Source organism: Myxococcales bacterium (genome assembly GCA_016720545.1).
In the GTDB taxonomy this organism is placed as follows: Bacteria; Myxococcota_A; Polyangia; order Polyangiales; family Polyangiaceae; genus JAAFHV01.
Window position 1 is genome coordinate 286,298 of record JADKKK010000002.1, and the last position, 57,671, is coordinate 343,968.

Here is a 57,671-nt window from a genome sequence, read left to right on the forward strand (position 1 = left end):
AAGGCGACGTCCGCGCCGTGGTGGCGAGCCTGCACGAGGAGGGCTACGTCGACGCGCTGCGCATGCAGCTCACCCTCCCCGGGCTCGCCCTGGCGTCCGCCCTCCGTCGCGCTGGCCTCCGGTCTCTCCGCGCGATCTCCGCCGCCGCGTCCTCCGTCGTCGCGGCGTAGCCTCGCTTCCGGCGCGACGAGCGCTTACGAGGAGCGTCTGCGCCGCCTGGCGAGGCCCCGCACCACCATCGCGGTCGCGACCGCCGCGGCCGCGAACGAGATGCCCGCGCCGCCGCCCTGGCCCGCGGTGTCGCACGAGCACCCGGACACCTGCGCCGCCTTCGCACCGGCGTCGGCGCCCCCGTCTCCGGAGGTGCCGCCGCCGCACGCGAGCACGGTGACCTCCGCCGTCGCCGCGGGCGGCGTGAGCGACGCGCCGAGCACGCGCGCCGTGATCTCCGCCTTCACGCTGCGCTCGTTCGTAGGACACGGCACATACACGTCGGCCTCGAAGGTGCCGTCGGGGTTCGCGTTGCCGTACTTCAACGGCGCCGTGTCTTCGCCGTCGAGCGCGGCCTTGAGCCCCACCATCTTGATGTACGGCAGCAGCTCGGGCGACGGCTTGAAGCGAACCTTGACGACCGAGACCTCTTTCTTGACGGTGCACGCCCCGCCGTCCGCGGGGTTCGGCACGTCGCGCGTCTCCACGCTCTTGCCGAGGACCTCGAGCTCGCCGACGACCTTCGGCAGAGCAGCGGCCGGACCCGTCTTCACCTCGACCTCGGCGCGCGGCATCGGCGAGCTGCCCGTCGCGCACTCCTTGTCGTAGCGAATCTTGTAAGTCCGGTTCGGGCGGAGCCCCTCGGCCGGCTTGACGACCTTGTACGCCGGGTCGATGGGATCGTCGTCGAAGTTGGCGAGCAGGGGCTCGCCGGCCTCGTCGAGGATCTGCGCGAACGGCGTGAACTGCCCGGGCATGGGCGGCTCGCCCGTGTCCGGGCCGGCGTCCACGAGCTGGGGCACGAACTTGCCCACGAGCGCACGGTACCCGATGCCCGGCGCGTTCGCGGGGATGGTGGAGCCCGCCCCGAGGATCTCTCCGGGCACGCACTCGGGCTTCGGGCAGTCGCCCGCGTGCGCGACGCCCGCCGTGCCGAACACGAGCAGCGCCGCCACTGCCGCGAGGCGGAGCGCGCGTGCGTGGGATCGGGAGGTCGGCAGCGGGCGGGAGGTTGGGAGGCCGCGAGCGCGAAGGCCGAGGGAGGTCGGGAGCAGCGAGGGATGCCTGGACGCCATGCGCGCAAGCATCGCACGTTTCTCACGAGTGGCGAAGCCGTGACGCCCCGCTCACTCCGCGCTGGCTCACTCGGTCGCGCTGTCCGCGCGCAGGTCCATGCAGCACCGGAAGCCCGTGGAGTAGTCGTGGTAGCTGCGCGCGTGGGCGGTCGTCCGGTAGTGGCAGCCCTCGCCGTTCAGCTGCACGTCGAGGTAGTAGCCGCCGGCGAACATGCCGTGCCCGTTCGGCAGCTCGTCGGCGACCCACTCGTGGGCGTTCCCGACGAGGTCGTACACCTCGAGCTCGTTCTTGCAGAGAGCGCGCGCGCCCGTGAGCGCGAACGTGCCTTCGACCTCGCCGAGGCGTGGGTCGTTCAAGCGGGTCCACACGGCCGGGTCGACGCCGGGCGCGGGCCCCGGCGGGTGGCGCCGCCGTCCACCGGACGCCTGTCCGGGCCGATGTGGCGACGTGGGCTTCGGTGACCGAGGCTTCTTGCCGGGCTTGCCGGGCTTGCCGGTCGTCGGCTTGCCAGCCTTCGTCGATCGCGTGGGCGAGCCCTTCGCGCCCTTCGGTGGGCGCGTGCCCGCGCGCGCGGGCGGTCCATGCGCGAGCAGGGCGCCTGGGAACACGACCCCCACGGCGCTGCGCCCGTCGTCGTTGCACGCGCCGACCGCGCGCCGCGCCGCGTACGGGTAGGCGAGCCGCCCCGCGCCCTCGCAGGCCCGCGCCCACTCGCGCTCGTGGCACAATCGCTTGCCCGAGGCCGCGCAGGCGTCCGCGGCCTGCAAGGCGCTGATGTAGGTCTGCGGGAGCACGCCCGGGCGTGAGCGGGCGCGTATGTCCTCGCCGTCGGCGGGAGTGTGGTTGTGGGGGTGGTCGCGCAGCGAGCCGTCTTGCGCGACGACCACCAGCGACGCCTCCCAACGGTCGATGCACACGTCGGCGTCCAGGGCGGCCATCCCCTCCGGACACGCCCCTTGCGATGCGCGCCGCGGGCCGGCGGTCGCGTCCGCGTCGACGCTCGCTGCGTCCGGGGCTGGGCCGCAGTTCGCCTCGGTGTCGGCGTCCGCGTCCGCGTCCGCGTCTGCGTCCTCCGCGTTGGCGTCGCGGGCGTCCGCCGACGCGTCCAGCGGCCGCTCAGGCGCGCGGGCGGGGGCGCACCCGCCAGCCAGCGCCAGGCCAAGGCTCCCGAGCCCCGCCGCGACCACGAGCAGCGTGCGGAGGTTCACGGGGCGAACGTGGAAGTCCGGGTGGTTCCGATCGGCATGCGACGCATGGTTCCCCTTTCACTGCGCCGCGGCAAGCTGCGCGCGAGGTCTTCACGCGAGCCGTGAGCGCGAGGCCAAGCGAGGCCGAGCCGTCGCTCGAGGTCGTCGACGAAGCGCTTCGCCTCGCCGAGCCCGCACCTCGTGGCCGGGTGGGACCCCCTGATCGTCATCAGCTCGTCGCCCGCGCGCCCGCGCGCAGGGGCTCGGTCACCCCTGCCGGCGCGCCGGGCGCGTCGGTACCGTCGACGCCGCCCGTGTGCACGGACGGCGCGGCGGCGCTCCCGTGTAGAGGTCACGGCGGCGTGAAGGGGCAGGCGCAGTTGGCGAGGAAGAGCGCCTGCATCTGGACCTGGCTCGCGCACACGCTGTCGTCGCCGAACCGGCCGCCGTAGGTGATCTCCCCCGCGTATTTGTAGCAGGTGCAGTCGGCGCCGTTGCACTGGAGCCCATAGCTGTCACCCCCCGGCGTCGAGCGAACGCAGGTGCATGCGCGGCCCACCGCGGTGGGCGTGCAGGAGGGCGCGCCGCACACGCCGCCGTCGGGCGCCGCGTCCACGGCCACGTCTTTCGAGGCGTCCTGCGACGCGTCGACGCCGGCGTCTTGGATCACCTGACCGCGGGTGGTGAAGGTGAAGGTAGGACTCACGGCGCTCCCCACCCAGCTCCACGCGCGGACGCGCCAGAAGTAGGTCGCGTTCGGGGCGAGGAGCCCGCGCCGGAGTCGGAGCGACGTGCCGTACGTCGCGCGCCGCCACGCGAGCCGCTTGAACGACTCGTCCTTCGAGACCTCGAGCACGTAGCGCACGAAGCGAGGCGACGTCTCGTCGGCCCACGTGAACGTGGGCGGAGGGTCGACCGCCACGTCGACGCTGCCGTTCTGCGGAGACGACGCGGACGGCGGGGCCGGGACCGCGAGCGGCGCGCGCTCGACCGTCGAGCCGCTCGCGCCGTCTCCGGTCAGGCCGCCCTGCAGCGGCGAGGGATCGCCCATGCGTTGGCTGCAGTTGAACGTGGGGCCAGGATCGTGGAGCTGCACGCCCCAGGTGCCAGCCGCCGCGGGGATCTTCAGCTCGTAGAGCGTGTGCGGGCTCGCCTCGTTCGGGGAGGCGCTGAAGCTGTAGCCGCCCTCGACGCCCGCCGCCTTCTCGTCGAGGAGCTGGCCGTCCTTGCGGACCTCGATCTTCTTGTTCCCGTACGCGCGGATGTCCCAGCGCTCGCGCCCGCCGCCGGTCCACACACCGAACTGGTTGTAGCAATCCGGCGAAATCTTCTCGCCCGAGAAGAACCAGTCGTTCAGGAGCCACAGGTTCGCGCCGTCGAAGTCGGCGTAGAAATACGAGTACATGCCGCGCGCGGCCTTCACGTCGAACCACTCGTAGGTCTTCGCCTCGGGTGTCCAATCGTTGAAGGTGCCGTCCGCGGTGTGCTTGTGTTTGCTGCCCGGATTGGAAAGCGGGGCGGGCGGAGTGGGAGAGGTCTTGAAGTCCAGCTTGGGGCTCCCCGAGATCTCGAGCCCGAGGTCGTCCCGCACGCCGGTGAGATCGAGCACGCAGCTCGCCCCGGTGGGAAGCGCGGCACCTGGTCGGAAGACGACCGTCAGGCGATCATCGGACACGCTCGCGGCGCCCACGACGGCCTGGCCGCTGCACTGCAGCCTCACGGTCTCGACGGTCACCGAGCTCGCGCCGACGGGCTTGCTGAACACGACCGGGATGGGCGCGTCGAGCGGGAAGCTCTGGCGCTGGAGCGAAGGTACGGAGGCCGCCACCACCGGGGGCACGCCGGCCGCGGTGGCGCTGGTGCCAGTGCCGAAGAACAGGTTGCCGTTCTGCACCGTGATGAACTTCGGGAGGGCGCCCTTGTTGGTCGTGAGAGCGCGAGGCTTCGCGAAGTCGCTGAGATCGATCGTGTGGAACGAGCCGCGATCGAGGGCGACCGCGAGCGTGCGCCCGAAGAGCTTGCCCACGGTCACGTCCTTCACGTCGGGCACGAGCTGCAGGCGGCTGGGCGCCGCGGCGTTCGCGAAGTCGACGATCGAGAGCCCCGACCCGTTGGCCAGCACGAGCGCCTTCGAGCCCTTGGCGAGCAGGCCGCGGAGGTCGCCCTCGAAGGTGAAGGCGGTGCCGGCCGCGGGTGCGCCGGTCTCCGGCACGGTCCACGCTTGCACCTCGCCGCTCCGCCCGAGATAGATCGCGTCGCCGCCGGCCGCGATGTGGGTCGCCGGGCTCGGGAGCGCGATGGGCGCCTCCGCGGTCAGCGCGTTCGGATCGTCGTCGGCGCTCGGCGCCGCGAGGAGCGCCGGGAAGAGCTTCGAAGCGCCGAGGACGAAGAGCCGCCGGCCCACGCGGGCGAGGCCCTTGGCCTCACCGCCGAGCGCCGGCAGCTTCGCGGAGAAGAGCGCCGCGGCGCCGGCCGCCGAGCGTACGCCGATCACGGTCACTGTGCCGGTGGTGTCCACCGCGTACGCGAGCTGGTCCTCTTCGTCGTAGTCGACGGCGACGACCTTTCCGGGCGTCGTGATCTGCGCGCCGAGCTCGGGCGCCTTCGCGTCGGTCATGTCGAGCACGCCGAGCCCGGTGTCTTCGTAGAGCGCGAGCACGGCCTCCCCGGCCGGCACCGTCTCCGCGACGGGCCTCGCGAACGTGACGTTCGCCGCGGTGGTCGCAGCGGGCGCGGCGTCGAGGTCGAGCAGCGCGCCGGGGATCGGCGTGGGGACAGGAGTCGTCGTCACCGTCGGCACGGGCGCGGGCGTGGTCGGATCGCTCGCGCAGCCGACGTGTACGACGCCGTGGGCACCGGCGATGACCAACATGAGCAGCGCGGCGCTGCGAGCGTTCCTTCGGTGAGACTTCATGCGTACCCCTCGTGGTGTCGTGACGCTGTGCGCGGCTGAAAATACGAAGAGGGCGCCGGCCCGGTCAACCGCGCGCCGCGCGCCATGGCCCGTCAGACGACAAAAAGCATGTCGCATGGCGACGCGACGTCGGTGGGGCGCGCCGGGGCGTCAGGTCGACGCCCGCCTGTCGCCCGTGTGCACGCGGAGCACTTCGTGGCCCTCGCGGAGCGCCATCGCGTCGGCGTAGCGCGCCTCGAGGTCGAGCAGGAGGTGCCGCCGCGCCTCACGACGCGCCCCGAAGAGGACGGGACACACCTGATTTCTGCCCTCGAAGAAGACGCCGTCCTCGTCCTTGTCGTGGCCGTGCGCGACGAAGGTGAGCTCGAAGGGCAGGTGCGCGGAGAGCCGCGCGAGGAGCCGCGCGGTGCGGGCCTCCGGCTGGCCGTAGCTGCGCAGGAGCGAGGCGAGCACGTGGGCTTGGTACGGGTCGTTGCGCGCGGGGTCGAGCGAGAGACCCTCGAGGTCCTCCAGCCGCTCGAGGCGATCGTCGGGCGAGCCGTGGCACACGAGCGCGCCGCAGGGCAGCGCCACCGCGAGGAGCGCGCGCTCGAAGAGGGTGCAGAGTGCACGCTTGTCGGCCGCGCCCATCGAGAGCTCGAGCGCCTCCACCTCGTCCGCGTGAAACTTCGAGGTGTGCGGGCCGCCGACGTGACCGTGGTCGTGGTTGCCGAGGAGCACGTGCACGCGGGCGGGATGGGCGGCGACGAGCGCCGTCACTTCGCGCACGAGCCGCGCCGAGGCGTCCTCGTACCCGTAGAGCGCGTGCCCGCGGGAGGCGTCGTCGGGGCCGTGGACCAGGTCGCCCGCGAGGATCCAGTGCGTGTCGGGCTCCTCGGCCAGCAACGTGAGGAAGCGCGCGCGGAGCGCCGTGAAGTCGTCCAGGTTGCCGTGCAGATCGGTGCTCACGAGGGCGCGCCCGCGCGCCGGCAAGACGAGGTGCCTCTGCATGGCCGAAGAATACGCCGCGCGGCCGCGGTGACGCCGTCGAGCCTTGACGGAACATTTGTTCAGCTCCATGGTCCATGGCTCCCGTGAGTCGCCGTCCTCGCCTCGATCCGTCCTCGCGTATGCCGCTCCCCGCCCGCCGCGAAGAAGGCGAGGCGGAGCACGGCGTCCTCCATGAGCTGCTCGAGCTGCGCGAGGCCACCGCGCGGCGCAGGAGCGCCTCCGTCGAGCTCGTCGCGCGCTCGAGCTTCAGCTTCCTCGCGGGCGCCTCGTCGCCCGAGGCGCTCGTGCGCACCGCCGCCGCGCTCGGGTACGACACGCTCGGCGTGTGCGACCTGCACGGCCTCTACGGCATGGTGCGCGCCCACGAGGAGGCCAAGAAGCTGGGGGTGCGCCTCGTCGTCGGGGCCGAGCTCGTGTGCCCGCTCGGCGCGCGTCGCGTTCACGTCGCCGTCCACGTGGCGAGCCACGAGGGCTACAAGAGCCTCTGCCGCATCCTCTCCCAGGCCCACGCGCTCCGCCCGCGCGACGAGCGCGGCAAGGCCGAGGTGATGCTCTCCCACCTCGCGGAGCACGCGCGAGGCCTCTACGTCACGCTGCTCGACGGCGAGCCCGAGGCCGGGCGCGAGGCCGCCGGGGTGCTCGCCCAGGCGTTCGGCGCGCGCGCCAGCGTGGCGGCGACCCTCCGCCTCGACGGGCACGACCGGGAGCGTATGAGCGCCGCCGAAGATCTCTCGCGCACCTTCGCGCTGCCCGTGCTCGCGACCAACCGCGTGCTCTTCGCGCTCCGCGAGGACCGCGCCCTCTTCGACGTGCTCTCGTGCATCCGCCTGAAGACCACGCTCGACCGCGCGGGGAGGGCGCTCTTGCCCAACGCAGAGGCCCACCTCAAGTCCGAGGACGCGATGCACCGGCTCTTCTCCGCGCACCCGGGGTGGCTCGCGCGGAGCCGCGCCGTGGCCGACGCGTGCACCTTCAGCTTGAGCGAGCTCGACTACCGCTTCCCGTCCGACGCGTGCGTCGAGGAGCGCGAGACCCCCGACGCCGCGCTGCGCCGCCTCACCTACGAGGGCGCCCGGCTCCGCTACGACGGCGAGGTCCCCGAGAAGGTCGTGGCGCAGCTCGAGAAGGAGCTCGCGCTCATCGCCCAGCTCGAGCTCGCGCCGTATTTCCTGAGCGTCCGGCAGGTGGTCGACATGGCGCGGAGGCGTGACATTCTTTGTCAGGGCAGGGGCTCCGCGGCGAACAGCGCGGTGTGTTACTGCCTCGGGGTCACCGCGGTCGACCCCGCGCGCTCGTCGATGCTCTTCGAGCGCTTCCTCTCGGCCGAGCGGGCCGAGCCGCCCGACATCGACGTCGACTTCGAGCACGAGCGCCGGGAGGAGGTCATCCAAGAAATCTACGCCACGTACGGCCGCGATCGCGCCGCGATGGTGAGCGAGATCGTCGCGTACCGTGGTAAGTCCGCGCTCCGCGAGGCGGGCAAGGTCTTCGGGCTCTCGCCCGAGCAGGTCGAGCGCCTCGCCTCGGTCGTCTCCTTCTGGGACGCCCTCACCCAGCCCGACACCACGCAGGCGCTCCGGCTCGCCGAGGCCGGCTTCGACCCCACCGATCCGCGCATCCTGCACGTGTGCGCGATCGCAAGGAAAATGCAGGGCGTCCCTCGGCACCTCTCGGTGCACGTGGGCGGCTTCGTGCTCTCCTCCACCGACCTGTGCGAGGTCGCGCCGGTCGAGCCCGCCACCATGGAGGGGCGCACCGTCATCCCCTGGGACAAGGACGACATCGACGCGCTCGGCTTCTTCAAGGTCGACGTACTGGCGCTTGGCATGCTCACCGCCATCCGAAAGGCGCTCGAGCTCGTGAAGGACGACCCTAGGCTCGCTAGGCTCGGCGGCGCCACGAGCGCCATCGAGCGTCTCGCGCGCATCCCGCCCGAGGACCCCCTCGTGTACGACGCGCTCTGCCGCGCCGACACGGTGGGCGTCTTCCAGATCGAGAGCCGCGCCCAGATGGCCATGCTCCCGCGCCTCCAGCCGCGCTGCTTCTACGACCTCGTGGTCGAGGTGGCCATCGTGCGGCCCGGGCCCATCCAGGGGGGCATGGTGCACCCTTACCTAAGGCGCCGCTCGGGCGAAGAGGCACCCGACGCCCCGCACCCGCTCATCGCGCCCGTGCTCGAGCGCACCCTCGGCGTGCCGCTCTTTCAAGAGCAGGTCATGCAGCTCGCCATCGTCGGCGCCGGGTACACGGGCGGCGAGGCCGATCAGCTCCGGCGCGACATGGCCGCGTGGAAGCGCCACGGCGGCCTGTCGAGGCACGAGGCGCGCCTCGCGGAGGGCTTCGCCAAGAACGGGATCTCGGCCGAGTTCGGCGCCCGCCTCTACGCGCAGATCAAGGGGTTCGGCGAGTACGGCTTCCCGGAGAGCCACGCGGCCAGCTTCGCGCTCCTCGTGTACGCGAGCGCGTGGCTCAAGGTGCACCACCCCGCCGCGTTCGCCGCCGCGCTCCTGAACAGCCAGCCGATGGGCTTCTACTCGCCGTCGAGCATCCTCGAAGACGCGAGGCGCCACGGCGTGCGCGCGCTGCCCGTCTGCGCGCTCGCGAGCGACTGGGACACGACGCTCGTTCCCTGCGAGCGGAGCGGGCGAGCCCTGCGCGTGGGGCTGCGTGAGGTGCGCGGTCTGCCGGAGGAGGTCGGGCGCCGGCTCGTGCTCGAGGCGCGTCGTGCCCCCTTCGCCGACGTGGCCGACGTGGAGCAGCGGGCGGGCGTGCGCAAAGAGCACCTCCTCGCGCTGGCGGAGGCCGGCGCGTTCGCGTCGCTCCCCGCGATGGGCGCGAGGCGAGAGGCCATGTGGGCGGCGCTCGCGCCCACGCGCTCTCCGCTGTTCGCACGGGCGGAGGCTCGCGCGCCCGCCGCGCCCTCTACGCTTCCGGCGCTCCCGGTGCCGCCGCTCACTCGCGCCGAGCAGCTCCTGCTCGACTACGAGCGCACGGGGCTCTCGGTCACCGACCACCCCATGCGCATCGCGCGATCAGGCCTCGGGAGGAGCGTGCTGTCGTCGCGCGAGCTCGCGTCGGCGCCGCACGGGGCCCGCGTTCGAAGCGCCGGTGTGGTGCTCTGCCGCCAGCGCCCCGGGACGGCGAGCGGGGTCGTGTTCATCACGCTCGAGGACGAGCACGGCTTCGTCAACCTCGTCCTCTACGCGCGCGTCTACGAGCGGCTGCGGCGCGTCGCGACGACCGCGTCGATGCTCCTCGTCGAGGGGAAGGTCGAGCGACAAGCCACTCCACCGCCGAGCGCCGAGGCGCTTCAGACCGACCATGCCGACTCGCCGAGGCCGGCCGCGCCCGTCGTGTACATCGTGGTCGAGCGGCTCGAGCGGCTCTCCCTCCACGCGCGAGGCGCGGGAGGCGCGCTCCCCTCGCGAAGTCGTGATTTTCGTTAACTATCGGCCGCTTATGCGCAATTCTTTTCTCCTCCCCTTCGGCCGATCGCCCTTGACGGGTGGCCGCCCCAACCACAGGTAGATCAAGCGAACGTGCCCCCCGTCGACCCCAGAGAAGCGCTGCTCATCCTGCTCGAGCTCACCCGCGAGCTCACGGCCAAGCGCCCCCTCGAGGAGTCCCTCTCGCGGGTCACCGAGGCGGCGCTCCGGCTCGTCCCCGCGAACCACTCGAGCGTGCGCCTGCTCGACGCCTCGCGCTCCACGCTGCTCTCGGGCGCGCGTGCAGGGGCCGGCGCCGACGCCCGCCCGATGGAGTTTCGCCCGAAGGAGGGGGTCCTCGCGGCGTGCGTCGCCGAGCGGCGCCCCATCCGCATCGACGACGTCCGCGCCGACCCTCGGTTCGTGCGGCCGCGCACCCAGGGGTACCCCGTGCGCTCGCTCGCCTGCGAGCCCATGTGGTCCTCCGGCGAGGTCATCGGCGTCCTCTCCGTCACCTCCGCGGAGGTCGGCGCCTTCGACGATCAGGCGCAGCTCTTGCTTCGGCTGCTCGCGAACTGCTCGTCACCGCCGGTCGAGCGCGCCCGCCTCGAGCGCCTCGCGATGTTCGACGACCTCACCCACGCGCTCAGCCAGCGCTACCTGTCGCTGCGTCTGACCGAAGAGCTCGAGCGAGCCACGCGGAGCGGCGCCGACGTCTCGGTGCTCCTCCTCGACCTCGATCACTTCAAGCGCGTGAACGACGAGCACGGCCACGCCGCCGGCGATGCGGTGCTGCGCGCCTTCGCCGATCGCGTCCGGGCCCACGTGCGCAAGGTCGACTCGCTGGTGCGCCGCGGCGGCGAAGAGTTCGTCGTCGTCATGCCCGGCGCGGGTACGGCCGCGGCGCTCGCGACGGGCGCCCGCCTGCGCGAGACCCTCAACGAGGACCCGCTCTCCGCGGCCGAGCGCTCCTTTCACCAGACGGTCTCCATCGGCGTCGCCACCTGGGACCGCCGCGAGACGCCCGAGGAGCTCGAGGCACGGGCCGACGCGGCGATGTATTGCGCGAAGCGGCTCGGACGCAACCGCGTGATCGCGTCCGAGGCCCCCGCCACGCCGTAGCGCTCTACGCCACGGCGCTCGCGCTCGCCTCGCGCGCTCCGATGCGGCGCTCCGCGGCCTCGTTGAGCGTGACCGTCACGAGCCGCGACACGCCCGACTCCTGCATGGTCACGCCGTGCAGCACGTCGACCATCTGCATGGTGCGCTTGATGTGGGTGATCAAGATGAACTGCGAGCGGTCGGTCATGCTGCGGACCATCTCGTTGTATCGCGCGACGTTCGCCTCATCGAGCGGCGCGTCGACCTCGTCGAGGATGCAGAACGGCGACGGTTTGATCTGAAAGATCGCGAAGATGAGCGACACCGCGGTGAGCGCCTTCTCGCCGCCGCTCATGAGCTCGATGCTCGCGAGCTTCTTTCCGGGGGGCTGCGCGAGGATCTCGATGCCCGTCTCGAGCATGTCGTCGGGGTTCGTGAGGCGCAGCGACGCCCGCCCGCCGCGGAACATGCGCGGGAAGATCTCTTGGAAGCGGGCGTTGACCTGGGTGTAGGTCTCCTCGAAGAGCTTCTTCGACTCGCGGTTCATCTGCTCGATCGCGCGCGTCAGGTCGGCCAGCGCGCCGTCGAGATCCGCCTTCTGATCGCTGTAGAACGAGAACCGCTTCTCGGCCTCCTCGTGCTCGCGCATCGCGTCGAGGTTGACGCTGCCCATGCGCTCGATGAGCCCCGCGAGCTCCGCGATGCGCGCGCGCAGCGCCTCGTCGGGCGGGGGCCGGAGGTGGTAGTCGCCCACCACCCGCGGCAGATCGAGCCCGCGGAACTTCTCGGCGATGGCCTCGAGCAGATGCCGGAGCGCCAGCGCGCGCTCGCGCAGGTTCATCTCGTGCGACGTCAGCGACTCGCGGGCCGCGTCGGCCGAGGCGCGGAGGGCGCGGAGCTCCGCCTCGCGCTCGGACAGCCCCTGCCGCACACCCTCGAAGGTCGAGCGCGCCGCGAGGAGCGTGTCCTCGGCCTCGCGGGCGGCGTCGAGGGCGCCCCGGAGGGTCTCGGTGTGGAGGTAGAGCTGCGCGGCGGTCTCTCCGTGCTCGCGGGCGCCGTCGGCGAGCTGCCGGTCGAGGCGGCCGGCGCGCTCGCCGAGCTCGAGGGTGCTCTTCTCGAGCCGCGACACGGTGCCCCGCGCGGCGTGCAGCTTCTCGCGTGTGCCGGCCACGCGCACGCGCCGCTCCGTGACGTGGGCCCGCCGGGCGTCGACCTGCTCGGTCCACGAGAGCGCGAAGGCCTCGGCGTCCTCGAGCTCGCGCTGCGCCACCTCGAGCTCGCCGCGCGCCTCGTCGAGCATGCCCGCGGCCAGATCGCGCTCCTCGACGGCCTGTGAGAGCTGCCACGCGAGCTCGTCGATCTCGCGCGCGAGCGCCTCCACGCGGCCGCGGCTCGACGCCTGCTCGGCCTCCGCCGCGCGCAGGTCCTTCTCGACGCGCACGAGCGCGAGCTCGCCCTCGTGCGCCCGCTGGCGAGCGACGTCGAGCGCGCTCTGGGTCTCGGTCAGCGCGAGGCGGAGGGCCTGGTGCGCCGCGAGCCGCTCGGTGAGGACGCGCTCGAGCGCCTCCACCTCGTGGCCGAGCTCGCGGCACTCACGACGCGAGTCGAGCATGTGCGCCACGACGTCCTCGCCGGTGCCGCCCGCGACGCGCCCGTCGGGGTAGTGCACGGTGCCGGCGCGCGTCACCGCCGCGAGGCGCGTGTGGGCCAGCACCTGCCGCGCGGCCTCGTCGGTCTCGACCAGGACCACGTCGCCGACGACCGCCCGAACGAGCTCCTCGTCGTCATTGGAAAAGTGAACAAAATCTATGAGATAGCCCGATACTTCCGGGATCTCGAGGGGGGCGCGCGTGGCCTGCCCAGCCACGCGGGCCGGCCTGCGCGGCACCACCGTGGCGCGGCCGCGCTTGCTCCGGCGGAGGTCGTCGAGGAGGGCCTCACCGCGCGCGGGGTCCGTGACCACCACGTCGAGCAGGCGCGCCCCGAGCCACCCCGCGAGGGCCGCCGTGGCGCTCGCCTCCGCCTCCACGCGGTCGGCGAGGAGCCCGAGCACGGCGGGGTCCTTCGAGGCGATGAGGGCCTTCGTGCCCGCCCCCACGCCCTCGAGCTTCGCCTGGATCTCGACCAACGCGTGGAGCCGAGAGCGCTTCTTCTGCGCGTCGTGCTTCGCCTCGTCGAGCCGTCGCTCGCTCGCGACGATGTCCTGGCGTAGCTCCCCGAGGCGCGTCTCGAGGGCGCCCTTCTCCTCGCTCGAGAGCAGCTTGCCCTCGCGCGTGCCGGTGACCTCGGCGGTGAGGAGGTCGACCCGCGCGGCGAGCTCGGCCGCGGCGAGCTCGAGCTCGGCCCGCTCGAACACGCGCTTCTCGTGGCGCTGGGTGGTCTCCGACTTGCGCCGCTCGAAGCCCTCGAGCTTCGCTTCGCCGCTCGCGATCTGCGCCTGCGTCTGCGCGACGCGCTGGCGGTGCTCGGTGACGGTGCGGTTCGCGCGCTCTTGCTCCGCCACGATCTCGGCGAGCCGCGCGCCCTCGTCCTCGGCCTGCTCGGCCTGCTCGGCCTCTTGCTCGCGCAGCGCGTCGAGCTCGGTCGAGACGTGCTCGAGCTCTCGGCCGAGGGCCTCGCTGCGCGCACACGGTGGCGAGCTCGGCCTCGGCCTCCGCCTCGCGCCGAGCGAGCGCGGCGATGCGATCGCGAGCCCGCGAGATCGCGGCCTCTTCGGCGCGGACCGCGTTCTCTGCGGCGAAGTTCGTCGTCGTGGCCACATCGAGCGCGGCCTCCGCGCCGTGCGCGTCGAGCCGGGCCCCCTCGAGCTCCGCCTCGCGCGCGGTGAGCGCCGCGCGCGCCTGGTCGTGGGCCAGCGTGTGGGTCTCGACCTCGGCCGACTCGAGCTTCACCCACCCGGTGAGCTCGAGGTAGCGGTGGGAGGCCTCGTGGAGCTGGAGGTCCTCGAGCTCGCCGCGGTAGGCGACGTAGCGCTCCGCCTTCGCGGCCTGCCGCTTGAGCGAGCCGAGGTTGCGCTCGATCTCCGCGATGATGTCGCCGACCCGCAGCAAGTTCTGCTGGGTCATCTCCATCTTCTTCTCGGCCTGCTTGCGCTTCGACTTGAACTTCGTGATGCCCGCGGCCTCTTCGATGAGGAGGCGCCGGTCCTCGGCCTTCGCGCTCACGATGAGGCCGATCTTGCCCTGCTCGATGATGCTGTAGGCCTTGGTGCCCACGCCGGTACCTAGGAATAGATCGGTGACGTCCTTCAGGCGCACCTGCGTCTTGTTGATCAGGTACTCGCTCTCGCCCGAGCGGTGTAGTCGGCGGGTGATCGCGATCTCCGCGTAGTCCTTGTATTCGATGGGCAGGTCGGCGCCGTCGTTGTCGTTCTCGAACGTGAGCGTCACCTCGGCAAACTCGGCGCCGGGCCGCGTCTCGGAGCCGCTGAAGATGACGTCGTCCATGCTCCGGCCGCGCAGGTTCTTGGCGCTCTGCTCGCCCATGCACCAGCGGATCGCGTCGACGATGTTCGACTTCCCGCAGCCGTTGGGCCCGACGATGCCCATCACGGCGCGGTCGAACTTCACGACCGTGCGATCGACGAAGGACTTGAACCCAGAGAGCTCGAGGCGCTTGATCTTCATGCCGACTCCGACGTCGAGCTCTGCGCCCGACCCACGAACCTGGAAGTGAGGCCCGAAGGGGCGAACCAAGGTCCATGGCGACCCGAGGTGTCGCCAGGAACCGGCGCCCGGGTGACGATACCCGGGGCGTCATGTCACTTCACATACTGTCACGAACTGACCCAAGGGGTACGTCCGCGGGCCCGCAGCGGCAAGGTCTATTTCAGTGTATTTTGCCACGAAAGCCTGTGGAAAACTGCCTCGCGAGGCCTCCGCAAAGGCCTCCCGTGGAGCGTCGTAAATCGCGGTCGGGGCGCGAGGGCCGCCGGTTGAGGGGAGCCGTCCTTGACATCGCGGGTGGACGGCTTATTGGGCCCGGCCATGCCTACTTACGAGTACGTGTGCACGAGCTGCGGCAACCAGTGGGAGGAGATCCAGAAGATCTCCGCGCCCGCGCTCACCGACTGCCCGAAGTGCAGCGCGGCGACGGCGAAGCGCCAGATCAGCGCGGGCAACTTCATCTTGAAGGGCGGCGGCTGGTACGCCGACCTCTACTCGTCGAGCAAGCCCAAGGCCGCCAGCGACGCCGCGAAGGGCGACGCCAAGGCCCCCGCGGACAGCGCGGCCCCGGCGCCGGCGGCCCCCGCGCCGGCGGCCCCTGCGGCGGCGCCCGCGCCGGCGCCCGCGGCCGCCCCCTCGACGACGTCCAAGCCCTCGACCTGAGCCCCGCGCCTCCCGCTCGAGGCCGGCGTCCACGGGAACAGCAGCGAGCGGCACCTGGCGGAGGTCACGCCGAGCTCCAGGGCGACGACCTCGACGACACGCTCGGTGAGGCCCGGGCGAGACATGGACCCGGGCTCGCGGGTTCGCCCCTGCGGTCCGGCCGCGCGCGCGGCGAGGGCACGCGTCAGCCCCGCGTGGTAGAGGCGCTGGGCGCGCGCCCACCGCGGCTCCTCGACCAGCCCCGCGACCACGCCCTCGAGCTCGCGTGCGCGCTCTTCGAGCAGGTCCATCGGGAGGCGCTCGAGCTCCCGCAGGGCGCCCGGAAAACGCGCCGCGAGCGCGCGCAGGCGAGGCAGCGGCGGCGGCGCCTCGGGGGCGTCGCGGCGCACGCGCCGCAGCGCAAGCAGCTCGACGTACTTCTCCAGCAGGGCGCGCGCCTCCACCAGCGCAGGCTAGTCCCCTGGAAGCGTGATCCCTTCCAGAAGTCGCGCGGCTCGGCCTTTCGCCACAAGGGAGCGAGGGGGTGTCCCGTCTTCGGCGGCGGTGGGAGGATACTCATGTTCGAGGGTCGGCGTTCTCGCGCGGTCACACCCGAAACCACAGTCCCCTGAGCGCAAAGCGCCGCCTCCACCGCGCGGAACGACGTCCGAGTTGAGGACGGGCCCGCCGCCGCCGAAAGCGGGGCACCCCCTCGCTCCCCCCTCGCTCCTCGGAATGACACCGAAGACCCGACTTCTGATACGAACCACGACTCCAGGGGACTAGAGCGCCGAACCGCTTGATTCGGTCGGCTTTTCGCCGATTTACGTCGCCGTACTTCGTTGCTCCTCCTCGCCTAGCAGCAGTAGGACTCGTCGCCGCGCCTCGCACGGCTCGCAACTCGGCGAAAATCCTCGGTCATCAAGCGGTTCGGCGCTCTAGCCGAGGACCGCCCTCTCACGCGAGCCGCGGAGCCGTGGCCGCCGCTCGCGCGGGGAGCGCGTGCTAAGCTCGCGACGAATGACCGACACGAAACGCGAGCTAGACGCCCTACGACAAGAGATCGCGGCGGTCGACGTGCAGCTCGTCCGGGCCCTCGATCGCCGCGCCAAGCTCTCGCGGGACATCGGTCGCCTCCGCGGTGACGGCCCCGCGCTCCTTCCGGTGGAGCCGCCCGCCGATCTCGAGCAGCTGAGCGGCCGCACCGGCGACCTGCCGCCCGAGTCGCTGCGCGACATTTTTCGCGAGGTCCGCGCGGCGTGCCTCGGCCTCGAGCTCGGCGTCACGGTCGCGTTCCTCGGCGCGGTCGGCGGCGCGGGGCACGCGGCGGCGCGCGGGCGCTTCGGCGCGAGCACCCCCCTCGTCCCCGCCGAGTACGCCGAGGCCGCCGCCGCCGCGGTGGTCGGTGGTCGCGCGACGTTCGCCGTCGTCCCCTTCGAGACCAAGACCGACGGCCTCGTGCAGCCCACCCTCGCCGCGCTCCTCGGGAGTGAGCTCAAGGTCGTCGCGACGTTCGAGGCCGCCTCGGCGGTGCAGCTCGTCAGCCGCTCGGGGAATGTGGCCGACGTGGAGCGCGTGTACGCCGCGCCGAGCGAGCGCGCCGCGTGCCGCTCGACCCTCGACGCCCTCGGCGAGGCCGGGCGGGTCTCGGTGATCGAGGTGAAGAGCCCCGAGGTCGCCTGCATGCACGCGCGGGACGACGCCGCGGCCGGGGCCCTCCTCGAGGAGTCCTACGCGGCGAGCCAAGATCTCGCGGCCTGCAAGCTCGAGGTGCACGACGGCCCTCGCGAGCGGGTCCGCTACGCGGTCCTGGGCGCACGCCCGGCGAGGCGCACGGGGAGCGACGCCACCTTGCTCGCGTTCAGCGTCTCCGACTCGCCCGGCGCGCTCCTCGAGGTGCTGCGCCAGTTCGCCGAGCGGGGCGTCAATCTGAGCAAGATCCAGTCGCGCCCCACGCCCGGCGAGGCGTGGAGCTACCTCTTCTTCGCCGAGCTCGTCGGGCACGCCACCGACCGCGCGGTCGTCGGCGCCGTCGAGGAGGTCCGGCGGCAGGCCCGGTTCTTCAAGCTCCTTGGCACCTACGCCGTGTGACGCCGGAGGGCGGCGTGAGACCCGCGAGCTCTCGCGTGCGCGTCTTTGGAGCGGAGTGCCGATTGCCACCGGAAGCTCCGCGCGTGTAGCCTGTGGCGGCCATGATCCTCCTCCGCGCGTCCCGGTCCACTCGCTCCGCGCTCGCCTCCGCGCTCGCCTGCGCCGCACTCGTCTTCGTCGCCGGCTGCGGCGGCGACAAGCCGGCGGACGCCCCCTCCGCCCAGGTCGACGTGGACGCCGATCCGAGCGCCCTGCTGCCCGCGAGCGCCATCGCCTACGCCCACCTGGACGCGAAGGCGTTCTTCGCGAGCGAGTCGTTCGGTCCCGATCTCGCGAAGGTGGCCGAGAAGGTGTCCCCTCTCGGGGAGGAGGCAGGCTTTCTCCCCTCGCGTGACCTCGACGCGATCTACGCGGGGGTTTACTCGACGCAAGGCGCCGACGTCGCCGCCGTCCTCGTCGGTCGCTTCGACCAGGCGAAGGTGAAGAAGCTCGCCGAGACCCACACCCCCACGCGCAGCGGCGGCGCCCTCGTCGTGTCGCAGTACGCGGGCCGTGACGTCTACACCATCAACAACGCCGGGTTCACCGTGCTCACGGCGAAGACGGCCCTCGTGGGCACCGAGACGGGCATCCGCCGCGCCCTCGATCGCGTCAAGGACGGGCGCGTGAAGCACGACGTGCCCCCGTGGGTGGACGACACGTTCAAGACCACGGGCGCGGTGCTCGCCGTCACGTTCGACGCGCAGGCGCAGCCCGGCGCCTCCGAGCTGGTCCGCCAGGTGCCGCTCCCGTGGGCGCAGGGCGTGCAAAAGGCTCGTATTCTCATGGACTTCAAAGCCCCCGGGGCGAACGTCGCCGGCTCACTCGCTTACGCAGACGAGGCGCAGGCGGGGCAGGCCGCCGCCGCGCTCGGGAACACCGCCGGCTTCGCGAAGATCCTCACCCTGGTGGGCCTCCAGTTCCGCGAGTTCAAGGCCGTGGCCGCGAAGTCCGACGTGCAAGTCACGATCGCGGTGGACGACCAGAGCCTCCGGACGCTCGCGAAGGGCCTCCCGCAGTGGCTCGGCTTGCCGTGAGCTCGGCGCGCGTCCCCCGCCGGACGCGAATTTGGCCTGCTGCCCTTCCCAAACAGGCCACGAGAACGCATGCTGCCAGGGGAGAGGTGTCGAAATGTTCGGACGTTCCACGGGTCTAGAGAAAGCCGCCCAAGCCCTGGCCACCGCGGGCGCCATCGCTCACGCTGCGTTCTTCACGCTCTTCATCTACCGGGTGTTCGGGACGAGCTGGCTCTACCTCGTGCTGGCGGTGCTGGCGTTGGTCGGCCTCGGCGCGAACTTCGTCGGCTTCATGCTCATCAAGCACGGCGGTCGCGTGGGCGCGCGCAAGTGGGGCATGTGGTGCATCGCGTTCTCCACGGCCGACGCGGCGCTGCTCCTTACGCTCGCGTCGATCCTCGGCTCCTGACGCCGCTCTCGTGAAGGGATCCGGGGTAGGGTCCGCGGCGGAATGCCCTCCCTCCTGATCTCGCCCCAGAAGTCCCCGCTCCATGGCAGCGTCCCGGCCCCGTCGGACAAGAGCATCGGGCATCGGGCCCTCCTCGTCGCCGCGCTCACCACGGGCACGTGCGAGCTCCGCGGCTTCTCGAGGTGCGAGGACAACCTCGCGACCGCGCGCGCGCTCCAGGGCCTAGGGATCGACGTCCAGGGGCTCGAGCCTGGCTCGCGGGTGGTGCGCGTGCGTGGCACCGGGCTCTTTGGGCTCCGCGAGCCTACGGCGCCCCTCGACTGTGGCAACTCGGGCACGACGCTTCGGCTCTTGGCGGGCCTCCTCGCGGGCCAGCCCTTCGCGACGACGCTCGTCGGCGATCGCTCGCTCTCGGGCCGCCCCATGGCGCGCGTGATCGAGCCGCTCCGCGCGCGCGGCGGGACCCTGTCTGGCACGCCGCACCCGTCCCGGGCGGGCGAGGTCACGGCCCCGCTGCGTGTGGGACCTTGCCCGGAGGACGCGCCGCTCTCGGCGCTGCGCTACGAGTCGCCCATCGCGAGCGCGCAGGTGAAGAGCGCGCTCTTGCTCTCCGGCCTGTTCGCGCACGGCGAGACGGTGATCCACGAGCCGCACGTCTCGCGCGACCACACCGAGCGACTGCTCTCGACGCTGGGCGTGCCGGTGCAGGCCGTGGGCTCGCTGGTGTCGATCGATCCCGCGGGCTGGGGAGGGCAGATGCCCCCCTTCGACCTCGACCTCCCGGGCGATCCCTCGGCCGCCGCGTTCCTCGTGGTGGCCGCGCAGCTGGTGCCCGGCTCGCGGGTCTCTGTGCGTGCAGTATGCACGAATCCGACGCGCGCGGGCCTGCTCGAGATCGCGCGCGACATGGGCGCGGGGCTCGAGGTCCGCCCGCTCGGCGATCGCGGAGGTGAGCCGGTCGCCGATCTGCACGCGTGGCACGACCCCGCCCGCGCCTTGCTGGCCGTGCGGGTCGGCGGCGAGTGGGTGCCCCGCGCCATCGACGAGCTCCCGGCGCTCTGCGCCCTCGCGACCCGGGCCCAAGGCCGCACGACAGTCATTGACGCCGCCGAGCTCCGCGTGAAAGAGAGCGACCGCATTCGCGAGCTGTGCCGCATCCTCCGTGCGTTTGGGGTGCCCTGTGAAGAGCTCGCCGACGGGCTCGAGGTCGAGGGCGTCGAAGGCCCCCTCCGCGCGTGCCGGGTCGCCAGCGGTGGCGACCATCGCCTCGCGATGACCGCGGTGCTCCTCGGCCTGCTCGCGGACGGCCCTTGCCGCGTCGACGACGTGGCCTGCATCGCCACGAGCTTCCCGCGGTTCGTGGGCACGATGCGCGCCCTCGGCGCCGAGATCGCCGTCGAGTCGGACTGAGCGCGAACGACGCATCGAGCTTTTCACGCGCGAGGAGGTCGGCTAAGGCTTCGCTCGTGGCGCGCGCGAAACCCGTGGTGGCGATCGATGGACCCGCGGGGGCAGGGAAGAGTACGGTCGCGCGTAACCTGGCGAAAGCGCTTGGGTATGTCCTGGTCGACACCGGCGCCATCTACCGCGCCGTGGGGCTCGCGGCGACCCGCGCCCAGCTGCCGCTCGGCGACGCAGTCCAGGTGACGACGCTCGCCGAGGGGCTGCTCGCACGCTCGGCGCTGGTCTTTCAGCGCGACGCGTCGCTCGGTATGCGGGTGCTGCTCGAGGGCGAGGACGTGTCGGAGGCGATCCGCTCGCCCGAGGCCGGCCTCGGCGCGAGCGAGGTCTCCGTGCACCCGGGCGTCCGGGCGGCGCTGCTCGAGCTGCAGCGCGGCGCGGGGCGCGAGGGCGGCGTGGTGCTCGAGGGGCGCGACATCGGCACCGTCGTGTTCCCCGACGCCGAGGTGAAGTTCTTCCTCACCGCGAGCCCCGAGGTGCGCGCCGCGCGGCGCCACGCCGAGCTCACGCGGAGGCCCGACGCGCCCAGCCTCGAGGAGACGCTCGAGGCCGTGAAGCGCCGCGACCACCAAGACGAGACCCGCGCGATCGCGCCGCTGCGCCGCGCCGACGACGCGGTCCTGGTCGACTCCTCGGAGCTCGATTTCGACGGCGTCGTGGCCCACATGCTGGCGACCGTGCGCGCCCGGTGGCCGGGGGCGTGAGCGCGGGTCGAGCCCGTCGCGCACGCCGCGTCGCGCTCGCCGCCGTGCTCGTCGCGACGTGCGCGGGCGGCGCGCTCGTGTCCTGCGCCGAGCGCCGGCCTCCGGCCCCCGCGGTGGCGCCGGTCGAGGTCGGTTACCCGGCGACGCTCGATCCGAAGGCGCCGCTGCTGCTCCTCGTGCGCCCGGCGCTCCTGCGTCGCGACGAAGTGTTCGGGCCCCTCGTGAGCGCGCTCTCGCGCCTCGCGGCGAGCCGAGGGGTCACGGGAACACGTGAGCTCGAGGCCTTCGAATCGGCCGAGGAGCTCGTGATCGCCGTCGACGAGTCGTCCGACCTGGCCACGGACGCGGCGCTGCTCGCGCCGGCCTCGGGCGTCGTCGCGCTTCGCGGCGTGCGCGCCGATCTGGTGCCCGAGAAGCTGCTCGACGGCGACGGAAAGCTCCTCTTTCGAGGGGGGCGCCCGCGCGGACCGGTGACCGAGCACGAGGGGTACGCGGACGAGCCGCTCGCGCTCTTCGTGCTCCCGAGGCGCACCTGGGTGGTCTCGTTCGGCGCCGCCGTGCCGCGCGCGCGCGCCGCGCTCGCGGACGGCCGTCCGCGGAAGGCGCCCGCCTTCGACCCCGACGCCCTCCTCGAGCTCTTCCTCGACGGGCCCCGGTTGGTTGCCCGCGTGCCACGCCTCGCGCACGGCGAGCTCGGCATCGGGCGCAGGCTCGACGACGTGCGCCTCGTCCTGCGTCCCGGGCGAGGGGGCCTCACGCTCGTGCTCACCTACGCGGACGACGACGCGGCCGCGTGGGCCGAGAACACGCTCTCGCGGGTGGTGCGCGCGTTCGCGCGGCGCCTCTCGGGGGCGCTGGCGTGGCTTGGCGACGCCACGGTGGTGCGCGAAGGCCGCAGCGTTCGCGCCCGCGTGGCGGTGCCGGCGCGCATCGTCGAAGCGCTGAAGGGGCTCGACGTGCGCGATCTCGTGGAGTCGCTCGACGCTCCCCGCGCTGACGCCGGCGCGCGGTAGTCGACCCGCCGCAGCTCAGACCTTCTTCGCGGGCGCCTTCTTGTCGTCCTTCTTCTCTTTGTCGTCCTTCTTCTCTTTGTCGTCCTTCTTGTCCGTCATGGTGAGCTCCGCGATCGAGTCCTGCAGGCGGATCCGCGCGACCATCGCCTGCTCCTCGAGCACGACGAGCTGCACGGTCATCTTCGAGACCTTCTCGCTCACCTCGCTGAGCTTCTTCTCGAGGCTCTGCATCATGGGGCCGGCGCTCTTCACCATCTTGAGCGTCACGATCTGAGCGTGAAGCTCGTCCATGCGCTTGCGGTACTCCCCGAGCTGCTCGCGCGCGGTGGCCTTGCGCTGCTCGATGTTCGCGAGCTCCTGGTTCTCCTTCACGATCGACTGCACGGCGGACTTGAGCGGGCCCTCGGCGAGGTCCGCGGAGATGTAGGCCTTGATCATCTCGAGGCCCTGAGGCGTGCGAATGTCGGTGGTCTGCGTGATGGGCGTCGTCTCCTCGATGACGAGCTCCGTCTTGGCGTGGGCCGGCACCTCGATGGGGAAGACGTAAGCCTGGCCCACGCGCTCCGCCTTCGCGAGCTTGGGATCGAGCGTGTAGCCCTGCGGCACGCTGTGACGCACGAACACGAAGGCACGGTCCCCCGAGCGGTTGTGGATGACGAGCGAGGTCTTCCGCGTGTGCTTCGTCTCGGTGCTGAACACGCCGCGCTGGGCCGTGAGGATCTTTGAGATGGTGTCCTTGCTGTCGGCGGTGCGCTCGACCAGGACCTGGCGATCGAGCGCGAAGGGGACGAACGCCATCGACCGGGCAGGGATGCCCTCGCCGATGCCCTCGCCGATGAACCGGCCGCTGCCGTACACGGTGAACGGGCCCGACTCGAGCTGCGAGTCGGTGGGGTTCTTGAATCGGACGGCTTTGAACGCGAAGTCCTTGTTTCCGCGCTCGCTCTCGGGGTCGTAGAGGTACACCACGCTGCCCTCGGTCTTGCCCTGGTACATCGAGACCATCGCCGAGCTCCCCTTGGGCACGCTCATCGCGACGTCGCTCTCGAAGTGCGCCATGCCGACGGGCTCGCCGGGCCCGGCAGGGGCGGCCGCGGCGCCCCCTGCGGGCTTCTGGGCCTCCTTCGTCTTCTCCTGTGGAGGGGCCTGCTGGACGAAGCGCACGCCGCCGCTGCGACCCGGGGCGTCCTTCCCGACGGCGACGAGGCGGCTCGGATCGACGCCCTGCCGCACGAGCTCCTCACGCACGCGGTTGGCGCGGTCGAGCGCGGCGCTCTCCTTGTCGCGATCGCCGGGCTTCGAGAACCCCTCGATCACGAGGGTGTTCTTGTTGGACCGCAGCTGGTTCGCGAGGCCCGAGATCTGGCTCTGTGCCTGCGCAATCTGCGGCGGCGGCGGCGGGGCCGAGGGCATCGTCGGGGCCGGGGCGGGGCGTGAGCTCGGCTTGCGTGACCCCACCGCCGAGCCGCGCCCGTACCCGGCGCCCATCGACGCGCTGGCGGGCTTGTCCACCATGTCGGCGCTCGTCTCTTGCACCGTCTGCGCGACTCTCCGCCGGTCCTCGTCGCCGCGAGGCCCGCTCGTGGCCGCGGCCAGCGCGTCGTCCGAAAGCTCCGCGACGCCCATGTTGCGCTCGTTGCCGCCGCCATAGACCGAGCCACCCGATGGCGGCGCCACGGCGAACAGCTCCTCGCCCTGGAGCTGCTGGCGCTGCACCATGCGGAACCCCCGGAGGTCGAAGCGGAACGCCATCGCCGAGCTCGAGCCGACGCCGAGCTTCACCTTGTCCCAGTCCTCGCCGGAGGTGTTGTCGACCACGGCCCACGCCTGGAGCTCGAGCCTGCCGTCGCCGCTCACCAGGATGCGGTAGGTGGGCTTCCACGCGGGGGCTTCGGTCACGTAGGAGAGCTTCACCTTGTGCGGGCCCGTGCCCGGCAGGTGCACCTTGAGGTCGACCGTGGAGCCTCCCGAGTGCGGGTAGCTGACGGGCGCGGGCTTGCCGGTGGTCGAGTCGATGACTGTGAGCGACTTCAGGAAGTCATCGACCTTGTCGTTCGGCGCCACCAGGCGGAGGCTGTCGTTCGTGACGACCGCCTCGCGCTCGTAATAGGCCACGCCGTTTCGGTAGACGATGATTCGCCCGAGGGCGGAGTCCGACTTGACGTACGTCGTCGTCACGGGCCCGCACGCGACGCTGAAGGCCGACCCGACCACGACCGCGAGCGTGCCAAGCGAAGTGAGCGAAGTGAGCGATGGGCGTGCGACGCGCATGGGATCTCCAGGGTTCTCGCCCGGCTTGGGGCGGGGGTGGGCGAAGCGGGCGGCCCGCCGGAGCCGACGCGAGCGACGGGCGGCAGGTGAGATACCCTACTACGCGCGACGCGACGCGAGGGTCTAACCCGGTCTACGCGCCGTGTGGGACTTCTACCCCCCTCGGCCCCCGCGCACCCTTCGTTTGCCCCTTCGGGGCTCACTTTCAGGTTCCCCTTTGACGGGCGGGCCCCCGTGGTCTACACCGGCCATCCCCCCAGGTGGCGAAACGCCCTCTGGACCGGGAGAAAGGTGTCCTTCCGCGCTCCTGCGGAGGACGTAATCACGGGTACCCCTCACACAATGTCCACTGAAACCATCCTCGAGTCCGGCGGAGACATGGACTCCTTCGCGGCGCTCTTCGAAGCGAGCATCCAGAGCGGCGACTTCGGCAAAGAAGGCGAGATCGTCCTGGGCACCGTCGTCGCCGTGCAGCGCGACAACGTGGTCATCGACATCGGCGGCAAGAGCGAGGGCATGATCGCGCTCTCCGAGTTCGCCGACGCGGCCGGTGAGATCACGGTCAAGGCCGGCGATCAGATCGACGTGTACATCGAGAGCCGCGAGAACGACGACGGCCTGGTCATGCTCTCCAAGGAGAAGGCCGACAAGATGAAGGTCTGGGATGAGATCTCGAGCGCTTGCGAGCGCGACGAGCTCATCGAGGGGACCATCAGCCAGCGCGTGAAGGGCGGCCTGTCGGTCACCATCCGCGGCGGCGTGAAGGCGTTCTTGCCGGGCTCGCAGGTCGATCTTCGGCCCATCCGGAACTTGGACAAGCTCATCGGCCAGACCTACCAGTTCAAGGTCATCAAGTTCAACAAGAAGCGCGGCAACATCGTGCTCTCGCGCCGCGTCCTCCTCGAGAAGGAGCGCGACGAGATCAAGGCCAAGACCCTCGAGACCCTCGAGGAGGGCATGGTCGTCCGCGGCGTCATCAAGAACATCACCGAGTACGGCGCCTTCGTCGACCTCGGCGGCATCGACGGCCTGCTCCACATCACCGACATGTCCTGGGGCCGGGTCAACCACCCGTCCGAGGTGTTCCAGGTCGGCGACGAGGTCACCGTCAAGGTCCTCAAGTACAACCCCGAGACCGAGCGCGTCAGCCTGGGCCTCAAGCAGACCCAGGAAGATCCGTGGAACCACGCCGAGGAGGCCTACCCGGCGGGCAAGAAGGTCCGCGGCAAGGTCATGTCGATCACCGACTACGGCGCCTTCGTGGAGCTGGAGCCGGGCGTCGAGGGCCTCATCCACGTGAGCGAGATGAGCTGGACCAAGAAGGTCAAGCACCCGTCGAAGCTCCTCGAGGTCGGTCAGGCGCTGGACTGCCAGGTCCTCGAGGTCGACGCGAAGTCCAAGCGCATCTCGCTCGGTCTGAAGCAGCTCGAGCCCGATCCCTGGACGCTCTTCACCGAGAAGTACCACCCCGGCGACAAGATCACCGGCAAGGTCCGCAGCATCACCGACTACGGCGTCTTCATCGGCATCGAAGAGGGCGTGGACGGCATGGTCCACAAGACCGACCTGTCGTGGACGGCCAAGGTCAACAACCCCGCCGACCTCTTCCACAAGGGCGACGACGTCGAGGCCATCATCCTCTCGATCAACCACGACGAGAAGAAGGTGTCCCTCGGCGTCAAGCAGCTGTTCGACGACCCGTGGCCCACGATCTTCTCGGAGTTCCCGCCGTCCAAGGTCGTCGACTGCAAGGTCATCTCGACCGTCGACTACGGCGTGTTCGTCCGCATTCGCGACGGCGTCGAGGGGCACATCCCCACGAACGACCTCGTCGAGGGCACGAACGAGGACGGCTCCGCGAAGCCGCTCGAGATCGGCGACGCCGTCTCGGCCGAGATCGCGAATATCGACACGCAAGATCGCCGGCTCACGCTGTCGATGCGCATCGGTGAGGCCGCCGCTGCTCCGCAGAAGGCGGAGAAGCGCGAGACCAAGATGCCGAAGAAGTCCGCGGGCGACGAGTCCAAGGGCAACACGATCGGCGAGCTCATCAAGCAGAAGCTCGGCAACCTGACCATCGACCGCAAGGAAGACTGAGTCGCGAGCTCGCGCTCAGCGAGCCGGTGGACCGCGCGGCCTCCTAGCCGCGCGGTCCGTCGCTTTTTGTAGGGTCCGCGCGCGCGCCTTTCTCTCGCCAGCGAGGCGCGCTCGTGGTTTCGTGCGCGCGCGCGTTGGCCCGCGCAGTGGAGGGAGCCGAGGGTCATGTCCGAGTCGAAGGGTCGAACGAGCTGGACGCGACCGCTCTTTCTGCTGCTCTCGGCGGCCGCCGCGGTCGCCGTGGTGCTGGCCGCGCGCGAGGTCCTGCTGCCCTTCGTGCTCGCCCTCGTCATCGCCTACGTCCTCACGCCCTTCGTCGCGTGGTTCGAGCGCAAGGGGCTCCGCCGCAGCGTCGCGATCGTGGCCGCATACGCCGTCGTGCTGGGCTCGCTCGCGGGGTTCCTGTGGGCGATCGCCCCGCGCATCGGGCGCGAGCTGGGCGGCCTTCGTAAGGAGCTGCCCGCGCTCTCGGAGCGCGCGAACAACGAGTGGGCGCCTCGCGTTCAAGCGAAGCTCAAGGGCGCAGGCCTCGTCGCCGAGGGGGACGATTCCGCCGAGAGCCAACCGGAGCACGGGCGCCCGGCGATCGTGCTGCGCCCCATGGGCGAGGGCAAGTATGCCCTGGAGGTGGGCTCAGGGGTCGCCATCACCGAGGACGAGCACGGCTACGTGGTGCAGGCCCAGCACGACGAGCCGAAGGGCCGCTTCGACCTCAACCGGGCCATCAGCGCGAGCCTGAAGCGGACCCTCGACTACGCGCGCTCGAACGCCCTCGAGCTCGCCAAGCTCGGGCGCGACATCGTCGCCGGCATCAGCCGCGTGATCTTCATCTTCGGCATCACCCTCATGCTCGCCGCGTACCTCATCCTCACGCGGGAGCGGGTCGTCGACACCTTCCGCTCGCTCGCGCGCCCGGCGAGCCGCCCCTCGTTCGACGCGTTCCTCGCGCGGGTCGATCGGGGCCTCTCCGGCGTGGTCCGGGGTCAGCTCATCATCTGCCTCGTGAACGGCGTGCTCTCGGCGATCGGGTTCGCCGCCGTGGGCCTCAAGTACTGGCCCATCGTCGCGCTGATCGCCACCGTGTTCTCGCTCGTGCCCATCTTCGGGAGCATCGCGAGCTCGGTGCCGGCGGTCGCGCTGGGGCTCACCCAGGGGCCGGGCACGGCGCTCTTCGTGCTGCTCTGGATCATCGGCATCCACCAGATCGAGGCCAACTTCCTGAACCCGAAAATCATGGGCGACGCGGCCAAGATTCACCCCGTGCTGGTGATCTTCTCGCTGCTCGTGGGGGAGCACTTCTTTCACACGGCCGGCGCGCTGCTCGCGGTCCCGTGTATGTCAATAACTCTGAGTGTTTTTCAGCACTTTCGAGCGATTGCGCACGCCTCTGATCCTGCGTTCGCGGAGGACCCGCGGCCGTCCGAGTTTCCGCCGCCCCTGCCCGGGGCGGAGGCGGGCGCGGGCCCCGGCGGCGCCTGAGGCGGCGATTCCTTCGTGTGCGGGTTGCCTGCAGTTCGCCTTGGGGGTAGAGCCCGGGCGTGGCAGAAGCGACCGAGAAGAAGGCGGCGGTGATCGGCTCGGGGCTCGCGGCGCGCATGGAGCGCGCGGAGGCGGCCAAGAAGGGCAAGAAGAAGTCGCCGGCCGAGGTCCAGCGCGAGGTCCGGGAGCTGAGCAAGCCGAAGGCCGATCCTCCGCCCCTCCAGATGCGAAAAATCTACCTTCGCGTGGGCGTCGTCGTCGGCGTGCTCGGGGTGGTTTCGCTCATCGTCCCGCCGCCGTACGGGCTCTACACGAAGATCGCGTTCGGGGTCGTGCTCGTCGCCGCGGTGGGCGTCCTCGTGTGGCTCGATCGCTACGTGAAGAAGACCCAGGCGCTCAGCGCGATCCTCCGTGGCGCCGACACGGACGACGGTCGGAAGGAGGCGCTGAAGGCGATCTCCGAGCAGTTCAAGAAGGGCGACACGCAGGCCCTCCTGGCGCGAGCCCAGCTGGAGATGCAGGAGGACCCGCGAAAGGCGCAGGCCACGTTGGAGTCCATCGATCTCGACAAGCAGCTCGCGCCCGTGGCCGGGCAAGTGCGCGCGATGCGGGCCATGATCCACCTCACCCACGGGGAGACCGCCGAGGCCAAGAAGCTGGTCGAGGACCTCGAGCTCGGCAAGCAGCAGGAGCCCAAGACCCGCGTCATGTTCGCGACGGTCGCCGGCGAGGCCTGGGCGCGCACGGGGCAGGCTCAGAAGGCGCTCGACACGCTCGAGCTCTTCAACCCCGACGACGCCGAGAACGAAGAGCTTCGCCCTCAGATGTGGCGCGCGCGCGCGTTCGCCTATGCGGCGCTGAGCGACCAGAAGGGCGTGGGGCGGGCCCTGCGCAAGCTCGCCGACATGAACGTCCAGCTCCTCGGCATGTTCGTGGGGCAGAAGAAGATCCACCCGCTGCTCGAGAAAGAGGCGAAGAGCCTCGTGCAGAAGCTCGGCGCCGTGCCCCGCCCGAAGATGATGCGGCAGAAGCTCTGAGCGGCGCTCTCAGCCGAGCCCGCCCAGGTGCGCGCGGGCGAGGGGCGTGAGCGAGAGCTCCGGCGTGAGCTCCGCGTGGCTCACGACCGGCACGTCCGGCGCGTCGACGTCGAGCAGACCTCGGAGGAAGCGGCGCACGTCGGGTGACGCGACCACGATCGGCGGTACCCCCGCCTCGCGCGCCTCCCCGATCGCGCGCATCACCGCGGCGATGACGTCGCGGGCCTGGGCGGGCGGCAGGGCGAGCGTGGCGGCGTCGCCGTGCTTCGAGATGCCGCGGCGCACGGTGTCTTCTACGAGCGGATCGAGGAGCACCACGGGCAGCTCGGCCGCGCCGCGGGTGAGGCGAAACGTCATGGCGCGGCGCTGGTGGGCGCGGATGGCGTCCGCGAGGACGCGAGGATCGGCCTCACGTCCGGCCTTCGAGCCGAGGACCTCCAGGATGGCCGACAGATCGCGGACGGGCACATGCTCGGCCAACAGGCACCGGAGCACGTCGAGGAGCAGCGCGTGGGGGACCGGCTTCGGCACCACGCGGGTCGCGCTGGGGGAGCGCTCGCCCAGGGCATCGAGCAGCGCGTGCACCTCGGGGAGCCCGAGCAGCTCGGGCGCGCGGGCGCGGGCGACGCGCTCGACCGCGGACACGAGCGCTGCGAGGGCGTCGCCGCGGGTGTCGGGCGCGTCGAGGCGCCATGCGGGGACCTCGTGGACCTCGAGCACCACCTCGGAGGGCCTGAGCTCCGGCGCGAGCGTGACCGGGATGGGCGGCAGCGGCACCCCAAGGTCGCGGAAGAAGCGGTCGCGGAGCGCCTCGAGCGCGTCCGCGAGGGGCGCGGCGACGGCCGCGTGCGCGTCGGGGCCCGCGCGTACTCCGAGGGGCGCCACGACGGGCACGAAGCGGCGGGCCGAGGCGATGCCCGCGGGGCCCTGGTGGCGCGCTGCCACCCAGCGCGCGCCCAACAGGAGTGCCGCGGAGAGCGCGAGGAACGGGGCGAGCGGGAGCCCGGGCACCAGCCCGAGGAGCAGCACGAACACGCCGGTGGTGGCCAGGGCGCGGGGCGAGGACAGGAGCTGCGAGGCGAGATCGTCGCCGAGCGAGCCGTCGCCCTCGCTCGCGGTGCGGGTCACGAGCACTCCGGCGGCGGTCGAGAGGAGCAGCGCCGGCACTTGCGACACGAGCCCGTCACCCACCGCGAGGAGCACGTACTTTGCGGCGGCCTGTTGGGCGGTGAGGCCGTGCTGCAAGACGCCCACGACGAGGCCGAACACCACGTTCACGCCGACGATGATCACGGTCGCGATCACGTCGCCCTTGACGAACTTCATGGCGCCGTCCATCGCGCCGTAGAACTGGCTCTGGCGGGCGAGGAGGGATCGTCCCGCCCGTGCCTCTTCCGCCGTGAGGAGCCCCGCGCGCAGCTCGGCGTCGATCGCCAGCTGCTTTCCGGGGAGCGAATCGAGCGAGAAGCGCGCGCCTACCTCCGCGATGCGCTCCGCGCCCTTCGCGATCACCACGAACTGCACGATCGTGAGCACGACGAAGATCACCGCGCCGACGAGCACGTTCCCGCGGACGACGAACCCTCCGAACGCGCGGATGACGGCGCCAGCGTCGCCCTGGAGCAAGATGAGCCGGCTCGACGACACGTTCAGCGCCAGCCGGAAGAGCGTGGTGAGCAACAGCACCGAGGGGAAGGCCTCGAGCGTGAGCCGCTCCCTCGCGTACAGCACGACCACCAGCACGCCCACGGAGAGCGCGAGGTTCGCGGCCAAGAGGCCATCGAGCAGCCAGGTCGGGAGCACGACGACGAGCATCGCGATGGTGGCGAGCACGACGGTGGCCAGCAGGCCGTCCGCGCGGGACCTTCGGGCGGTGGGGGGGGGCACGCGGTCAGCCTAACCGTGTTCTCGGGCCGCCGGTGGCGACGCAGGTCGCGCGAAACGCCCCGGCCGGGCGATTTCGGATACGCGCGCGCAGTGGTCGGGTTACCTTGACCGAAATGGAGCCTCCGCGCACCGCTCAGGACCCGGCCGCCGTGAATAACTTCAAACGCTCCGGCTATGGCCTCACCGACGTAGGCCGGAAGCGGAAGTCGAACGAGGACGCGTATTTCTTCGACGACGGCCTCGGCCTCTACATCGTCGGCGACGGCATGGGCGGGCACGCCGCGGGCGAGATCGCGAGCCAGGAGGCCGTCGAGACCGTCTACGGCGTGGTGAAGCGCGGGCTCCCGAACCTGCGTCCGCTGGTCGCCCCGCCCGACGAGGCGATGGTGCGCGCCGCGTTCCGCGTGATGGAAAGCTCCATCCAGGCCGCGACGTACATGGTGTTCTCGATGGCGGAGATGGATCGCGGCAAGAGCGGCATGGGCACGACCGTGAGCGCGCTCCTGATCCTCGGGGACTTCGCCATCACGGCCCAAGTGGGCGACAGCCGCATTTATCGCGCCCGCGGGGGCGCCGTGGAGCAGCTCACGGAGGATCACACCCTCATCGCCTGGCAGATCAAGCAGGGGCTCATCACCCAGGACGAGGCCCTGCGCTCGCCGCACCGCAACGTCATCACGCGCGCCGTCGGCAACCGCGACTACGTGCAGGTCGACACCGGCCTCGTCGAGCTCCAGAAGGGTGATCGTTTCCTGCTCTGCAGCGACGGGCTCCACGGGTATCTGAAGGACGAGGACGTGTGCCCCACGGTGGCCATCGGCCAAGAGGGCGCGGTCCGCAGGTTCATCGACCTGGCGAACGAGCGCGGCGGCAAGGACAACATCACCGCGATCCTCGTCGAGATCGACTGAGCGCGGCGAGCGACTCCAAAAAGTTGCCCCTCCCGTGTCGAGGTTGATACGGGGTGAAAAGGTGGGTGGCGGTCTCTCCGTGGAGCGCCCCGTCGGGTGTGGCAGGCCCGACTCTGCGAGTGTCTCTCGAGACACCCCGTAGGGCACAAATTGCGAGAATCATTCCGAGTTCTGAGCGGCGCGAGAGTTGCTTTCGTGCCCCGCGAGGTGTGACGATGACGAAGGTTCACGGTCGTGTCGGTGTGTTGATGGGCGGCGCCAGCGCGGAGCGCGAGGTGTCGCTGCGCACGGGCGAAGGCGTCGCCGCCGCGCTCGAGTCGCGGGGGCACGAGGTCGTGCGCGTCGTGCTCGACCGCCCCGAGCGGTTCGCCGAGAGCGTGGCCCGAGCGAACCTCGACGTCGCCTTTCTAGGACTGCATGGGCGTTATGGTGAAGACGGCTGCGTGCAGGGGCTCCTCGAGCTGCTGGGCGTGCCCTACACCGGCTCGAGCGTGCTCGCGTCGGCGCTCGCGATGGACAAAGTGAAGGCCAAGGAGCTCTTCCGGCTGCACAACGTTCCGACCCCGCCGTACTTCGTCGCCACGGCCGAGACGCTCGTCGGCCTGGCCTCGCAGCACGAGAATTTTGGGTTCCCGGTCGTGGTCAAGCCGCGGTCCGAGGGCTCTTCGGTGGGCCTCGCCGTGGCCAAAGATCTGGCGGGGCTCGAGGCAGGTATCGAGGCGGCGCTCGATCACGACGGCGCGGCGCTCGTCGAGCGCTTCGTCCGCGGCACCGAGGTGCACGTGGCGCTGCTCGGCGGCCGGGTGCTCGGCGCGATCGAGGTGGTGCCCAAGAGCGGTCTCTACGACTACGAGGCGAAGTACACGCCCGGCGCGACCGACTACATCTGCCCGCCGCGCTTGCCCACGACGCGCCTGCGCGGCGTGATGAACCTCGCAGAGCGGGCGGCCTCGGCCCTCGGGTGCACGGGCGCCTGCCGCGTCGATCTCCTCGTGACCGAGGGCGAGAACGAGTACGTCCTCGAGGTGAACACGCTGCCGGGCATGACCCCCACCTCGCTGCTCCCGAAGATCGCCGCCTCGGCGGGCATCGACTACGCGACCCTGTGCGAGACGATCCTGGAGCAGGCCACGCTGCACGGCGCGAGCCGCCGCACGCCGGCCTCGACGCGGCGGGTCGCCGTCGACACCGCGGCGTCCGGCGCCCGCGTGTCCGTGCGCCGCGCGGGCTGAGCCGGTGGCGGCCGATCCGAGCGTCCACAAGCGCTATCTCGACTACCGGGAGACCTACGGGTACTTCGCGCGCGGCCAACCGCTGCTCGACTACGCGAGCTTCGCCGCCGCCGACGCGGAGCTGAGGGCGCTCGCGGCCCGCTCGGAGCTCGACGACGACGAAGAGGCTCGCCGCGCCGAGCTCGAGGCGCTGCTCTTCCGCGACTGAGCGTCGCGCGACGAGGGCGTCCGGGCGCGGCGCGTCCTCGGGGGGCCCCGCGGTGCAGGGGCCCCGCGGCCCGCGGAGGGCGGCGGCTCGCCAGCGGCGGGCGGAACGCTCTACGCGGCCGGTGCGTTGAAGCGACGCCGCCGGGCCGAAATGCGGCTATCGTTGGGCTGTTGGACGCCCAGGAAGAACTCCCCCGGCTGCTCTCTGGTCGCTATCGGCTCGACGCGAAGATCGGGCAGGGCGGCATGGGCGTCGTGTACAGCGGCGTCGACCTGGTGATGCGTCGCCCGGTGGCCGTGAAGCTCGTGCGCACGCGCGAGGGCGTGCGCATCGACGAGGCCGTCGCGGGCCGGTTCCTCCGCGAGGCGAAGCACACGGCGCGTATCCAGCACGAGAACATCGTCGACGTGTTCGACCTCGGGCGAGGCGAGGGCGGCGATCTCTTCTTCGTCATGGAGCACCTCGCGGGGCAGACCCTCTCGCAGCTCCTGCAGACACGAGAGCGGCTCGACGTCACCGCGGCGGTCCATGTCGGCGCCCAGATCGCCGACGCCCTCGACGCCGCGCACCGCGGAGGCATCGTCCATCGCGACCTGAAGCCTGCCAACGTGATGCTCGTCGCGCGCGGTCACGACACCATGTTCGTGAAGGTCCTCGATTTCGGCGTCGCGAAGTCGCACACCGCGACCGAGGCGGAGACCGCCCTGACGCGGACTGGCGTGCTGGTGGGCACGATCGAGTACATGGCGCCGGAGCAAATCCTGGGGCGCAAGATCGACGGGCGGACCGACATCTACTCGCTCGGCGTGCTGCTCTACCGGGCGATCACCGGCACGAACCCGTTTCGCGACGCGCTCATGCCGGCGATGATCAACAACCACCTCTCGCTCACGCCCCCGCCCATGAAGACGCGGGTGCCCGAGACGCCGCCTGCGCTCGACCGGGTGATCGCGCGGTGCATTCGGAAGGATCCCGACCAGCGGTTCGCCACCATGGCCGACGTGTCCCGCGCGCTCCGAGCCGCGTTGCTCCCCGAGCCGGCGGAGCTGCCCGAGCTCGGCGCGACGTCCGAGTCGGACGCCGATCCGTACGGTGCCGCCGAAGACGCCCGCACGCGGGTGCAGCGCCCGCGCGGGAGCACGGCGACGCCCGCTCCCGAGCGTTCGACCCACGAGCCAACCCAGGTCACGGTCCTCACCGCGAGCGTGCCGGCTGCACCGCCGCGCGTGCAGGTCGTGTCGAGCCCGTCCGGCGAGGTGGCGCTCCCGATCCTGGGGACCAGCGATGAGAGCGAGGAGGTGGGGATCGGGCAGACGCAGGTGGAGCCCGCGCTGGTGTGCGCGATGTGCAACACGCCGAACGCGCGCATGGCGGTCCACTGCGGCGCGTGCGGCGTTGGCCTGCACACAATGGAGCAGCGGGCTGTCCGTTCGCGCGTTACTGCGGGCGTGGCCTCGCGAGGGGCGACGGCCCGGATGGACCTCGCCGGTCTGATCGGCGGCCCGGGGGCCCCCGCGCACGGGGCGCAAGCCCCGGGGCCTGGCGCGCCTCCGCGGGCGGCGCAGGCCCCGCCTCTCCCCGGGGGCGCGGGTGCCGCTCCTACGGCCTCCGGCGCGCCCCAGGCGGGCCCCGGGGCGCCTCAGGGGCTCGGAGCGTTCCCGCAGGGGCCTGGGGCCTTCCAGGGAGCGCCGGGGGCGTTCCCGGCGGGGTCTGGCGCGTTTCCGGCGGGGCCTGGGGCCGGCGCGCCGGGGCCGGCGCCTGGGGCGTTCGTCGCGCCGCCGCCACCCGAAGAGCCCGTCCGCCTCAGCGCGTGGGCTCGCGTGTTGCGGTGGGTCGGCGTGCGCCGCTGACGCGTCGACGTCCCGCGCGGTCAGCCTGCCAGGGTCGTCCGCGAGGTCAGCCCGCGTCGGATTTCTTCAGCGCCTTCTTCGCCTTGTAGGCGTAGAACCCGAGCGCGAGGCTGCCGGCCAGGAAGAACGACATCGCCATGAGCCGCTTGATCTTGGGCGACTCGAGATCGCCGTCGGCGAGGGAGGCCGCGACGCCCTTCTCGTCGTCCATGTTCGGCGCGGGGCCACCGTTCGAGTCGCCGGTCGCCCCGGACCCGCCCGAGCCGCCACCACCGCTCCCGGAGAGGCCGTCGGACGACGCGCCGCCACCCAAGGACGCCTTGCTGGACGCGTTGGACTTGCCGGCGACCTGGCCGCCGCCGCCGCCGCGGGAGCCGCCACCGCCGCCGCCCGCGCCGCCGCCGCCCGCGCTCGCGCCGCCGCCGCTCCCTCCGCCGCTGGAACCGCCGCCCGAGCCGCCGCCGCCGCCGCCGCCGCCGCCGCCGCCACCACCACCACCACCACCACCACCCGCGTTCACGGTGGAGCCGGCGCCCCCGAGGCGGTTGCCCATGGTCGCGCCGAGGAGCTTCACTGCGCCCGCGCCTACGAGGAGCACTCCCACGATCAGGATCGCGTACTCCGTGAGCGTCGCGCCGCGCCGCCGTCGGGGACGCGCACCCTCCCGTCGAAGGGTCTCGGCCCGCGGCGCACGACCCACGGCCTCCAGACTCGCTCGCGGATCCATGCTGGAAGCGTACTGCGCCGGAGGCCGCAGGGAAAGTTGAGTGACGTAGAACCCGCGGACGCGCCGCCGCGGGCCTCTGCCTGGTAGCGTGGGGCGGTGACCGTGCTCGCCTCGGCCGACGATCTGACGAAGCGCTATGGCGGCGTGGCCGTCGTCTCTGGCGTGTCGATCGAGCTCCGCGCGGGCGAGGTCCACTGCGTGGCGGGCGAGAACGGGGCCGGGAAGAGCACCTTGCTGAAGATGCTCGCGGGCCTCGCTGTGCCCGACGGGGGCGCCGTCCGGATCGGGGGCGAGCGCCTCACTGCGCACACCCCGGCCGAAGCGATGGGGCGCGGCGTGGCGCTCGTCGCCCAGCACTTCGCGCTGGTCAACGCGATGACGGGGCTCGAAAACATCGTGCTCGCCGCCCCGCCGCGTGGCCGGCTGGGCGGCTTCCGGCCGGAAGACGCGCGGCGCCGCGTCGCGGAGCTGCTCGTGGAGCTCGGCGCCGAGGTCGAGCTCGACGTGCCCGTAGAGCGCTTGGGCGTAGGGGCGCGTCAGCGCCTGGAGATCATCCGCGCGCTCTACCGCCGCGCGCGCGTGCTCTTGCTCGACGAGCCCACCGCGGTGCTCTCACCGGGGGAGGCGTCGGCGCTGTTTGCGCTCCTCCGGCGGCTGGCGGCTGGCGGGCGTGGCGTCGCCGTCGTCACCCATAAGCTGAGCGAGATCGCGCAGTTCTCTGACGCTGTGACCGTCCTCCGACGCGGTCGCCAGACCTACGGGGTGCGCGCCGAGACGCGCCCGCTCGCCGGCGCGGTCATGGGCGAGGTGGCGCATGGGATCCTGGGTGACGCGACGTCGCGCGCGCCGGTGGAGAGGCCCCGTCGGCAAGGTAGGCAAGCGCAAGGAGACCTCGCCGCGATCCTCCGCGGCGCGCGCGTCGCGAGCGGTGGAGCGCCGGCGCTGGTCGACGTCGACCTCTCCGTCGGCGCCGGCGAGATCGTGGGCGTGGCGGGCGTGGCGGGCAACGGCCAGGAGGCCCTGTGCGCGGTCCTCGGCGGCGCGCTCCCGCTCGACGCCGGGGAGGTCACCGTGCCCCGCGGGGTCGCCATCGTGCACGAAGATCGGCAGCGCGAGGGGCTCTGCCTTGGCGCGTCGATTCGCGACAACCTCGTGCTGGGGGAGCACGGCGCGCTCTCGCGCTGGGGCCTGCTCGACGTCGCCAAGATCGACGTCGAGGCGGCCACGCGGGCTCGCTCCCTCGGCGTGCGCGCGGGCGACGCCGACACTGTGGACCTCGACCTCCCGGCGGGCGCGCTCTCAGGGGGCAACCAGCAGAAGGTCGTCTGCGCGCGCGCGTTCGCCGCGGCGTCGCGCGGGGTGGGCCTGCTCGTGCTCGCGCAGCCCACGCGGGGCGTCGACGTCGGGGCGGCTCGGGCGATCCGTCAGGGCATCGCCGAGGCGGCCGCGCGCGGCGCCGGCGTGGTGCTGGTCAGCGCGGACACGGCGGAGCTCCGGGAGCTCTCGGACCGAATCCTCGTGTTCTTTCGAGGCCGCGCGACTGAGCTTGGGCCCGACGCCTCCGACGAGGTGCTCGGCCGCGCCATGCTGGGCGAGGTCGCGTCGTGAGCGCCGCGGCCCGCGCCCCCGTGGCCGACCGCGCGCTGCCCGTGGCCGTGGCGTTACTTGGAACCTACATCCTTTTTTGTCTGGTCGCCTTCGTGTACGGCGAGTCGCCGCGCGCGATGGTCGCCGAGCTCGTCGCCGGCACGTGGGGTAGCGCCTACGGGGCGGGGCAGGTGCTCTTCAAGGCGACCCCGCTCTTGTTCGCGGGGGTGGCCGTCGACGTCGCCCTGCGCGCAGGGCTCTTCAACGTCGGCGCCGAGGGGCAGATCGCGGTCGCGAGCCTCGCCGCCGCCACGGTCGGTGCGCAGCTATCCCCGGCGACGCCGCGACCGCTCGCCCTGCTCGCCGTGTTCGCCGCTGCGCTCGTCGTTGGCGCGCTGTGGGCGGCTCCGCCTGCGCTGCTCCGGGCGCGCGCGGGGGTGCACGAGGTGCTCACCACCGTGGTCCAGAACCGCGTCGCCGACTCGCTCCTTTCGCTCGCGCTCGCGTCTGGCCTCGCGCTGCCCGGGACCACACGCACGCGGGACATCCTGCCCGCCGCCGCGCTCCCGCGCCTCGACGCGGTGATCCCAGCGCTCCGAGGATCGTCCGCGAGCGCGGCGTTCGTGCTCGCGGTGGGCGTCGCGGTGCTGGCGCACGTAGGCTTTCGCCGCACGCGGCTCCGCGAGCTCTGGCTGGTAGGGCAGAACCCCGCGGCGTGTGCGGCGGCGGGCGTCCCGGTCAAGGTCCGGGTCGCGCAGGCGCTCTGTCTCTCGGGGGCGATCGCAGGGCTCGCGTCGACGGCGACCGTGCTCGGCTACAAGGGCTATTTTGAGCTCGGCCTTGGCGCTGGCGCGGGCTTTGGCGGGATCGCGGTCGCCATCCTCGGCCGTGGTCACGCGCTCGGCCTCGTCGGCGCGGCGCTCTTCTTCGGCACGCTCGAGCAGGGCGGGTTGGCCGTGAACGCGCACGTCCCGCGCGAGATCATGACGGTCCTCGAGGGGGTCGCGATCGTGCTGGTCGCGGCCGCGGACCGCGCCCTCGCGGCGCCTGCGCGGGGGGGGACATGAGCCTCGCCTCGGCGCTGTTTTCGGCCACGTTCGTCGCGCAGACGCTCCGCATGGCGGCCCCGGTGGGCTTCGCCGCCCTCGGTGGGGTGCTCTCGGAGCGCGCGGGCGTGCCCAACATCGCCCTCGAGGGCGCGCTCCTCACGTCCGCGTTCGCGGCCGTGGCCGTCCACGTCGCGACCGGGAGCGCCGGGCTCGGGCTCGTCGGCGGGGTCGTCGCCGGGGCCGTGTACGGCGCGGCGCACGCGGGCCTGGCGGTCGGGGCGCGCATCGACGCGATCGTGAGCGGCCTCGCGCTCAACCTGGTCGCCGCGGGCGGCACGCGCGCGCTCCTCCGCGCGCTCTACCACTCGAGCGCCAACTCGCCGAGCGTGGCTGGCTTCCGGTGGGCGGCGGTCGAGGGAGGCTCGGGGACCGCGCTGCTCGCCCGGACGCTGCTCGATCCCACGACCTGGCTCTTCGTCGGCTGCTCGCTCGCCGTGGCGGCGCTCGTGAACCGCTCCTGGCTCGGACTTTGGATCCGGGCGTCGGGCGACGATCCCGTCTCGGCGCACGCGTCGGGCGTCCCGGTGGCGAGGGTTCGCGCGGCGATGGTGGTCCTCGGGTGTGCCGTCACCGGCCTCGGCGGGGTCGCGCTCGCGTTCGAGCAGCACCAGTTCCAGTCGGGCATGAGCGGAGGTCGCGGCTTCATCGCGCTCGCGGCGGTGATCGTGTCGGGCTGGCGCCCGCTGCGGGCCGTGGGCGCGTGCTTCGTGTTCGCGGCCCTCGACGCGGTAGGGATCGTGCTTCAGGGCGGCGGCGGGGGCGGCGGCGGGGTGTTGCCGCACGTGTTCTCCGCGCTCCCCTACGTGGGCACGCTGGTCGTGCTGCTCGTGTTCGCGAAGCGCGGAGGGTTCGCGGCGCCGGCGGGGCTCGGCCGCTCGCACGACGCCGACTGAGCGCGCGTCGAGACCGCTGTGGCTCGCGAAATGCGGTCGCTGACGCGCTCGCGAATGCGCTCGCTAACGCGCTCGCGAGTAGAGGGTGCGCCCTTTGCGCGCGACGTAGGTGGCCAGCTCGGTCCCCCAGGGCTGCACCAACGCGATCTCGTGGGGTAGGTGATAGTGCGCAAAATCGGCGTCCAGCCCGGCCGCGATGGCGCCTTTCCGCGCGCCGAGGCCGAGGCACGCCGCGGCTCGTCGTGTGGCACCTAGGAGGGCCTCCGCGGGGGTCAAGCCGTAGAGCCGCACCGCGAGCGCGAGGGCGAGCGGCAGGCTCTCGGTGGGCGCGGTGCCGGGGTTCGCGTCGCTCGCCACGACGAGCGCGACGCCCGCGCGCCGGAGCGCCTCGACGGGCGGCGGTGCTTGGCCCAGCGTGAAGCTCGCGACCGGCAAGAGCCCGGCGGCGACGCCCGCCGCCGCGAGCGCGTCGACGCCACGCGGGCCCACGTGCTCGAGGTGATCGGCCGCGTGCGCGGACAGCTCGGCGCACAGCTCCGCGCCGCCTACGTCGGCGAACTGGCCCACGTGCAGGCGCGCCGGGAGCCCCAGCGTCGCGGCGCGCCGCGCGAGGCGCGTGGCCTCGTCGGGCGTGAACGCGTTCGCGTCGACGTAGGCGTCGACGTAGCGGGCCAGCCCGCGGGCGGCGATCTCGGGCAGGAGGACATCGACCACGCGATCGACGTATCCGGCGCGGTCTGCGCGCGCGGCCGGCGGGAGGGCGTGCAGACCGAGGAACGTCGGCACGATCGTCGGCGCGTCGTCGCGCGCGGCGGCCTGGGCGATGGCGGAGAGCTGGCGCAGCTCGAGGTCGGGCGTGAGGCCGTAGCCGCTCTTCACCTCGCAGGTCGTGACGCCGAGGCGGACCATGCGCGCGAGCCTCGCCGTGAGCACGTCGGCGATCGCGGCCTCGGTCGCCTCCGCGACGGCGCGGTGCGACGCCACGATGCCCCCGCCGGCGTCCGCGATCGCGCGGTAGTCGGCGCCGGCCATGCGGAGGGCGTACTCGACGTGCCGGGAGCCGACCCACGCGGCGTGCGTGTGCGCGTCGATGAGGCCGGGCGTGACGAGGCCGTCTAGCTCGGTGCACGGGACGCCGCGCGGCAGATCGGCGGCGGCGCCCACGAACGCGAAGCGACCTCGCTCGTCCACCACGAAGCCCGCGTCGTCGAGGGCTCCGAGGGGATCGTCGGCGGTGGCGCGGGCGGCGTCGCACGTGACGAGGCGTCGCGCGCGGTAGGCGCGAGGTTCGAGCGGGGCCGGCGCGGTCACTTCGCGCTCCCGAGCCGCCGCGCGAGCTCGTCGCGGAGCGCGGCGTGGCGCTCGAACAGGGCCGTGCGCGTGGCGGCGTCCGCGACGCGAGGGGGGCACGCGCGTCGCATCGCGAGCCCTCGCGCCGCAGCCTCTTCGCAGCGCGCGCGGAACGCCGGGTCGGCCGCGGCCTCCGCGATCAGAGCGCTCTTCGCCCGCGAGTAGAGCCCCTCGTCGGAGCACACGAGGAGGATATCGCAGCCCGCTCGCACGGCCGCCACGGCCGTCCGCTCGACGGGCTCGTGGAGCGCCTTCATCTCGAGATCGTCGGAGACGAGCACGCCCTCGAAGCCAAGGTCGCCGCGGAGGAGATCGGTCGCCACCGCGCGCGAGAGCGTGGCGGGGACGCTGTCGAGCGCCGGGTAGAGCACGTGCGCCGTCATGAGCGCGGGCACGGTCCGCGGGGCCCGGGCGGCGAGGCGAAAGGGGACGAGCTCGGTCGCCTCGAGCTCGGCGCGCGATCTCGACACGATCGGCAGCTCGAGGTGAGAGTCGGTGAGCGTGTCGCCGTGCCCGGGGAAGTGCTTGCCGCACGCGAGCACGCCGCCCTCGCGGAGCCCATCCGCGAACGCGAGGGCCAGCGCCGCCGCCGTCGCGGGCTGTCGCCCGAACGCGCGGTCGCCGATGATCGGGTTCGCCGGGTTGGAGTCGATGTCCAGAATGGGGGCGAAATTCATCGTGAAACCGATGGCTTGCAGCTCTTCGCCGAGCGCCCGGCCCGCGCTCCGCGCGAGGGCCTCGCGATCGCCGTCCACGCCGGCCAGCGCGCGCATGGGTGGCAGTTCGAGCACGGGCGGCCCCAGGCGGGCGACGCGCCCCCCCTCTTGGTCTACGGCGAGGAGCAGCGGGAGCCCGGCCGGCGCGCGACGTGCGAGATCGTCGAGGGTGCCCGCGAGCGCCTCGACCAGCGCGGGGCCTTCGGCCTCGAGCGCCGTCAGGTTGCGCTTGAAGACGATGAACCCTCCGCACTCACCGGCCTCGAGGGCCGCGAGCAGCGTGGGAGACGGTCGCGCGCCTTGGTAGCCGACGACGAGGAGCTGCCCGCAGAGCGAGGCGAGCGGGAGGCGAGAGAGCTCGTTCGAGTCGCCGGGCGTCGCCGAGATGATTTCCATGCGCGATGAGTCTATTCGAGAGAGATGGGACGTCGCGCGTTTCGTTGCCTCTCCATCGCCGCGCTCGCCGTCGGGGCGGCTTGCTCGCCCGCGGCGCCGCAGGGTGCTCACGCGGGCTCCGCGCCGTCGGTCCCGACCGCCGCGTCGTCGAGCGGTGAGCCCCCGAGCGCGCCGGCGTTGGGGGCTACGAGCGCGCCGCCCACGCGCGCCGAGGCGCCGCGGCCCGTCCCCGCCGGCAAGCTCCGCCTCGCCGACGCGCGTCGCCGCATGCTGGCGCTGCTGAACCGCGACCGCGCGAGCCAGGGCCTGCCCCCGCTCGCGCTCGACGAGGGCCCGGCGCAGCGCGCCGCCCAGCGGCACGCGGAGGACATGGCGCGCCACAGCTTCCTCGGCCACTGGGGCACCGACGGCTCGAACCCCGAGCAACGACACACCGAGGCCGGCGGCGTCGACATGGTGCTCGAGAACGCGTCCTGCGTGGATGACCTCAAGCCACGCAACCTGGAGACAGACCCCCTGGTCGACGAGGCCACGATCGCCCACGCCGAGCACCTGTTCTTCGACGAGGTGCCGCCGAACGACGGACACCGTCGCAACATCCTCAAGCCTCACCACACGCGCGTGGGCATCGGCATCGCGCTGCCCGTCACGACCGCGACCGAGATCGGCACGCCCTGCTTCACCCAGGAGCTCGTCGACGGCTACGGCGCGTACGCGCCTCTCCCGACCGCGGCGCGGGTGGGGCAGACCGTGCGCGTCGAGGGCACCATTTCCGCCCCCGCCGTGTTCGGCGGGGTAGGCGTCGCGCGGGTCGACTCGGCGCGCGCGCAGAGCCCGGCGGAGGCGAACAAGCGGCGGGTGTACCCGGTGCCCACGCCGTACCAGGTGTACTGGCCGCGCGGCTTCGTGACGCCCATCCCCGTCGACGTGAGCGGCGCGACCTTTCGCATCGACGTGCCGCTCGACGATCAGAAGCGGCCCGGGCTCTACGAGATCAGCGTGTTCGGCAAGCTGCCGGGCATGAAAGCCCATGGCATGCTGAGCCTGCGCACGATCGAGGTGCGCTGAGCGACGGCGCCCGTCGAGCGAGCTACTCGCCTTCGTTGACGACGAAGATCTCGTTCGTGAACGAGCTCGCGACGCCACGCGAGAACACCGCATCCCCGTCTTCGTCGAGCTGCGCGTAGGCCACGAACCAGTCGGCGGCCGGCGCCGGGGGCCATGTGAGCTGCGGGAAATCCGCGCCCTGGCCCGGCACGTTGGTCACGGCGACGCCGCTCCGGCCCGCGATGGTGGCGTATCCGTAGCGGACGGGGCCGTCCGACTTCACCGGCAGCTGCGCCCACTGCCCGCAGGCCTGGTTCCAGCCCACCTTCAAGGCGGCGCCAGCGCCGGTGGGGCAGAGCGTGTAGCCAGGGGACACGTTCGCGTACGAGCCGGTCTCGGCCTTGCGGCCCTCCTGCGCGAGCCGGATGGCGCCGAGCATGTGCCTCGCCTCCGCGGAGTGCGACGCGTTCATGATGCGCTGGTAGCCCACCATCCCGAGCAGCGCGAGGACGGCGACGATCGCCACCACGATCATCAGCTCGACCAGGGTGAAGCCGCCACTCGAAGCTCGCCGTCGATTCGTCATTCGGTCCTCGCTAGTGGGCAGAGCCCCTCGAAAGTGTATCGCGCGTTCTCCGTGGCGGCAGGTCCCAAGTGGAGCGCCAAGGAGAAAACCGGCCGCGCGTGTGTGAACGGAAACGCGAAGAAGCGGTTCCCAGAGTCGGCCATCGCGCAGGACACCGGTGTAGGCAAACTTGGGTGACGTTCTCGGGAAGAGCCGCGAGGGCCAGGTGACAATTCCTGTCGCAACGCGGCGCGGCTAAGACGGAAGTGCGGGCCCTCGAGCGTCAAATGGCGAAAGGGCCCAGTTGGGCCCTCGCGCCACGTGAGAGGGAGCGCCGGAAGGCCTACTCCTCGGGGTTTTCGACGACGATCTGGGTGAAGGAGACCGCGGTCTTCTGGGCGGAGATGGCGCCGCCAGTGACGAAGCGGGCGAACGTGCCGTCGCCGTCGAGGTCGCCCTGCGCCTCGGCGAGCCAGTGCGGACTGGCGGGCATGTTCGCGGGGACGCCGAGCTGCGGGACGACGGCGGCAGGGGCACCGAAGGTGCCGGTGTACGCGTAGCGGTAGTACTGCGGCTCGGTCATCTCGTGCTTGAGGCAGTACCAGCCGTTCTGGTTGTCGTTGGTCGCGACGACGAGCTTCTGGTAGTCACCGCCGGGCTGCGGCGTGTACTTGCGGTTCTGGACGTCGGCGACCGCGGCGGGCACGGGGGCCGACTTGCCGCAGAGCGAGTGGGAAGTGGTGGCGCTCGTTCCACCGGCGACGATGAGCTGGGCGTTGCCCGACTCACGATCGTAGGCCTGAATGGCGAGCTTGTTGACCTGGCCGATGGTGTTGGTGGCCTCCGCCGTCTTCGCGGTCGCAAGGAACTTGCTGACGCCGAAGATGGCGAGGAGGGCGAGGATGGCGACGATCGCCACGACGATCATGAGCTCGATCAGGGTGAAGCCAGCGCGGCGGCGGCTTCGGAGGAAAGTCTTCATGGGGCTCCTTTGGGGCGGTCCGTACGCCTAGAAGCAAAGCTTGGTCCATCTTACTGAACAGCCGACTCTTCTGCACTTTGTGCCCCTTGTGGGGGCGCGCCAGGTCGGCGAAGTGACGGAATCCGTCACCGCCCGCCGAGGGGCGTCGGCGTGAGCGACTGAAAGCGCGCGTACTCCGCCTCGGCCGCGTCGGCCTTCGCCGGACGCGTCCGCTTGAAGCAGTCGCGCTGCGCGAGCAGGTACTCGTCGTCCCAAGGCGCGGGCCCACCCATGGCGTCGAATACCTCCGCGCAGGCGTCGTTCTTCATGAGCATCGCGAGGCGGAGCGATGCGATGGAACGCTGGCGCTCCATGGGCGAGAGGGGGAACCGCGTCTTCACGGCCTCGTAGAGCTTGTCGGCCACCTCGGGTCGCTCGTTGGCGAGCTCGACCGCGAGCTGCAGCATACGCTCGAGCACCACGAGGTTCACCCAAGGGGAGCTGCGCACGCCGTGGAGGCCCCGGACGAGCTCCTCGATCGCTCGGGGGGTGTCCTTGCGCTTCGCGGCGCTGAGGGCGCGCAGGCCTGACGCGGTCGCGGGCTCGAGGTCCTTGACGTACTCCTCGAAGGCTGCGGGCTCCAGGGTGGCGCTCTTCGCGGCGGCGCGGGCGACGAGCAGTCGCTCGAGGTAGGTCGGCTGCGCGATGCCCGCTGCGCTCCAGTCGCGGAGCACCTCGGCGCTCGGCGCCGTCTGGACCGCGCGGTAGAGCCGATGGAGCGCGGCGTCGCGCGGGGTGGGGTTCGGCACGCGCCAGGGCGGGGCCGGCTCGCCTCGGGAGAGGCGGTAGAGCAGCCACGAGTCGTCGACCCGCGCCCAGTCGACCGGGCCGACGACGCGCGGGCGGTGCCAGCCGAGGTTCTGCGAGAGGCGGGACGCGTCCATCGCGAGAGACACGCTGGCGCCCACCGAGCGCGCGTACGAAAACTCGAGGATGTTCTGGTCGTCGCGGTTGATGCGGGACTGCTGGAGCAGCTGCTTGGCGAGCTCGTCGCGCGCGATGAAGTGCGAGAGGAAGACCTCGACCGAGGAGCCGCCCCACACGTACCGGCTCGCCGTGAGGTAGGGCTCCTCCTGGAGGCGCTTGCCGATGGCGACCGTGTCGAGCGGCCCAGGATCGCTCCGGCGCGCGACCATCAGGAAGTCACCGGGCATGCTCTCCCACACCGTGACGTCGCCGAAGACGCTCCGAAGCGTCGCGAGCACGGTGTGGAACGCCTCGGCCTCGACCTCGTAGGACTGCATCCACTGCACGAAGACGCCGTCGTCGGCGAGGCGGGTCAGCACGGCCCGGTAGTAGTCTTGCGTGTAGAGGCTGGAGATGCCGGCGCGGTACGGGTTCGAGGGCTCGGAGAAGACGACGTCGTAGCGCTCGCGGGTCGTGAGGAGGAACTCGCGCGCGTCGCCGAGGGAGAGGTGCACCTTCGGGTTGTCGAAGACGTTGTTGTTGATGGGACCGCAGTCGCGCGCGACGCGCAGGATGGCGGGCTCGAGCTCGGACACGTCGATGCGCTCCATGGAAGGGATGCTTCCGAGCCACCCCGAGGTGCTGCCGGTGCCGAGGCCGATCACCATCGCCCGCTTGGGGTTCGGGTGCACCAGGGCGCCCAGGAGCCCGCTCATGACCTGCGTGGGCGCGTCGGCGAACACGTTGCCATCGGCCTTCCCGTTGACCACGAAGGTGTAGCCCGAGGCGCCGTTCAGCGCGACCGAGCTCTCGCGGCCGTCCGCGTCCCACACCACGCTGAGGCGGCTCTCCCGCCTCCACGACTCGATGGCGTTCGGCGTGGGGTTGGCGAGGAGCGAGTCCGCGCGGCCCGCGCCGATCGGCGTGTGCCTCCAGGCGGCGGTGGGCCCCTCGGCGAAGAGCGCGGCGAAGGCGAGGCTCACGCTCGCGAGGCCGCCCGCGTACACGAGCCCCTTGTTGCGGCCCTCATGGCGCGCGGAGAGGAAGAGCGCCACGAGGCCAGAGGCCGCCAGCAGCGCGATCACGAGCTTCCAGCAGCCGGGCGCCGTGAGCGCGGGGAGGAGGCCAAAGCCGCCCGAGAGCGACCCCACGATCGCCCCGAGTGTGTTCGCGAGGTACGCGACGCCGATCTGCCGGCCGATGTCCTTTCCGCCCTTGCCGAAGAGCCCGATCACGAGCGGAAACTGGGCGCCCGACACCACGGCGGCGGGGAAGATCACGAGAGAACACACGATGGCCCACGAGAGGACGCTGCCTCCGAAGCCGAGGATCCGGAGGGGTCGAATCGCGAGCGCGAAGAGCGCGACGCGATCGCCGGCCGCGAACGGAAGCGCGATGAAGAGCGCCTCGAGCCCGCAGGTGAGGGCGAAACCTCGGAGGGTGGGGACCGCCTTGCCGAACGAGTAGAGCGCGCCTCCGACGCCGATGCCGAAGAGCGCGACGGCGAGGATCAGCCCGAACGTGTAGGACGAGCCGCCGAGCAGCGGGGCGAGCATGCGGTACCACACGAGCTCCATCAGGAGGAACGCGAAGCCCACGATGGCGGCCGCCGCCGAGGGGAACCACCCGAGGCTCCGCGGGAGCACCTCGGAGCTCTCGCCGGCCGAATCGACAGCCGTCGGGGGGACCTCGGCGGCCTCGGGGGGCTTCGCCTCGTCGGCGGCCCCCGCGTCGGCGGTCTTCGCGGCGGCCTCCTCCGGGGTTTCGGTGCCCTCGGGGGTCTCGGCGGGGCCTTCGAGGGCCTCGGCCTTGGCGGACTCCGGGGTCTCCGCCGCGATCTTCGGCGCCGCCACGGGGGCCACCTCGACCGGCGCGCGCGAGAGCATGCGCCCCACGAGGCCGACGAGGACGTTCAGGAGGCAGATCATCCACAGCGTGAGCCGCGTGCCGAACACCTCGAGCATCACGAAATTGGCGGCGAGCGCCCCAACGACCGCGCCCAGCGTGTTGACGCCGTAGAGGGCCGACACTGCGCGGCGGCCGGGGTCCTCCTCGCTGGAGACCGCGCGCGCGGCCGCCGGCATCGTGCCGCCCATCAGCGTGGTGGGCACGATGAGGACGAGCGCCCCGAGCGCGAGTCGGGCCACGGTCGCCCCGACGATGCCGAGGGTCGACTGGCCGCCAAGCGCCAGGTAGGTCGTTCGCGCGAGCCACACGAGGAGCGGGGTGAGCGCGGCGGAGAGCGCCACGAGGAGCTCGAGGTTGGCATAGAGCTCGAGCGGATTCTTGGTACGATCCGCGCGCTTACCGATCACGATGCCGCCGAGGCCGAGCCCGCCCATGAAGACCCCGAGCACCGCCGCCGACGCGGCCGTGGAGGCCCCGAAGACGAGGCGCAGCTCGCGGAGCCAGGCGACCTGGTAGACCAACGCGCAGGCGCCGGAAAAGAACAGCAGGGGAGCGACGCGGGTCAGCCGAAAGCGCACGGGGCGATAAGAGCCGGGTGCGAAACGGGGCGCAAGTAGGATATTGTTGCCCGCTACGGTGACCACTCGCTCCCAACACGACGGCCGCACGGTGCGCCGCCCTCGGTGGAACGCGCGGCGGAGCTGGCGCGCGGCCCGCGGCGTCACGCTCGTCGACGTGATGAATCTCGTCGTGGTCGCGGCGAGCGTCAGCGCGGTCGGCATGTACGCGACCGCGCGCTACATCAGCCACACGAAGACCACCGAGGCGGTGAGCGAGGTCGCTGCGCTCGGCAAGGCGGCCGCTGAGTACTACGACACCTCCGACTCGGCGCAGCCCGCCGGCGCGACGGTCGCGGCGAAGCGCGCGATGCGGCGGTTCCCCGCCTCCTCGAAGGACAGCGTCCCGGCCGACCCGCTCGACGTGCGCGGGAAGCGCTACCAGTCGTCGTCGGCCGACTGGGCCCGCTCGCCGTGGAAGGAGCTCGGCTTCAGCGTGGCGCAACCCCAGTACTACGCCTACAGCTTCACGTCCGAGGGGACCGGCTTTCAGGCGCAGGCGAAGGGGATCGCGCGGGGCGACTTGAACGGCAACGGCACGCGTTCCATGTTTTACGTTCCGATCACGCCCGGCGCGGACGCCCACGCGCTGGTCGGGAACCTGGTGACGGAGGACTCCGAGGAATGAACCTGACGTGAGGCCCGCCGGGGCGAACCGAGGTCGAAGGCGGGCCCGAGCCGAGGGCGAGGTCTCGCCTTGAACCGGCGCTCGCGGTCGCGAGGCCGGCCGTCCAGCGCCGCTCGCCGCGGGGCCACGATGATGCAGGTTGCGGTCGGATTCTCGGTCGTCGGCTCCGTTCTCGCGGCGGCGGTGCCCGCGTTCCTCCGCGACTTTCACGCCTCTCGGCTCGCCGAGCCCGTCTCGGGCCTCGCCCGCATCGGCAAGGCGTCGATCGCCTACGGAGAGGCCCACGGCGGTGAGCTGCCAGGGCCCGCGCCCATGACGCCGGCGCAGGTTCCTCGAGGCGTGCTCATGATCGAGGCTCCAGGGACGTGGGATCACCCCACGTGGAAGGCGCTCGGGTTCGAGCCCGTCGCGAACGGCGCGCCCCACGCCTTCTCCTTCGCGTACGATCGCCACGAGGCGGAGCTCATGGCGCACGCGCACGGCGATCTCGACGGGGACGGCAACCTGAGCACGTTCGAGCTCCGCGGCCGCACCGACGGTCGCACCGTCACCGTCGAGCCGGGCCTCACGGTGCTGTCGGAGGTCGAGTGAGCGGTCCCCGCGCCGGCCTGGTCGCCGGGCTCATGGCCGCACTCTCGCTCGCCGGCATCGTCGGCTTCCAGCCGGCGCTCGCGCGCGACGCGACGCGGGCGCGTTCGAAGGCGGACGTCTTTCTGCTGCCCCCGCCGCGCGAGCTGAAGGCGATGTCCCTGGGCTACCGCTCGGCGCTCTGCGACATTCTGTGGGCGAAGCTGCTCGTGGAGTATGGCCGTCATTGGAGCGAGAAGCGCACGCTCGAGCACGAAGACCTGGTCCGCTTCTTGGAGGGCATCATCGCGCTCGACGACGACTTCCCTCCTATCTACAAATATGTAGACACCCTGCTCGTCTACCGGCCTCCGAAGGGTGACATCAAAGACGCGCGGGCGGCGCGCGCGTACCTCGAGCGCGGGGCCAGGTCGCACCCGCGGGACCCCGCCATTTGGCTGCACTATGGGGAATTCGTGAGCTATCTCGCTCCGGGTTGGCTCGAGAGCGAGGTGGAGCGTGACGAGTGGCGTCGCGATGGTGCGCTCGCGATCGTGCGCGCCGTCGAGCTTGGGGCGAAGGCGGACCGCTCGCTTGGCGCCGCCACGCTGCTCAGCCGCACGGGCGAGCGGGAGGCCGCACGTCGCGCTCTCGAGCGAGCCTACGCGGTCGCGGAGGACGACGAGGCGCGCTCCGACATCCAGCGGCAGCTCGAGAGGCTCGACTCCACGGCGTCGGTGGAGGAGCGCGAGCGGCGGCGCCTCCTCGTCGACCGCCGTCGGCGGCGCGCGATGCCTTTCGTCTCGCACACCACGTTCCTCCTGCTCGGCCCCCCGCGGCCCGCGCTCGCGTGCGTCGGGGCCGGGTCGAGCGCGCGGCCAGAGTGCCCGGTCGACTGGCCCGCGGCGCTCGGCACGCCCTGAGCTCGAGTCGACGTCGCGACCTCCGCGGGCGCCGGCGTTCGAGGCGTGAGCCTCCGGCCGAATGGCGCTCTAGCAGCCTGGAGTCGTGGTTGGTATCAGAAGTCCGGTCTTCGGTGTCATTCCGAGGAGCGATGGGGTGCCCCGTTTTCGGCGGCGGCGGGCCCGTCCTCAACTCGGACGTCGTTCCGCGCGGTGGAGGCGGCGCTTTGCGCTCAGGGGACAGTGGTTTCGGGTGTGACCGCGCGAGAACGCCGACCCTCGAACATGAGTATCCTCCCACCGCCGCCGAAAACGGGACACCCCCTCGCTCCCTTGTGGCGAAAGGCCGAGCCGCGCGACTTCTGGAAGGGATCACGCTTCCAGGAGACTAGCCCCGCTCCGCGCCCTCGCTTCGCGGGTCTTCTTCCTCGCCCTCCATCGCGTACTTCTGAAGGCGGTAGCGGAAGCTCCGGAACGTGATGCCGAGCAGCTTGGCCGCGGCGGTGCGCACGCCACCCGTGCGCTCCAGGGCCTCGACGAGGAGGCGCCGCTCGAGCTCGCCGATGACGTCGTCCAGGTTGCACCCCGCGTCGGGCAGGTGGACAAGACTGGGGGTGGGCGAGGACGCCGCGCCGCTCACCTCGCGGGGGAGGTCGCCGAGGCCGATCGTGCTCCCGCTGGACAGGGCGACGGCGCGCTCGACGATGTTCTCGAGCTCACGGACGTTGCCCGGAAAAGCGTAGGCGTCCAGCGCTCGCAGGGCGTCGGGGGAGAAGCCTCGCAGCGGCTTGTCGTGCTCGTGCGCGCATCGCTCGAGGAAGTGGCTCGCCAACAAGGCCACGTCCTCGCGCCGCGCGCGGAGGGGAGGCAGCTCGAGACGGAGCACGTTCAGGCGGTAGTAGAGATCTTGGCGAAGCGTCCCCGCCTTCACGTGAGCCTCGACGTCCGCGTTGGTGGCCGCCAGGATCCTCACGTCCACGGGCGATTCGGCGGACTCGCCGACGCCGCGAACCTTCCTCTCTTGGAGCACGCGGAGGAGCTTCACCTGCATCATGAGGGGGAGCTCGCCCACCTCGTCGAGGAGCACCGTCCCGCCCTCGGCCTCGCGAAAAATGCCAGGCCTCCGGCTCGTGGCGCCGGTGAACGCTCCGCGCTCGTGGCCGAACAGCTCGCTCTCCATGAGCTGCTCGGGGATCGCTCCGCAGTTGACGACGAGGAACGGCCTGCTCGCGCGGTCGGACGCGCGGTGGATCGCGCGCGCGATGCGCTCCTTGCCCGTGCCGCTCTCACCGGTGATGAGCACCGTCGTGCGCGAGCTCGCGATGCGGCCGACGAGCTCGAGGATCTGTCGCATGGCCTCCGAGCGGAAGAGGAGGCCCTCGCTGCTCTTGTCGAGCCGGTCGACCTGCGCGCGCAGTCGATGGTTCTCGGCGACGATCGCGCCCTTCTCGAACGCCTTGCGCACGAGCTCGCGGAGCTCGGCCGTGGAGAAAGGCTTCGCGATGAAGTCGTACGCGCCCCGGCGCATGGCGTCGAGCGCGTGCTCCACTGTGGAGTGCGCCGTCATGACGATGACCTCGGTCGCGTCGGCGCGTCGCCGCGCGAGCGACACGAGGTCCATCCCCGAGCCGTCCGGCATCATGAGGTCCGTGAGGACCACTCCGTACGGAGCAGGAGCGTTCATGATTTCGTCGCGCGCGGCAGCGAAGCCCGGCGCCGCAGTCACGCCGTAGCCGTCGCGACGGAGCAGGATGCTGAGCATGTCGCGCTGGCCCGGCTCGTCGTCGACGATGAGGACCGCGCGGTGCGCGCGCGCCTGCGCCTGCGCGTCGGTGGTCTTCAAGCCGCTACTCGCGGAGCTTCATGATGACCGGCTTGTTCTCGCCAGCCTTCACGGCCACGGTCACGCTCTTCTTCAGCCCTTCGCCCGCGTTGACGAAGAGCACAGTGTGCGAGCCCGCGCTCACCGGGACCTTCACCTTCGGGGTCTGCCCGAGGGGCTTGCCGTCGAGCACGACGTTCGACACGGGGATCGAGTTGAGCGTGAGGAAACCCTCGCCCGCAGGCGGCTTGGCGGCCGTCGCCGCGCCGGTCGGAGCGCCGGTGGGCGCCGTGGTGGGGGCGGTCGTCGGCGCCGTGCCGCCGGCGGGGGCCGTGGCGGTCGCAGAGCCCTTCGCGTCGAGCGTGACGGAGAACGACTTCTCCGCCATGCCGTCTTCGAAGCTGATGGTCTGGTGGAAGTCGTTGAAGCCCACCTTCGTGGCCTCGAGGACCCACGGCTTGGCCGGGTCGAGCTCCACCGAGATCGGCAGGGTAGGGAACTCGCGGCGGTCGGTGCCGGAGACCAGGTAGACCCGCGCGCCGGCCGTGCCGAGGTTGATCGTCGCTTTGCCCTTGACGACCTTCAGCGGCAGCGTGAGGTCCTGCACCTCGCCCTTGGCGACGGTGATCTTCTTCTCGAAGGGGGCGTAGCGGTCGGATCCTGCGAGCTTGATCGTGTGCTCGCCGGGCGAGAGATCGCGGACCTCCTGCGGGAGCGCTCCGATTTCTTTTCCGTCGACGTAGACCTTCACCCCGGGAAGGGCGGCGGCGATCTTGAAGCCCGAGCCGCCCTTTCCACCAGAGACCAGGCTGAAGTCGACGGTCGCGCTCTGCCCCGAGTTGACCGTCACCGCCTTGGCGGCCGGCACTTCGTAGCCGTCGGCCTCCACCTTCACCTGGTGCACGCCCGAGGAGAGCTTCTCCAGGATGCACGGCGCGACCTGGCAAGGTGCCTGTGTGCCGTCGACGAACACCGAGACGTGGCTGACTGGCCCGCCCTTCGCGTCGGTGACGTTCACGGCGAGCGCCCCCGTGCGTGGCATCAGGAAGAACACGGCCAGACCGGCCACGACGGCCACGCCGGCGACGAGCCCGACGACGAGCCCGGTGCGGTTCCCGCCCTCGGCCTGCGGCGCGCGCGCGACGAGCGCGGTCTGCTCCATCGCGCGCGAGGTCATCTGCGCGGTGGCGGGCATCGCGGTGGGAGGCGCGGGCGGCGCCGAGACGGGCGCGGGCGGCCTGGAGGGCACGCCGGGCATCGGCATGGGGGCCGTGTTGCCGCCGAACTGAGGGGGCGGCGGAGGCGCGCTCGCGCGGAACCCCGGGCCGCCGGGCGGCGGGGGCGGCGGAGGCGCCATCGCGCCGGGGGGCGCCGAGCGCAGGGGCGGGGGCGGGGGCGGGAGCTGGCCGCTCATGCCAACGAGCGTCGAGGCGCCGGACTTGGGGAACGAGTCGGGCACGTGCGGCTTCTGGCCGAGCTCCGCCAGCGCTGCCTCGACGTCCTCGTCTTCGCGGCGGTCTTTGTCGAAGACGTGGGTGGCCTCGTCCTCGTCGTCCCAGTCCATGTCGATGCCGCCGGAGCGCTTCGACTTGGTCTTCTCGGGCTTGCTGCCGGGAACGGGCGGCGGGGCGGCGGCAGCCGGAGGCGAGCTCGTCGACTTCACGGGGGGGCCGGAGACGGCGGGCAGGCCCGGGCGCGCTGGAGGCGGAGGCGGCGGCGCGCTGCCCTGGTTCGGGACGACCGCGCGGAACGAGCCGCTCGGCGGCGCCGGGGGGCCGCTCGGAAGGGGAGGCGGCAGCGCGCTGCCCCCAGACGTGGGCGGCGGCGGCGGCGGGCCGGGGATCGCGAGCCCCATCAGGGTCTTTTTCTCGACCTTTCCGCCCATGGGCGGCGGTGGCGGCGGAGCGGCCGAGCCGGCGCCGTTCTTCGCGTTCTTCTTCCCTAGCCCCTCGAAGATGTCGAGGTCGGCGCCGCTCTTGCTCTCGTCTGACATGAAAACTCTCTCGAAACCGTGAGTTGTAGCGGTTCGTCGACCTTCGTAGAAAATTCCCGGCAGCCCGCGCGGCGCATGCTAGCGCCACGTGGCGGACTTGACGAGCACCAATCCTCGCAAAACGGTCGCTGAAAGGCGAGCTTACGGCGATTGGGGCGTCGGGGGGGCTGGAGGGGCCGTGGGCGAGGGGCCGGAGGCGGCCGCCTTCGGCTTCGCGAAGTAGCGCACCCGCTGCATCTGGAGGGGGCGCCACACCGCGACGTCCACCACCGGGGTGGAGTCGAAGTGCGGTCGGCCGCCGGGCATCGCCTTGCGCACCAGGCGGGCCGTTGGCGGCCCGTGCGGGGCCGGATCGCGCTCCCCGTCGAGTCCGAGCCCACCGCCCAAAAGCGCCGCCATGTCGCCCGCCAGGTACATGCGACGCGACGCGCCGGCTCGCGAGAGCAAGGCGTCGGCGGCGGCCAGCGCCTGCGCGCGGGCGGGGCCGGGGAGTCCGGCGGCGCACTCGGCGAGCAGCAGCACGCCGTCCTCGTCGCGGACGCCGACGGCGGCTCGGGTGCTCTCGACGGGGCGTCCACTTCCTTCCAGCAAGACACCGTCGCTCGCCTTGTCCTTGGGGACGATGGCGAAGGAGCCGCTCGTCAACGCGAGTCGGAGCTCGCCGCCCGTCGGGCGAGCGCCAGCGCGAGCGGCGAGCACGAGCACCGTACCCGGGTCCTCCGCCTCGGCTCGGCCGAGCGCGACGGCCTTCGGGTCGACCTCGAGCACCCCGAGGCGGACCCCTGGAGCGCCCTCGGGATGCACGGCCGCCGTCGCGATCGCGTACGGGTAGCCGTGCTGCGGCAGCCCCTTCACCCGCCACGCTCCCTCTCCCGCCACGACGCCCGCGAGCGGAGGCCCTGGCAACACGCGCCGCGCGGTCAGGTAGAAGAAGTCGCGCTCGTCCCGGCGGATGTACCGGGGGAAGTTCATGTGGCCCATGCTCCTGATCATTCGCCGCGCGCGGAACCGGAACTCGGGCAGCCCGCGGACCTGCCCCTCGTACTCCCAATCGGTCTGGAGCGGCCGCGCGAGCGGGGCGTAGGCGGCCTCCGGCGCCATCGAGTAGAACTCGAAGCCGGCGTGACCGCCGTTCATGTCGAGGTGCATGCCGTAGCTGCAGCGCGCCCGGAGCATCGCGCGGCCGAGCTCCTCCGCCGAGACGTCCACGCCGTAGAGGTAGGCGGAGAACCCCTCTTTCGTGAGGCAGAGCCCGCTCCGGGTCGTGTGGATCGCGTCGTGCCAGCCGGGCGGAGTGCCACCCCACCAGGTGCGCTTCCAGGGGTTCCACGTGTCGTTCTGGACGAGCATGGTGAGGTTCTGGCGGAAGCTCAAGATCTCGTCCGGCACGTCGGTGGTGGCCGGCCACGAGCCCATCGCGGTGGTGCCGTCGCGGAGCTCCATCACGGTGGCCCCGTACGGCTTGGGTGGCAGGTAGAGAATGCCGTTGGCCTGCATGCCGTACTCGCCGTGCTGGGCCTGAAAGCCCCCGTTGAAGCCCGCCACGAGCGTGCGCATGACCTCGGGCGCCCTCGGGATCATCCCGGGGCCCGCCTCGCCCGTGGCGCTCACGGGCTCCACGGTCCCCGCCTCCATGTGGAGCGCCACGACGCGCGAGTCCCAAAGCGTGACGTAGACCCGCGTGCCCGGGCGTTGCGCGTCGGTGCGGACGAAGCTCTGCACGAAGGGCGTCGGGAGGCCGGGCACCTCGGTGATGAACGGATCTTTGTCGAGCGAGATCCACGCGCCCTCGTTCGGGAGCGGGGGCTGGAGGATGGGCTCCATCTTGGCGGGCGGGAACCCGACCTCGGGGTCGGCGGTGCTCGCCACGACGCGGGCGGGCCCTTGCTGCTGCGTGAGGCTCCCGAGGTCGCTCTCCACCTCCGACGCGCCGGAGCCTGCGCCAAAAACGTCAGACTTTCCGCGCTTTAGAAAGTCGAGCGCCGTGAACGCGACGGCCTTCAGGACCTGCATGTTCTCGTCGCCGAACGCGGGCACCGCGCGGACGCGGTCGACGGCCCAGGGCACGAGCCCTGGGGGGCGGCCTCGCTCGCCGAGCGTCACGCGCACGCGGGCCGCGCCCTCGACGGCCCGGCGCCCGCTCGCGTCGACCCGCACGACCTCGCCGCCGTCGATGACCGCGCGGAGCACGCCGCCCGACCACGACAAGGCCACCTGCTTCGCCTCGGGCTCGAGCGCGTAGACGTCGTGGACGACGCCGCGTCGGAGGCCCGTCTGCTGCCACTCCGTGCCCATCTCCTGGACCCGCTGGAGGGCGCTGAGGTCCTCCGCGCCGCCGTGGCCGCGCAGGTCGAGCACGTGGAGCGCCTTCACGACGCCATCGAGCGAGGTCGTGTAGGCGGCGAGCTCGCCGGAGACCACCGGGGCGTCCTCGTCGATCGCGGCCGAGCGCGTGAGGTTGTGCGACGCTCCGACCTCGAGCAAGACGCCCTCCGGCGACCGGCGCGCGAACACGAGGTACAGGTCGCGTGGGCCGGTGCCCTCGCTCGCGCGCACGAGGGCGTGGTCGGCGGCCCTCAGCGAGCGCAGTGGACCGCGCGGTGTCTCCGCCCACGCGACGTCTTCGGGGGCCGTGTCGAGGCCGGCGGCGGTGAGCGCCGTGGCGAGCGCGACGCGCGCGTTGGCGGGCGCTGGGTCGAGGTGCCCGCCGCCTCGCAGGGCGGCTGTGAGGGACAAGGCGAGCGCGACGGGGATCGGCCTTAGCCGCGGCGTGAGCACGAGTCGAAAACGCGCGGCGGAGGGCATCGAGTCCGGCGCGCAGCGTAGCGCAGTCGGGGGTCGTGCCGCGAGATTCTCAGCGCGGAATGGTGATCGAGAGCGAGGGCGAGCGCGACGTGCCGACCTCCTGCGTGATGTCGACGCGGTCGCCGGGCCGGGCCCAGATCTCGACGCGCCAGCGCCCGCCCTCGTCGGCCTGGGTGCCCGCGACGCGCTGCTCGCGCGGCAGGTCCGGGTTCAGGTTGAAGGTGATGATGAACGCGTTCGCCTCGGCGCCGCCGGGGCCCGCCGCGAGCACGTAGCGGTTGGGCTCGGTGCCTTGCGTGATCGAAGGCAGCTCCGGGGGCGGCAAGGGGAGGGTGGGGCTCACGCAGGCCGTGGACGCGCCCGAGCCGACGATCACCCCGGCAAACGCTCCGGAGAGCGCCAGGCGGCCGGCGAGGGCCGCGGGGAGCGCCCATCCCTGCCTCGCGCGCTTGAGCCGCGCGCCGCGCGCGCCGCCGGCGTCGTCCGTCGTCATGCTCATGGCTTAGCACGGACCGTGCCCGCCGTTTCGGCGCCGAGACGGCTCGCAACCGCTGGGATCCGCCAACTCTGTTGGCGATCGGCGGGTTCCCAGTTGTCAGGCCGGGACGACCTTGAGGCTCACGCGCGGGCGGCGACGGGGGCGCGGGCTCTCCGCCTCGAGCAGCTCGCCGACGAGGTCGTAGTCGCTCGCCTGCGTGACCAGCACGCGCCGAACCTCGCCGGGGGCGCACTCTCCGCCCGACAGGAACACGTGGCCGTCGATGTCAGGCGCCTGGCCCGCGTGCCGGCCCTGCATGACGAGCTCGTGCTCTTCGCTCGGGCCCTCGACGAGGACGTCCAGCTCCCGCCCGACGAGCTCCTTCTGCGCCTTCCGCGCGATCTTCCGCTGGAACGCCATGAGGGTGCGGGCGCGCTTCTGCGCGACCTTCTCGGGCACCTTGTCGGAGAGCAGGTAGCTCTTCGCGCTCTCCTCGTCCGAGTAGCGGAACACCCCGAGCCTCTCGAAGCCGGCCCAGCCCACGAAGTCGAGCAGCTCCTGGAAGTCTTGGTCGGTCTCGCCGGGGTGGCCGACGATGAACGCCGTGCGGAAGGTGAGGCCGGGGATGGCCGTACGAAGCCGCTCGACCACACGTCGCTGCCGACCGATCCCGTGCCCGCGCTTCATGCGCCGGAGCATCGCGTCGGACGCGTGCTGC

The 57,671-nt window shown here is 72.0% G+C and carries 41 protein-coding genes and 1 pseudogene (2 of these 42 running past the window's edge); 24 read left to right on the forward strand and 18 right to left on the reverse strand.

Annotation, left to right across the window (positions count from 1 at the left end; all coding sequences use genetic code 11):
- A protein-coding gene (locus tag IPQ09_05130; protein MBL0193604.1) for a hypothetical protein crosses the window boundary here: on the forward strand, nucleotides 1-170 show its 3' portion. It extends 25 nt beyond the left edge of the window; only the last 170 of its 195 coding nucleotides appear in the window; the start codon falls outside the window, past its left edge; the stop codon is at nucleotides 168-170.
- A 24-nt stretch (nucleotides 171-194) separates the two neighbouring features.
- On the opposite strand, the gene IPQ09_05135 is transcribed toward IPQ09_05130, so the two are convergent.
- From IPQ09_05135 to IPQ09_05150, 4 genes are all read right to left on the reverse strand, one after another.
- Nucleotides 195-1,286, reverse strand: coding sequence for a hypothetical protein (locus IPQ09_05135; GenBank protein MBL0193605.1), 1,092 nt, complete (start codon nucleotides 1,284-1,286; stop codon nucleotides 195-197).
- Between the two features lie 66 nt (nucleotides 1,287-1,352).
- Nucleotides 1,353-2,495, reverse strand: coding sequence for a hypothetical protein (locus IPQ09_05140; protein ID MBL0193606.1), 1,143 nt, complete (start codon nucleotides 2,493-2,495; stop codon nucleotides 1,353-1,355).
- A gap of 331 nt (nucleotides 2,496-2,826) precedes the next feature.
- Nucleotides 2,827-5,388: an Ig-like domain-containing protein gene (locus IPQ09_05145; protein ID MBL0193607.1), complete on the reverse strand. Its 2,562-nt coding sequence runs from the start codon at nucleotides 5,386-5,388 to the stop codon at nucleotides 2,827-2,829.
- 150 nt (nucleotides 5,389-5,538) lie between these two features.
- Complete coding sequence (locus IPQ09_05150; protein MBL0193608.1) at nucleotides 5,539-6,378, reverse strand: metallophosphoesterase; 840 nt, start codon at nucleotides 6,376-6,378, stop codon at nucleotides 5,539-5,541.
- An 83-nt stretch (nucleotides 6,379-6,461) separates the two neighbouring features.
- On the opposite strand from IPQ09_05150, the gene IPQ09_05155 reads away from it, so the two are divergent.
- Nucleotides 6,462-9,824 carry an error-prone DNA polymerase gene (locus tag IPQ09_05155; protein ID MBL0193609.1) on the forward strand — a complete coding sequence of 1,121 codons (3,363 nt, stop codon included), beginning with the start codon at nucleotides 6,462-6,464 and terminating at the stop codon, nucleotides 9,822-9,824.
- Nucleotides 9,825-9,917: 93 nt separating this feature from the next.
- Complete coding sequence (locus IPQ09_05160) at nucleotides 9,918-10,925, forward strand: GGDEF domain-containing protein (protein MBL0193610.1); 1,008 nt, start codon at nucleotides 9,918-9,920, stop codon at nucleotides 10,923-10,925.
- 4 nt (nucleotides 10,926-10,929) lie between these two features.
- On the opposite strand, the pseudogene smc reads toward IPQ09_05160, so the two are convergent.
- Nucleotides 10,930-14,530 (reverse strand): annotated as a pseudogene (gene smc, locus IPQ09_05165) (chromosome segregation protein SMC).
- 360 nt (nucleotides 14,531-14,890) lie between these two features.
- Between smc and IPQ09_05170 the strand changes: the two are divergent.
- From IPQ09_05170 to IPQ09_05200, 7 genes are all read left to right on the forward strand, one after another.
- A complete protein-coding gene (locus IPQ09_05170; protein ID MBL0193611.1) occupies nucleotides 14,891-15,232 on the forward strand; it encodes a zinc ribbon domain-containing protein in 342 nt (113 codons plus the stop codon).
- A 999-nt stretch (nucleotides 15,233-16,231) separates the two neighbouring features.
- Nucleotides 16,232-17,302, forward strand: a complete 1,071-nt coding sequence (locus IPQ09_05175; GenBank protein ID MBL0193612.1) for an ACT domain-containing protein — start codon at nucleotides 16,232-16,234, stop codon at nucleotides 17,300-17,302.
- A gap of 101 nt (nucleotides 17,303-17,403) precedes the next feature.
- Nucleotides 17,404-18,378 (forward strand): hypothetical protein, encoded by a 975-nt coding sequence (locus tag IPQ09_05180; protein MBL0193613.1) that lies wholly within the window; start codon nucleotides 17,404-17,406, stop codon nucleotides 18,376-18,378.
- 94 nt (nucleotides 18,379-18,472) lie between these two features.
- On the forward strand, nucleotides 18,473-18,766 hold the full coding sequence (locus IPQ09_05185; protein ID MBL0193614.1) for a hypothetical protein: 294 nt from the start codon (nucleotides 18,473-18,475) through the stop codon (nucleotides 18,764-18,766).
- Nucleotides 18,767-18,808: 42 nt separating this feature from the next.
- A complete protein-coding gene (gene aroA, locus IPQ09_05190; protein ID MBL0193615.1) occupies nucleotides 18,809-20,176 on the forward strand; it encodes a 3-phosphoshikimate 1-carboxyvinyltransferase in 1,368 nt (455 codons plus the stop codon).
- 56 nt (nucleotides 20,177-20,232) lie between these two features.
- On the forward strand, nucleotides 20,233-20,931 hold the full coding sequence (locus IPQ09_05195; GenBank protein ID MBL0193616.1) for a (d)CMP kinase: 699 nt from the start codon (nucleotides 20,233-20,235) through the stop codon (nucleotides 20,929-20,931).
- Nucleotides 20,928-21,944 carry a hypothetical protein gene (locus tag IPQ09_05200; protein MBL0193617.1) on the forward strand — a complete coding sequence of 339 codons (1,017 nt, stop codon included), beginning with the start codon at nucleotides 20,928-20,930 and terminating at the stop codon, nucleotides 21,942-21,944. The genes IPQ09_05195 and IPQ09_05200 overlap by 4 nt, the downstream gene beginning before the upstream one ends.
- A gap of 15 nt (nucleotides 21,945-21,959) precedes the next feature.
- Here IPQ09_05200 and IPQ09_05205 read toward each other — a convergent pair whose 3' ends face one another.
- A complete protein-coding gene (locus IPQ09_05205) occupies nucleotides 21,960-24,215 on the reverse strand; it encodes a DUF4139 domain-containing protein (protein ID MBL0193618.1) in 2,256 nt (751 codons plus the stop codon).
- Nucleotides 24,216-24,593: 378 nt separating this feature from the next.
- Here IPQ09_05205 and IPQ09_05210 point away from each other — a divergent pair, with 378 nt between their 5' ends.
- From IPQ09_05210 to IPQ09_05220, 3 genes are all read left to right on the forward strand, one after another.
- On the forward strand, nucleotides 24,594-26,312 hold the full coding sequence (locus tag IPQ09_05210; protein MBL0193619.1) for a 30S ribosomal protein S1: 1,719 nt from the start codon (nucleotides 24,594-24,596) through the stop codon (nucleotides 26,310-26,312).
- A gap of 165 nt (nucleotides 26,313-26,477) precedes the next feature.
- On the forward strand, nucleotides 26,478-27,791 hold the full coding sequence (locus tag IPQ09_05215; protein MBL0193620.1) for an AI-2E family transporter: 1,314 nt from the start codon (nucleotides 26,478-26,480) through the stop codon (nucleotides 27,789-27,791).
- A 59-nt stretch (nucleotides 27,792-27,850) separates the two neighbouring features.
- Nucleotides 27,851-28,828: a hypothetical protein gene (locus tag IPQ09_05220; GenBank protein ID MBL0193621.1), complete on the forward strand. Its 978-nt coding sequence runs from the start codon at nucleotides 27,851-27,853 to the stop codon at nucleotides 28,826-28,828.
- Nucleotides 28,829-28,837: 9 nt separating this feature from the next.
- Here IPQ09_05220 and IPQ09_05225 read toward each other — a convergent pair whose 3' ends face one another.
- Entirely contained in the window at nucleotides 28,838-30,715 is a 1,878-nt protein-coding gene (locus IPQ09_05225) for an FHIPEP family type III secretion protein (GenBank protein ID MBL0193622.1), read from the reverse strand.
- Nucleotides 30,716-30,828: 113 nt separating this feature from the next.
- Here IPQ09_05225 and IPQ09_05230 point away from each other — a divergent pair, with 113 nt between their 5' ends.
- The 4 genes from IPQ09_05230 (at nucleotide 30,829) to IPQ09_05245 (ending at nucleotide 34,916) form a co-directional block, all read left to right on the forward strand.
- A complete protein-coding gene (locus IPQ09_05230; protein MBL0193623.1) occupies nucleotides 30,829-31,626 on the forward strand; it encodes a serine/threonine-protein phosphatase in 798 nt (265 codons plus the stop codon).
- A 215-nt stretch (nucleotides 31,627-31,841) separates the two neighbouring features.
- Nucleotides 31,842-32,858, forward strand: coding sequence for a D-alanine--D-alanine ligase (locus tag IPQ09_05235; GenBank protein ID MBL0193624.1), 1,017 nt, complete (start codon nucleotides 31,842-31,844; stop codon nucleotides 32,856-32,858).
- Nucleotides 32,859-32,862: 4 nt separating this feature from the next.
- Nucleotides 32,863-33,066, forward strand: coding sequence for a hypothetical protein (locus IPQ09_05240; GenBank protein MBL0193625.1), 204 nt, complete (start codon nucleotides 32,863-32,865; stop codon nucleotides 33,064-33,066).
- A 170-nt stretch (nucleotides 33,067-33,236) separates the two neighbouring features.
- Nucleotides 33,237-34,916, forward strand: coding sequence for a serine/threonine protein kinase (locus tag IPQ09_05245; GenBank protein ID MBL0193626.1), 1,680 nt, complete (start codon nucleotides 33,237-33,239; stop codon nucleotides 34,914-34,916).
- A gap of 46 nt (nucleotides 34,917-34,962) precedes the next feature.
- Here the strand turns inward: IPQ09_05245 and IPQ09_05250 are convergent, their stop codons facing one another.
- Nucleotides 34,963-35,643 carry a hypothetical protein gene (locus tag IPQ09_05250; protein MBL0193627.1) on the reverse strand — a complete coding sequence of 227 codons (681 nt, stop codon included), beginning with the start codon at nucleotides 35,641-35,643 and terminating at the stop codon, nucleotides 34,963-34,965.
- 96 nt (nucleotides 35,644-35,739) lie between these two features.
- On the opposite strand from IPQ09_05250, the gene IPQ09_05255 reads away from it, so the two are divergent.
- From IPQ09_05255 to IPQ09_05265, 3 genes are read left to right on the forward strand one after another with little or no spacing between them, the layout of a single operon-like run.
- On the forward strand, nucleotides 35,740-37,251 hold the full coding sequence (locus IPQ09_05255; GenBank protein MBL0193628.1) for an ATP-binding cassette domain-containing protein: 1,512 nt from the start codon (nucleotides 35,740-35,742) through the stop codon (nucleotides 37,249-37,251).
- The gene (locus IPQ09_05260) at nucleotides 37,248-38,297 is read left to right on the forward strand and encodes an ABC transporter permease (GenBank protein ID MBL0193629.1); all 1,050 of its coding nucleotides are present in this window, start codon (nucleotides 37,248-37,250) and stop codon (nucleotides 38,295-38,297) included. Before IPQ09_05255 ends, IPQ09_05260 begins: the two co-directional genes overlap by 4 nt.
- The gene (locus IPQ09_05265) at nucleotides 38,294-39,232 is read left to right on the forward strand and encodes an ABC transporter permease (GenBank protein ID MBL0193630.1); all 939 of its coding nucleotides are present in this window, start codon (nucleotides 38,294-38,296) and stop codon (nucleotides 39,230-39,232) included. Before IPQ09_05260 ends, IPQ09_05265 begins: the two co-directional genes overlap by 4 nt.
- Nucleotides 39,233-39,295: 63 nt before the next feature.
- Here IPQ09_05265 and hutI read toward each other — a convergent pair whose 3' ends face one another.
- Both hutI and nagZ read right to left on the reverse strand, forming a co-directional pair.
- Nucleotides 39,296-40,543, reverse strand: a complete 1,248-nt coding sequence (gene hutI, locus IPQ09_05270) for an imidazolonepropionase (GenBank protein ID MBL0193631.1) — start codon at nucleotides 40,541-40,543, stop codon at nucleotides 39,296-39,298.
- Nucleotides 40,540-41,694 carry a beta-N-acetylhexosaminidase gene (gene nagZ, locus IPQ09_05275; GenBank protein MBL0193632.1) on the reverse strand — a complete coding sequence of 385 codons (1,155 nt, stop codon included), beginning with the start codon at nucleotides 41,692-41,694 and terminating at the stop codon, nucleotides 40,540-40,542. Before nagZ ends, hutI begins: the two co-directional genes overlap by 4 nt.
- 24 nt (nucleotides 41,695-41,718) lie before the next feature.
- Here nagZ and IPQ09_05280 point away from each other — a divergent pair, with 24 nt between their 5' ends.
- The gene (locus IPQ09_05280) at nucleotides 41,719-42,762 is read left to right on the forward strand and encodes a CAP domain-containing protein (GenBank protein MBL0193633.1); all 1,044 of its coding nucleotides are present in this window, start codon (nucleotides 41,719-41,721) and stop codon (nucleotides 42,760-42,762) included.
- A gap of 22 nt (nucleotides 42,763-42,784) precedes the next feature.
- Here IPQ09_05280 and IPQ09_05285 read toward each other — a convergent pair whose 3' ends face one another.
- The 3 genes from IPQ09_05285 to IPQ09_05295 all read right to left on the reverse strand — a co-directional run bounded on the left by IPQ09_05285 (nucleotide 42,785) and on the right by IPQ09_05295 (nucleotide 47,719).
- The gene (locus IPQ09_05285) at nucleotides 42,785-43,327 is read right to left on the reverse strand and encodes a prepilin-type N-terminal cleavage/methylation domain-containing protein (protein MBL0193634.1); all 543 of its coding nucleotides are present in this window, start codon (nucleotides 43,325-43,327) and stop codon (nucleotides 42,785-42,787) included.
- Between the two features lie 322 nt (nucleotides 43,328-43,649).
- Nucleotides 43,650-44,288 (reverse strand): type II secretion system protein, encoded by a 639-nt coding sequence (locus tag IPQ09_05290; protein MBL0193635.1) that lies wholly within the window; start codon nucleotides 44,286-44,288, stop codon nucleotides 43,650-43,652.
- Nucleotides 44,289-44,413: 125 nt separating this feature from the next.
- Nucleotides 44,414-47,719: a fused MFS/spermidine synthase gene (locus tag IPQ09_05295; protein ID MBL0193636.1), complete on the reverse strand. Its 3,306-nt coding sequence runs from the start codon at nucleotides 47,717-47,719 to the stop codon at nucleotides 44,414-44,416.
- A 58-nt stretch (nucleotides 47,720-47,777) separates the two neighbouring features.
- Between IPQ09_05295 and IPQ09_05300 the strand changes: the two genes are divergently transcribed.
- The 3 genes from IPQ09_05300 to IPQ09_05310 all read left to right on the forward strand — a co-directional run bounded on the left by IPQ09_05300 (nucleotide 47,778) and on the right by IPQ09_05310 (nucleotide 49,876).
- Nucleotides 47,778-48,386: a hypothetical protein gene (locus IPQ09_05300; GenBank protein MBL0193637.1), complete on the forward strand. Its 609-nt coding sequence runs from the start codon at nucleotides 47,778-47,780 to the stop codon at nucleotides 48,384-48,386.
- Between the two features lie 129 nt (nucleotides 48,387-48,515).
- Nucleotides 48,516-48,977, forward strand: a complete 462-nt coding sequence (locus tag IPQ09_05305) for a hypothetical protein (GenBank protein ID MBL0193638.1) — start codon at nucleotides 48,516-48,518, stop codon at nucleotides 48,975-48,977.
- Nucleotides 48,974-49,876, forward strand: coding sequence for a hypothetical protein (locus IPQ09_05310; GenBank protein ID MBL0193639.1), 903 nt, complete (start codon nucleotides 48,974-48,976; stop codon nucleotides 49,874-49,876). The genes IPQ09_05305 and IPQ09_05310 overlap by 4 nt, the downstream gene beginning before the upstream one ends.
- A gap of 367 nt (nucleotides 49,877-50,243) precedes the next feature.
- Here the strand turns inward: IPQ09_05310 and IPQ09_05315 are convergent, their stop codons facing one another.
- From IPQ09_05315 to rimO, 5 genes are all read right to left on the reverse strand, one after another.
- The gene (locus tag IPQ09_05315; GenBank protein ID MBL0193640.1) at nucleotides 50,244-51,617 is read right to left on the reverse strand and encodes a sigma-54-dependent Fis family transcriptional regulator; all 1,374 of its coding nucleotides are present in this window, start codon (nucleotides 51,615-51,617) and stop codon (nucleotides 50,244-50,246) included.
- Between the two features lie 85 nt (nucleotides 51,618-51,702).
- Nucleotides 51,703-53,670, reverse strand: a complete 1,968-nt coding sequence (locus IPQ09_05320; protein MBL0193641.1) for a PEGA domain-containing protein — start codon at nucleotides 53,668-53,670, stop codon at nucleotides 51,703-51,705.
- Nucleotides 53,671-53,811: 141 nt separating this feature from the next.
- Nucleotides 53,812-56,475 (reverse strand): hypothetical protein, encoded by a 2,664-nt coding sequence (locus tag IPQ09_05325; GenBank protein ID MBL0193642.1) that lies wholly within the window; start codon nucleotides 56,473-56,475, stop codon nucleotides 53,812-53,814.
- Between the two features lie 49 nt (nucleotides 56,476-56,524).
- Complete coding sequence (locus tag IPQ09_05330) at nucleotides 56,525-56,968, reverse strand: hypothetical protein (GenBank protein MBL0193643.1); 444 nt, start codon at nucleotides 56,966-56,968, stop codon at nucleotides 56,525-56,527.
- Nucleotides 56,969-57,070: 102 nt separating this feature from the next.
- Nucleotides 57,071-57,671 carry the 3' end of a 30S ribosomal protein S12 methylthiotransferase RimO gene (gene rimO / locus IPQ09_05335; GenBank protein ID MBL0193644.1) on the reverse strand. Its footprint extends 830 nt past the window's final position, so only the last 601 of its 1,431 coding nucleotides appear in the window; its start codon lies beyond the right edge, outside the window; the stop codon is at nucleotides 57,071-57,073.

Coding starts and splice junctions, on each gene's coding strand:
- IPQ09_05135 (MBL0193605.1), bottom strand. CDS start 1,286: ATGGCGTCCAGGCATCCCTCGCTGCTCCCGACCTCCCTCGGCCTTCGC.
- IPQ09_05145 (MBL0193607.1), bottom strand. CDS start 5,388: ATGAAGTCTCACCGAAGGAACGCTCGCAGCGCCGCGCTGCTCATGTTG.
- IPQ09_05150 (MBL0193608.1), bottom strand. CDS start 6,378: ATGCAGAGGCACCTCGTCTTGCCGGCGCGCGGGCGCGCCCTCGTGAGC.
- IPQ09_05170 (MBL0193611.1), top strand. CDS start 14,891: ATGCCTACTTACGAGTACGTGTGCACGAGCTGCGGCAACCAGTGGGAG.
- IPQ09_05175 (MBL0193612.1), top strand. CDS start 16,232: ATGACCGACACGAAACGCGAGCTAGACGCCCTACGACAAGAGATCGCG.
- IPQ09_05180 (MBL0193613.1), top strand. CDS start 17,404: ATGATCCTCCTCCGCGCGTCCCGGTCCACTCGCTCCGCGCTCGCCTCC.
- IPQ09_05185 (MBL0193614.1), top strand. CDS start 18,473: ATGTTCGGACGTTCCACGGGTCTAGAGAAAGCCGCCCAAGCCCTGGCC.
- aroA (MBL0193615.1), top strand. CDS start 18,809: ATGCCCTCCCTCCTGATCTCGCCCCAGAAGTCCCCGCTCCATGGCAGC.
- IPQ09_05205 (MBL0193618.1), bottom strand. CDS start 24,215: ATGCGCGTCGCACGCCCATCGCTCACTTCGCTCACTTCGCTTGGCACG.
- IPQ09_05210 (MBL0193619.1), top strand. CDS start 24,594: ATGGACTCCTTCGCGGCGCTCTTCGAAGCGAGCATCCAGAGCGGCGAC.
- IPQ09_05215 (MBL0193620.1), top strand. CDS start 26,478: ATGTCCGAGTCGAAGGGTCGAACGAGCTGGACGCGACCGCTCTTTCTG.
- IPQ09_05230 (MBL0193623.1), top strand. CDS start 30,829: ATGGAGCCTCCGCGCACCGCTCAGGACCCGGCCGCCGTGAATAACTTC.
- IPQ09_05235 (MBL0193624.1), top strand. CDS start 31,842: ATGACGAAGGTTCACGGTCGTGTCGGTGTGTTGATGGGCGGCGCCAGC.
- IPQ09_05250 (MBL0193627.1), bottom strand. CDS start 35,643: ATGGATCCGCGAGCGAGTCTGGAGGCCGTGGGTCGTGCGCCGCGGGCC.
- IPQ09_05265 (MBL0193630.1), top strand. CDS start 38,294: ATGAGCCTCGCCTCGGCGCTGTTTTCGGCCACGTTCGTCGCGCAGACG.
- nagZ (MBL0193632.1), bottom strand. CDS start 41,694: ATGGAAATCATCTCGGCGACGCCCGGCGACTCGAACGAGCTCTCTCGC.
- IPQ09_05280 (MBL0193633.1), top strand. CDS start 41,719: ATGGGACGTCGCGCGTTTCGTTGCCTCTCCATCGCCGCGCTCGCCGTC.
- IPQ09_05285 (MBL0193634.1), bottom strand. CDS start 43,327: ATGACGAATCGACGGCGAGCTTCGAGTGGCGGCTTCACCCTGGTCGAG.
- IPQ09_05290 (MBL0193635.1), bottom strand. CDS start 44,288: ATGAAGACTTTCCTCCGAAGCCGCCGCCGCGCTGGCTTCACCCTGATC.
- IPQ09_05305 (MBL0193638.1), top strand. CDS start 48,516: ATGATGCAGGTTGCGGTCGGATTCTCGGTCGTCGGCTCCGTTCTCGCG.
- IPQ09_05315 (MBL0193640.1), bottom strand. CDS start 51,617: ATGCTCAGCATCCTGCTCCGTCGCGACGGCTACGGCGTGACTGCGGCG.
- IPQ09_05320 (MBL0193641.1), bottom strand. CDS start 53,670: ATGTCAGACGAGAGCAAGAGCGGCGCCGACCTCGACATCTTCGAGGGG.
- IPQ09_05325 (MBL0193642.1), bottom strand. CDS start 56,475: ATGCCCTCCGCCGCGCGTTTTCGACTCGTGCTCACGCCGCGGCTAAGG.
- IPQ09_05330 (MBL0193643.1), bottom strand. CDS start 56,968: ATGACGACGGACGACGCCGGCGGCGCGCGCGGCGCGCGGCTCAAGCGC.